Origin of the sequence: Zoogloea sp., from assembly GCF_028689785.1 — a bacterium.
Classification (GTDB): Bacteria; Pseudomonadota; Gammaproteobacteria; order Burkholderiales; family Rhodocyclaceae; genus Zoogloea.
Map to the genome: position 1 here is coordinate 1 of NZ_JAQVCN010000030.1, position 57,671 is coordinate 57,671.

The window sequence follows — 57,671 nt, forward strand, 5'->3', positions numbered from 1 at the left end:
CCTACGGCTGCATGATGAGAAAGGACGACCCGGGTTTCAAAAAGCTCGTCGATGCCGCCATCGCCAAAACCATGACCTCCGGCGAAGCCGAGGCCATCTACAAGAAGTGGTTCACCCAGCCCATCCCGCCCAAGGGCCTGAACCTCAACTTCCCCCCCTCAGACGCCATGCTCAAACTGTTCAAGGCGCCCAACGACAAGGCCTTCGAATAAGCCTGAGCCGCCCGGGGGCATGACACCATGAGCTACAACTGGAACTGGGGCATCTTCGGCAATCCCGTGCCCACGGGCGACACCACCTACTTGGGCTGGATGCTCTCCGGCCTGCAGACCACCGTGCTGCTGTCCCTGTCGGCCTGGGTCATCGCCCTGGCCTTGGGCAGCCTGATGGGCGTGCTGCGCACCGTGCCCCACAAGGGCCTGTCTGGCATCGCCGCTGCCTACGTCGAAGTCTTCCGCAACATCCCGCTGTTGGTGCAGCTCTTCATCTGGTACTTCGTATTGCCCGAAGTGCTGCCCTTCGGCCTCGGCGAACGTTTCAAGCAGGATCTCGACCCCGTCACCCAGCAGTTCGTGTCGGCCATGGTGTGCCTGGGCTTCTTCACCTCCGCCCGCGTCTGTGAACAGGTGCGCTCGGGCATCAACGCCCTGCCTCGCGGCCAGAAGAACGCCGGCCTCGCCCTGGGCTTCACCCTGCCCCAGACATACCGCTACGTGCTCCTGCCCATGGCCTTCCGCCTGGTGGTGCCGCCGCTGACCTCCGAGTTCCTCAACATCTTCAAGAACTCCGCGGTGTGCTCCACCATCGGCCTGCTCGAACTCGCCGCCCAGGGCCGCCAGCTCGTGGATTACACCGCCCAGCCCTACGAATCCTTCATCGCCGTGACCGTGCTTTACCTCATCATCAATATCGTGGTGATGCTGCTGATGCGGGTGATCGAGACCCGCAGCCGCGTCCCCGGCTACATCGGCGGAAAGTGAGGATGTCGCTATGAACTATGAATTCGATTGGTCCTCAATCCCCGGCGCGCTGCCCTTCCTTTGGGAGGGCATGAAGGTCTCTCTGGAGATCACCGTCATCGCAGTAATCTTCGGCATCGTCTGGGGCACCCTGCTGGCCATGATGCGGCTGTCTCCGGTGAAGCCTCTGGCGATGTTTGCCGCCGGCTATGTGAACCTCTTTCGGGCCATTCCGCTGGTGATGGTGCTGCTGTGGTTCTTCCTGATCGTGCCCCAGGTCCTGCGCGGCGCCTTCAACCTCGACCCCAACACCGACGTGCGCCTCACCTCGGCCATGATCGGCTTCGCCCTGTTCGAGTCGGCCTACTACTCCGAGATCATCCGCGCCGGCATCCAGTCCGTCCCCAAGGGCCAGGTCTCCGCCGCCTCGGCCCTGGGCATGAGTTACGCCCAGGCCATGCGCCTGGTGGTGCTGCCCCAGGCCTTCCGCAACATGGTCCCGCTGCTCCTCACCCAGGCCATCGTGCTCTTCCAGGACACCTCCCTGGTCTATGTCTCGGCCCTGGCCGACTTTTTCGGCGCCGCCTACAAGGTGGGTGACCGGGACGGCCGTCTGGTCGAGCTGCTGCTCTTTGCCGGTGCCGTGTATTTCGTGCTGTGCTTCAGCTTGTCCCAGGTAGTGCGCCGGTTACAGAAACGCATGGCGATGGTTTAAGGATTAAAGATGATCACGATAGAGAAGGTCTCCAAGCATTACGGCAGCTTTCAGGTTCTCACCGATTGCAGCACCCGGGTCGCCAAGGGCGAGGTGGTGGTGGTGTGCGGCCCCTCGGGCAGCGGCAAATCCACCCTCATCAAGTGCGTCAATGGCCTGGAACCCTTCCAGGCCGGCACCATCACCGTCAATGGCGTGTCGGTGGGCGATCCGAAGACCAACCTGTCCAAGCTGCGCAGCCACGTCGGCATGGTCTTCCAGCACTTCGAGCTCTTCCCCCACATGAGCATCACCGACAACCTCACCATCGCCCAGGAGAAGGTGCTCGGCCGCAACAAGGACGAAGCCCGCGACAAGGGCCTCAAGCTCCTCGACCGGGTCGGCCTCAAAGCCCACGCCGCCAAGTTCCCCGGCCAGCTCTCCGGCGGCCAGCAGCAGCGTGTCGCCATCGCCCGCGCCCTGGCCATGGACCCTATCTGCATGCTCTTCGACGAGCCCACCTCCGCCCTCGACCCGGAGATGATCAACGAGGTGCTCGACGTGATGGTCGAACTCGCCCAGGAGGGCATGACCATGATGTGCGTCACCCACGAGATGGGCTTCGCCCGCAAGGTCGCCAACCGGGTGATCTTCATGGACAAGGGGCAGATCGTCGAGGACGACAGCAAGGACGCCTTCTTCGGAGCTCCACGCTCCGAGCGGGCACGCCAGTTCCTGGCCAAGATCCTGCAGCACTGAGGTGGCCCTGCCGAAGATCCGCATTCTGGCCACCGGCGGGACCATCGCCGGTGAGGCCGACCCCGGCAACGATGGGGGCCGCTACCGGGCCGGTGTGCGCCCGGTGACCGCCTTGCTGGCTGCCGTCCCCGAGCTCGACGGGATCGCCCGCCTCGACGCCGAGCAGATCCTCGCCCTCGACAGCAAGGACATGGGCCCGGACGGCTGGCTGTGCCTGCTGTCCGCCGCCCGCCGGGCCCTGGCCGATGCACAGGTGGATGGCCTGGTGATCCTCCACGGCACCGACACCCTCGAAGAAAGTGCTTACTTCCTGCACTTGGCCCTCCCCGCCGGCAAGCCCGTGGTTCTCACTGGCGCCATGCGCCCGGCCGATCACCCCGAGGCGGACGGCCCCGCCAACCTGCGGGCCGCAGTCTCACTGGCAGCCTCGGCTGGCGCTGCGGACAAGGGAGTGCTGGTGGTGATGAACGCCCAGGCCCATGGGGCTCGCGATCTCATCAAGGCACGAACAACGGGCCTGGACGCCTTTGAAGCCGGGCAGCCCTGGGCGACGTCTCGGCCCGACGGCCGCTTCGCCACACTGACGCCATCGATACTACCCCGGGTGGACATCCTGCCCGGCTATGCCGGCGCGCCAGCCATGCTCATCGACGCCTGCGTGGCAGACGGCGCCCGAGGCCTGGTGCTGGCCCTCACCGGTCATGGCAGCGTGCCTAAAGCCTGGGAGCCGGCCCTGCTGCGGGCGCGGACACAGGGGGTCGCCATCCTCCGGGCCAGCCGCTGTTCCGGCCCCGTGATACGCAACGCCAATGCCGACGATGATGGCGCCGGCTGGCTCACCGCCGGCGACCTGCCTCCACCCAAAGCACGGGTGGCCCTGATGCTGGCCCTGGCTGCCGGCTGGGACGCCGACACCCTGCAGACACGCCTGCCAGGCTTCTGACTCAGCCTCCCCGGCCCTTGCGGGTGAACGCCACGCGGGCCTCCTCCAGCACCTGGGCCAGCTCCTCGCGGGCTTCAAGGGCAGACTGGATGAGCTTGCTCTCATCGAAGGATATCGCCTGCTGGCGAGCCAGCACTTCCGCATCATGGCGGGCAAAGCGGTTGACCAACTGCTCGGCCAGGGCGGGAGGTTCGTGCAGCAGCTCCAGGGTCCACCGCGCCATCTCCAGACTCGCCGGCAAGGTCTCACGGATCTGCCGCTCGATGCCCAGATCCATCAGGCGACCGGCGTGGAAACGGTTGCGGGCCCGGGCCACGATCTGCACATGGGGAAAGTGCTTGCGCACCAGCTCGGCAGTGCGCAACGACGCCTCCACGTCATCAATAGCCAGCACGAAGACCTTGGCCTTGTCGAGCTGGGCGGCATGCAGCAGATCCAGATGGGCGGCATCCCCATAGAACACTTTCAGGCCAAACCGCCGCATCGTATCCACCTGACCGGCGTCCGCGTCCAGCGCAGTGAAGCTGACCCCTCGTGCCAGCAGCAGGCGGCCGACGATCTGCCCGACCCGCCCGAAACCGGCAATCACCACTTCGCTTGAATGCGCCGGCAGATCGTCATAGTCACGCACCGGCTCCTTGCTCTGGGTAGCCCGGGCAATCCAGTCACCGAGCAGCAGCAGCAAAGGGGAAACCGCCATGGACAAGGCCACGACAAGGGTCAGGCGGTCGGCCTGAACCTCACCGAGCACCCGGAAGGACTGGGCGGCGTCGAACAGCACAAAAGCAAACTCGCCGCCCTGGGCCAGCGCCAGGGCCAGTGATCGGGCCTCCGGTGCCGGGCCGCCGACGATCCGGCGCAGGGCAAAGAGCACGATGAACTTGATGAAGATGAGGCCCAGAGTCAGCCCGAGAATCTGCAGGGGCTGATCCACCAGCAGACGCAGGTTGGTGGACATCCCCACTGCCATGAAGAACAGACCGAGGAGCAAACCCTGGAACGGGGCGATGGATGCCTCAAGCTCATGCCGGAACTCGGAATCGGCCAGCAGAACGCCGGCCACGAAGGCACCCAGGGACATGGACAGGCCCCCGGCCTGCATCAGCAGGGCCAGGCCCAGCACCGTCACCAAGGCTGCTGCGGTGAACATCTCCCGACTATTTACCCGGGCCACATGGCGGAACAGCGCGTCGAGCAAGGGCCGGCCAACGAAGGCGACCACCACCAGCAGGACAAGACCAACCCCCGGATGGGTCAGCGCCGTCGGCTTACCCGTGCCAAAGAGCGGAATCAGCGCCAGCAGCGGAATGACCGACAGATCCTGGAACAGCAGAATGGCAAAGGCTTCGCGACCGTGGCGGGTGGACAGCTCGCGCCTCTCGGCCAGCGTGGGCAGCACGAAGGCTGTGGACGACAGAGCCAGGATGATGCCCACCACGACAGCTGCCGACATCGACAAGCCCAGATAGCGCCCGGCCCCCGCCAGGGCCGCGGCCACGCCGAACAACTGCAGTGCCCCCAGACCGAACACGGAGCGGCGCAGGGCCCAAAGGCGCGAAGGCTTGAGCTCCAGGCCGATGACGAAGAGCAGCATGATCACCCCGAGCTCGGCGGTGTGCATGAGGTTATCGGGGTCACGTACCAGCTTGATCCCGGACGGCCCGATCAGCACTCCGACGGCCAGATAGCCGAGCACCGTTCCCAACCCGGCCCGCTTGAAAAGAGGCACGAACAGGACAGACGCCAGCAACAGGGCGGCAAAGGTGGTCAGGGATTGCATGAACGGGGAGAGGTGAGGAGCAATTCGGTATCCCGCAAGTCTCTCATAGTCCGGTGACGCAATTCGTGACCGAAGAATCTGGAAACACTCTTATGGTCCGTTTATTGCCCAAGGCTACGGCAGCCTTTCTCAGAGGCCTGATTTTGTCGGCGGGCTTTACACATCAGCAAACAGGTGCCTACCACACGCTTGGCAAATCACCTCAAAATTGTCGGATTTTAACGTTATACGACAATAGCGTTAAATTTGGCACATTCGATGCTGCTACTAATGGCAGGAAGACCCAACGATTGATTTCTCTGATGACAAAAAAGGGAGACGCACCATGAAACTCCAGCCCCTGAGCCTCTTCGCTGCGATCGTACTGACATCCGCAGGCGTTGCCACCAGTGCCAACGCCGCCAGTGCTCCCTTCACCTTCCTGCCCACGCCGGAGAACAACGCCTACGCGTCCTACGGCATGTACAAGGACGGAACGGGCCAGCTGCGCGAAGCCATCATGATGAACGGCATCCCCATCGCCTTCAAATATGATGACGTATGGTCGTACTCGGCCAAGCTCCTTGATGCCATCCAGTCGGACACCAATCCGACCAACTTCATCCCCACCGCAACCTTCGGCACCTACGACTTCTCAACCGGAACCGGGACCATCGCCGTCAACCTGAGCTCCAATGCCGGCGGTGCCACCAACCTGGACCCGAACAACTCAGGGGTGAACTTCCAGGACCCGGTCAACTTGTCGAGCAACAACAACGTGATGGGCTGGACCTGTACCTGGGGCGGGCCGACCCAGTCGTGCACCAACTCCCCGACCGGCAACTACACCTACACCTCCCCCGCCGCCAACGAGCACGGCACATCGACCGTCGGCAATATGCTGACCTACCTGCATACGCTGAACCCGAATGCCAACATTCCGGTCTTCTATGCCGACTACAACCAGACCGGCAGCGTGGACTCCCTGTGGTTCAGCGCAAAGTTCGAGGTGTGGGACAGCAGCATGACCACCCGCAAAGGCATGTGGGCACTTGACCAGACCAGCAACACGGAGTGGGACCAGAACGCCCCAACCTTCAATTACGGGGTCGTCAACTTCTATGGCGATCAGGCCACCTGTGATGCCGCCGGCGCCTACAATGCGATCACCAACCCGACCGGCTGTGCCGGGGTCACCGCCAACGGGGACGAGTACACCAAGCTGGAACACAACAAGGGTTCGGGCCAACCCGACTTCCTTGCCTACGCACCGGACATGGACCTGAGCAAGTTCGACCCGACCGACCTGATCGTGATCACGATGAGCCTGGGTTGCGTCCAGGATGCCACCGGTACCTATATCGTCAATCCCCTTACCGGCGGCACCCCGAGCACGCACAACAGCCTCGGGTGCAACACCAACGGTGGTGAGGAGTTCGGCATCGTCGGGGCACTGACGGTACCCAACCGCGTACCCGAGCCTTCATCCCTGCTTCTCTCCGGCATCGCCCTGCTGGGTGCCAGCCGGGTACGGCGCCTGATGCAGGCCTGAGCCAGCACGACAGCACCACGGCGAGCCGGGGCCCCGCCCCGGCTCGCCGTGTTTACTGAACACCACTCGCCTATAGCCCGGGATCTTCCCCGCCACCGGCAAGAGCCGCATCCACCACCCGGCGCGTCAGGTGCGGCGCAAAATACTCGATGAAGGCATAGACATAGCCCCTCAGCCAGGCATTGCGGCGCAGACCGATGCGTGTCGTGCTGGAAGCGAACAGATGGGCGGCGTCCACCATCCCGAGCTCCTTGTCCACCGCCGGGTCAAAGGCCATCTTGGCGACGATCCCCACCCCCAAGCCCATGGCCACGTAAGTCTTGATCACATCCGAATCGATGGCGGTCAGCACCACGTTCGGCTTAAGCCCGCGCCCGATGAAAGCCTCGTTGATCTTGTTGCGACCGGTGAAGGCAAAGTCGTAGGTGACGATGGGGTAGCGGGCGATGGCGTCCAGGGTAAGGGGCTGGGTGCTGAGGATAGGATGCCGCACCGGAGCGATGATGCAGCGGTTCCACTGGTAACAGGGCAGCATCACGATATCCTCGTGCTCGGCGATCGCCTCGGTGGCGATGGCGATGTCGGCCACCCCGGACAGGACGTACTCGCACACCTGGAGCGGATTGCCCTGGTGGAAGGACAGGCGCACATTAGGGTAGCGGGCCATGAAGCTGCGCACCACCGGGGGCAGTGCATAGCGGGCCTGGGTATGGGTGAAGGCGATCGACAGGCTGCCCGTCGCCTCGTTGCTGAATTCAGCGCCGACTTCCCGAAGGTTGTCCACTTCCTGCAAAATGCGCGCCGCGATCGCCAGAACCTGCTTGCCTGGTTCCGTGATATCCACAAGCCGCTTGCCGTGACGGACAAAAATCTCCACCGCCAACTCTTCCTCCAGCTGGCGGATCTGCTTGGACACCCCCGGTTGGGAGGTAAACAACGCTTCCGCCGCCTCGGAGACGTTGAGCCGATGCCGGGCGACCTCAAAGACATAGCGCAGTTGCTGGATGTTCACCTCGTTTCCCCTCTCCGCTGGAAGCAACGCATTGGCAGGCGCCAATAGAACTTATACTTCTATCAGTCTAACCAAAAACCCCTTCTTGGATCTAACAACTCCCTCTACGATGCGCTGCACAAAGATCTTGGGCCTATCATGAGCATCGCGTACACCATTGCCGGCTTTTCCGTGGGCGCCATCGTCGGTCTTACCGGCGTGGGCGGCGGGTCCCTGATGACCCCTCTCCTCGTCCTGCTGTTCGGCATCAACCCGTCCGTTGCCGTGGGCACCGACCTCCTCTACGCTGCCATCACCAAGGCCGGCGGCACCTTGGCCCATGGCATGAAGGGCACCGTCGACTGGGCCATCACCCGCCGCCTGGCCGCCGGCAGCATCCCTGCCGCCGCCCTGACCCTTCTGCTGGTCAGCCAGTTTGCCCCCGGCGGCATCGACGGCGCCGCAGCCCTCATCAAGACCTCCCTGGGCGTGGCCCTGCTGCTCACCGCCCTGGCCATCGTCTTCCGCAAGCAGATCCAGACCTACGCCCTGCGCCACACCGGTGGTCAGGAGAACCCCAGGCGCACCGCCATTCTCACCGTCATCACGGGCGCGGTGCTGGGCGTGCTGGTGTCGATTTCTTCGGTTGGCGCAGGTGCCCTCGGCGTCAGCGCCCTGTTCTTTCTTTACCCCCGCCTGCCCACTCTGCGCATCGTTGGCAGTGATATCGCTCACGCCGTTCCCCTCACGCTGGTGGCCGGCATCGGCCACTGGTTCCTGGGTAGCGTCGACTGGTCCCTGCTGGGCAGTCTTCTGATCGGCTCCCTGCCAGGCATCTGGCTGGGCAGCCATATTTCCACCCGGGTCCCCGACCGGGTGCTGCGTCCAATTCTGGCTACCATGCTGGTCTTGGTGGGCAGCAAGCTGATTGCGGCCTGACGGCCCCTGAGAGAATAACCAGGACTAACCCATGTACCGTTACGACTCTTACGACCAGAAAATCGTCGACGAACGCGTCGCCCAGTTCCGCGATCAAACCCGCCGCTATCTGGCCGGCGAGCTGACCGAAGACGAATTCCGCCCCCTGCGTTTGCAGAATGGCCTCTATATCCAGCGCCACGCCCCCATGCTGCGGGTGGCGGTGCCTTACGGGCTGCTGTCATCGCGTCAGGTGCGCACCCTGGCCCACATCGCCCGCACCCACGACAAAGGCTACGCTCACATCACCACGCGCCAGAACTTCCAGTTCAACTGGCCCGAACTCAAGGTGGTGCCGGAGATCCTGGCCGAGCTGGCCCAGGTCGAGATGCACGCCATCCAGACTTCCGGCGCCTGCATCCGCAATATCACCTCCGACCCCTTCGCCGGCGTGGCCGGTGACGAGTACATCGACCCCCGCCCCTGGTGCGAGGTACTGCGCCAGTGGAGCACCTTCCACCCCGAGTTCGCCTTCCTGCCCCGCAAGTTCAAGATGGCCGTCAATGGCGCCCACCAGGACCGGGCAGTGATCCAGTGTCACGATATCGGTCTCGAGCTCAAGCGCGATGCCGCTGGCGAGATCGGCTTCCGCGTGCTGGTGGGCGGTGGCCTCGGGCGCACCCCCATCATCGGTGAAGAGATCAGCGACTTCGTACCGTGGCAGCACATCATCACTTACTGTGAGGCAGTACTGCGGGTCTATAACCGCTACGGTCGCCGCGACAACCTTTACAAGGCGCGCATCAAGATCCTCGTCAAGGCCCTGGGCATCGCCGAGTTCAAGCGCCAGGTCGAAGAAGAATGGGTCTTTGGCAAGAACGGCCCCAACACCCTGACAGAAGCCGAGGTGGCCCGCGTAGCAGCCCACTTCACCGCCCCCACCTACGTGCAACTGCCGGGCGATGACTCCAGCTATGTCGCCCAGCGTGCAGCCAACCCGGCCTTTGCCGCCTGGGCCAAGCGCAACGTGCTGGCCCACAAGGTGCCGGGGTACGCCGTGGTGGTGCTGTCCCTGAAAGACCCGAAGCGCGCCCCTGGCGACATCACCGACGCTCAGCTCGACCTCGCGGCAGACCTGGCAGACGCCTACAGCTTCGGCGAGATCCGCACCACCCACGAGCAGAACCTGGTGCTGGCCGACGTCCGGCAATCCGACCTGTTCGCCGTCTGGGAAAAGGCCCGCGCTGCCGGCCTCGCGACCCCGACCTTCGGCCTGCTCAACGACATGATCTGCTGCCCGGGGGGCGACTTCTGCGCCCTGGCCAACGCCAAGTCCATCCCCATCGCCAACGCCATCCAGGAGCGTTTCGAGGATCTGGACTACCTCTACGATATCGGCGACCTGGAGCTCAACATCTCCGGCTGCATGAACTCCTGCGGCCACCACCACGTGGGCCACATCGGCATCCTCGGCGTCGACAAGAACGGCTCCGAGTGGTACCAGGTCAGCCTCGGCGGCAGCCAGGGCAACAACACCTCCATCGGCAAGGTCATCGGCCGCTCTTTCGCCGCAGCCGAAATGCCGGACGTGATCACCAAGATCATCGACGTCTACCGGGCCCAGCGCCAGGGAGGCGAGCGCTTCATCGAAACCGTCCGCCGCATCGGCCTCGACCCGTTCAAGATTGGTGTGTATGGCGACGCCGCCATCATCGAAAGGAATCAGAATGCCTAAGCTCATCAAGAACGGCCTCGTGATCGACGACAGCGCAGAGATCCTCGTCCTGGACGAGACCCAGGCCCCCGAAGCCCTTAACCTGCCGGAGGGCCCGGTGTTCGTACCCCTGGCCGTATGGCAGGCCCACAAGGGTGTCCTGTCCGGCCGCCCCGGGCTGGGTGTCTGGCTGGACAGCCACGAGAGCGTGGACGATCTGGCTTCCGACCTGGACAGTCTCCAGGCCATCGCCCTCAACTTCCCGAAGTTCACCGATGGCCGAGCCTACTCTGGCGCCGCCCTGCTGCGCAGCCGTTACGGTTTCAAGGGCGAGATCCGTGCCATCGGCGACGTGCTGCGCGACCAGTTCTTCTTCATGCAACGCTGTGGCTTCGACGCCATCCAGCCCAAGGCCGGCAGATACTCCGATGCCCTGCTCGCTGACGCCTTAGCCAGCCTGCAAGACTTCTCCAGCCCCTACCAGGCCGCCATCGATCAGCCCGAACCTCTGTTCCGCCGCGCCGCGCGGGTCGCCTGAGGAGGCCTCATCATGCATCCCAACCAGAATCCCAAGCTCGACGACCCCGCCCTGCTGGCCAGCCTGGAAGCCAAGCTCGCCCAGCTCAAGGCCGACCTGGCCGCATGGGCCGCCGAACTGCCGGCCATCACCATGGCCAACAGCCTGGGCGCCGAGGACATGGTGCTCACCGATGTGATCTGCACCAGCTGTCTGCCCATCGAGATTTTCTCCCTTGATACCGGCCGTCTGCCCTTGGAAACCTACGATCTGATGGCCAAGGTGCAGCAGCACTACGGGCTCAAGCTGAAGTTCTTCTACCCGAACCAGACCGCCATCGAGAACTTCACTCGCGAGAACGGCATCAACGCCTTCTACGACAGCGTCGAGCTGCGCAAGGCCTGCTGCCACGCCCGCAAGGTCGAGCCCCTGGGCCGCGCTCTGGCCGGCAAACAGGCCTGGATCACCGGCCTGCGGGCCCAGCAATCCACCACCCGCACCGACCTGCCCAAGCGTCAGTTCGATGAGGGTAATGGCCTGGTCAAGTTCAACCCCCTGTCCGAGTGGACCGAGAAGGAAGTGTGGGCCTACATCCGTCTCAACAAGGTTCCATACAACGCCCTGCACGACAAGTTCTACCCCAGCATCGGCTGTGCGCCCTGTACGCGCCCCGTCTCCATCGGCGAGGACGTGCGCGCCGGGCGCTGGTGGTGGGAAAATCCGGAAACCAAGGAATGTGGTCTGCACGTCAAGAAGTGACGGACAGTCAAGAAACCTCTATCGAGTAAAGCAATGTCGACGCTCACCAAGCAAACCCTGAGCCACCTGGACTGGCTCGAATCCGAAGCCATCCACATCATGCGTGAAGTGGCTGGTCAGTGCAGCAACCCGGTGCTGCTATTCTCCGGCGGCAAGGACTCCATCTGCATGCTGCGGATCGCCGAAAAGGCGTTCCGCCCGGGCAAATTCCCCTTCCCCCTGATGCACATCGACACCGGCCACAACTATCAGGAAGTGGTCGCCTTCCGCGACAAGCGTGCCGCCGAACTGGGTGAACGCCTGATCGTGCGCTCGGTGGAAGACTCCATGAAGCGCGGCACCGTGGTGCTCAAGCACGAGAACGAGTCTCGCAACAAACACCAGTCTGTGACCCTGCTGGAGGCCATCGAAGAGTTCGGCTTCGACGCCTGCATCGGCGGCGCCCGTCGTGACGAGGAAAAGGCCCGCGCCAAGGAGCGCATCATGAGCTTCCGCGACGAATTCGGCCAATGGGACCCGAAGAACCAGCGCCCCGAGTTGTGGAACCTCTACAACGCCCGCAGCCACAAGGGCGAGAACATCCGCGCCTTCCCGATCTCCAACTGGACCGAGATGGACGTGTGGCAGTACATCGAGCGCGAAGGCCTCGAACTGCCCTCCATCTACTTCGCCCACACCCGCCCGGTGGTGATGCGCCAGGGCGCCATCGTGCCGGTCAACGTCCCGCTGACCAGTGGTGAGCTGACCAACCTGCCCAGGGCCGGTGAAGAGATCATCGACCTGCAGGTGCGTTTCCGCACCGTGGGTGACATTTCCTGCACCGCCCCCGTCGAGTCGGACGCCGACAGCGTCGAGAAGATCGTGCTGGAAACTGCCACCACTACCATTACCGAGCGCGGCGCCACCCGCCTGGACGACCAGACCAGCGACGCCTCCATGGAACAACGCAAGAAAGAGGGTTACTTCTGATGACCGCCCATGTTGAAGACCACGGACTGCTGCGCTTTCTGACCTGCGGCTCCGTGGATGACGGCAAAAGCACCCTGATCGGCCGCCTGCTGTTTGACACCAAGACCATCCTGGCCGACACCCTGACGGCCATTGAGCGCACCTCCACCAAGCGTGGCCTGACCGCCGTTGATCTATCCCTGCTGACCGATGGCCTGCAGGCCGAGCGCGAACAGGGCATTACCATCGACGTGGCCTACCGCTACTTCTCCACCGGCACGCGCAAGTACATCATCGCCGACGCGCCGGGTCACGAGCAGTACACCCGCAACATGGTCACCGCAGCCTCCACCGCCAACGTCGCCATCATCCTGATCGACGCGCGCAAGGGCGTGCTCACCCAGACCCGTCGCCACAGCTACCTGGCCAAGCTGGTGGGTATCCCCCACGTCATCGTGGCCGTCAACAAGATGGATCTGGTGGACTACGACCAAGCCACCTACGATTCCATCGTGGCCGAGTACAAGGCCTTCGCCGAGCAGATCGGCCTTAAAGACGTGCGCTTCATCCCGCTGTCGGCCCTCGTCGGCGACATGATCGTGGACCGGGGCGAGCGCCTCGGCTGGTACCAGGGCCCGACCCTCATCGACATCCTCGAAGCCGCCCCCGCAGCCCACACAGAAAAGGCCGAGAGCTTCCGCTTCCCGGTGCAATACGTATGCCGCCCGCAGGCCTCCGACAACCCCGAGCTGCACGACTACCGGGGCTTCATGGGCCGGGTCGAGTCCGGCGAGGTCAAGGTGGGCGACAGCGTCACCGTGCTACCCAACGGCCTGAGCACCAAGGTCAAGGACATCCAGCTCTACGGCGAGTCCATCGGCAAGGCCATCCACGAGCAGTCCGTGACCCTGCTGCTGGAAGACGAAATCGACATCTCCCGGGGCGACATGATCGTGAATAGCGACGAGCTGCCCAGCCAGACCAAGCAAGTGGATGCCATGGTGTGCTGGCTCTCCGAAACCCCGCTGTCGCCGGCCCGCACCTACTGGCTGCGCCACACCACCCGGGAAGTCAAAGCCAAGGTGGCCGTCATCGCCCATCGGGTAGACATCAACACCCTGGCCAACGAGGGCACCACCACCCTGGCGATGAACGACATTGCCCAGCTCACCCTCAAGCTGGCCCAGCCGATCTTTGCGGACAACTACACCGACTCCCGCGCCACGGGAGCCTTCATCCTGATCGATGAATCCAACAACAACACCGTCGGCGCCGGCATGATCGTGGGCTGAAGCCCGTATCTTCGCCACTCCAAACTTGCAAGGGCCGCATCTGCGGTCCTTTTTTCATTGCCAGGCCACTCCAAGATGACAGGCTCCCTCACTACTTGGCCGCACCCTGAACCCAGAAAAAGAAATGGCCGCCCGAAGGCGGCCAAAGTCCCGGATGGGACGAGCGAATCGATAACTCAGGCGGCTGCCGGCATCACCCTCCGGGCCATGCCCACGAGCATGGGGACGTCCAGGATCAGGGCCACACGCCCATCCCCCATGATGGTCGCCCCGGCCACACCAGGCACTCGCCGGTAGTTGGCCTCAAGGCTCTTGATTACGACCTGGTGTTGACCAATCAGCTGGTCGATGAACAGTGCGGCGCTCTGGCCATCGGCCTCAAGCACGACCATAATGCCCTTCTGCCAGTCGGTGATCGCCCCCTGGATGCGAAAGACCTCATGGAGACAGATGACGGGAAGGTATTCGCCCCGCACCTGGATCAGGCGCTCGACGCCGGACACGCTCTTCATCATGCCCCGCTCGGGCTGCATGGACTCCATGACGTAACCGAGGGGGATGATGTAGGTCTCCGGCCCCACGCCGACGCTCATGCCATCGAGAATGGCCAGGGTCAGCGGCAGGCGCACAGTGATGCGGGTACCGACGCCCGGCATAGAATCGAGCTCGATCCGCCCCCCCATGGCCGAGATGTTCTTCTTCACCACATCCATGCCGACACCACGACCTGACACTTCCGTCACCTGGTCGGCCGTCGAGAAGCCTGGCTCCATGATGAGCTGCCACACCTCCTGATCGCTCATGGTGTCACTGACGGCCATGCCACGCTCCTTCGCCTTGGCGAGGATTCGGGCACGGTTCAGGCCGGCGCCATCGTCCCCCACCTCAATGACGATGTTGCCGCTTTGATGGTAGGCACTGAGGGTAATGGTGCCGGTTTCGGGCTTGCCCGCAGCCAGACGCTTGTCAGGCGTTTCCAGACCGTGGTCGAGGCTGTTGCGCACCAGATGAGTCAGAGGGTCGGTGATGCGCTCGACCAGACTCTTGTCCATCTCGGTCGTCTCCCCAATGGTCTTCAGCTCCACATGCTTTCCAAGCTTCTGGGAGAGATCACGGACCACCCGGGGGAAGCGGCTGAAAACGACGGAGATCGGCATCATCCGGATGGACATCACCGACTCCTGGATGTCGCGGGTGTTGCGTTCAAGCTGGGCCAGGCCGTTGATGAGACGTTCGAAGATGACCGGATCGGCGTTGCTGGCAGCCTGGGTGAGCATGGCCTGGGTAATCACCAGCTCCCCTACCAGGTTGATCATCTGGTCTACCTTCTCGACACTGACCCGAATCGAGCCACTATCTCCCGTCCCTGCAGCCTTCACGGGCGCCTTCCTGGCCGCAGTCGTGGTCGCCGCTGCGACAGGTGAGGGCGCTGTTGCTGCGGCCTCGGGCACCGCGACCACAGCGGCCGGCGGGGGTGCCGCCGCGGCCACCGGCAACGGCTCGAACAGGCCGTAAGCGGTTTCCTGGGGCGCGGCAATGGCGGGCGGAGCGGGCTCATCGAACAGACCGTAGGCCGTCTCCACGGCTACCGTTGCGGCGGACTGCTCCAGGGCCGGGAGTTCGGTAAAGAAACCATAGGGCTCTGCTTCCCGTCGGGCCAGCAGGCTGGTCACTTCAGCATCGTCAAAGAAACCATAGGCCTCTTGCGTTGCGGCAGGAGCAGACGGCACTTCGCCGAGCGGCTCGAAGAAACCGTAGGCGTCGTCACTCGTGCGCCAACTGTCGCCGGATGACGCCTCCAGATCATCGAAGAAACCATAGGCATCGCCATCCCCGCCCCGCCCCGAGAAGGGCTCGATCCGCAGCGACGCAGCATCCACGACAAAATCCAGGACACCTCGGAGCAACTCGGCATCCACGTCGGTAACGATACGCAGGTGACACTCACGCGTCCCACCACTGGGCGACTGGATGGACTCGACGGCACCAAAGCTGCCAAGCTCCCTGATCAGGTGTGCAAGACTCTCCCCATCCTCGACAGCCGCACCAGCCAGCACGAAATACAGGTCAAAGCCCATCCCAGGCGAAGTCGATACCACAGCATCGCCAGGCTGCGCAGAGGGCGCCGGGATGACGGGAACGCTTGCCTCCTTCGGCTCGTCAAGCGCACGGCACAGGGCCTCCAAGCGATGGCAAATAGCCTCGGCGGCCTCCCGGTCGGCATCCTCCTCACCACGATGTGCGGCGAGCAGGTTCTTGAGCACATCACCGGCGACCAGTGACGCGTCCACCATGTCGTCGGTAAGTGGCGCCTCCCCCTTTCGCACCCGGTCGAGCATCGTCTCGAGGATATGGGTGACTTCCATCATGTCCTGGAAACCGAAGGTCCCGCTCGATCCCTTGATCGAGTGGGCAGCCCTGAACAGGGCGTTAACCTCTTCCGGATCGGGGGCGCCGGGATCAATCGCCAGCAGCAACGCCTCCATGCTCGCCAAGTGTTCTGCAGCTTCCTCGAAGAACACCTGGTAGAACTGGCTCATGTCTATGGCCATGCCTGTCTCCCGTGATGCACGACGGCCGATGCGGCCTTAACCGATCACCTTCTTGACGACCTCGATCAGTTTCTGGGGGTCGAAGGGCTTGACCAGCCAGCCGGTCGCGCCTGCCGCACGCCCTTGGGACTTCATCGTATCGGAGGACTCGGTGGTGAGCATGAGGATAGGCACGCTACGGTACTGGGGCATGGCCCGCAGGGACTTGATCAGAGACAGACCATCCATGCGCGGCATGTTCTGATCGGTAAGCACGAGGTTGCAGGCTCTCGCCTTTGCCTTGTCAAGGCCGTCCATGCCATCGACAGCCTCGACCACCTCGTAGCCGGCACTTTTCAGAGTAAAGGACACCATCTGCCGGATGGAGGCAGAATCATCAACGGTGAGTACGGTCTTGGCCATCGTCATTTCCTAGGGTTCTGTGACTAAAACAAATCTATCTCGCCGTGCGAGACTTCCTGCTGACGCACCGGACGAGCCCCGGTCTTCTCTTCAAGTGCAGCAAGCTGCACCCGCATTTCTTCCACCACCCGTAGGAGCGGCGCCGCGTCCCCCGCTGTCGCCGCTTGCTGGATACAGCCCGACAAAGCATCAAACTGCCCCATCAACTGGGTCAGGCCATTCACGCGGCGTTCCACGTGGGCTATCAATTGGGACACAAGATCCTGAAACTGGAGCGCGGTCACAGCACGATTGACTTCGGCATCCATGACCTGAGCATGCTCGGCGAGATGACTGATGGCATCGCCCCGCTGGCGGTTGAGCCCTTCCATGGAGATCAGGACCTGCTCCACTTGCTGTTTTGATTCAAGTGCAAAATTCATATCGGTGGAGGCCAGCTTCTCAATCGCCTCTTCCGTACCCCTCACGCCCTCCCGCATCCCCTGCATGACCACAGCAATCTGCTGGCTGCACTGGCTGGTGCGGGTAGACAGATCCCTGACCTCATCCGCCACCACCGCAAACCCCCGTCCGGCCTCACCGGCTCGGGCGGCCTCTATGGCTGCATTGAGCGCCAGCAGGTTGGTCTGCTTGGCAATGCCGGAGATCTCGGTAAGGATCGACTCCACGTCCCTGGCCCGCTTCGAGATCCGGTCGGTCAACTCGACCAGTTCCATGCCGAGCTTGCTGTTCATGATCACGCTGTCCACCACGCGTTGCATGACACCACTGGTCTGGGCAACGAATTCATCCAGGCGCACGCCCTCATCGCCATCGGCATCGTCGCTGGCAAGGCTCACCGCGATCGCCTGCTGTGCGTTTGTGGCGGCAAGGATGCCGTGAAAACTCCCGGTGAGGGATGCAATGGCCTCGGAAAGCATCTGCTGCACCTGGTCGACCTCCTCCCGGATGCACTGATACTGATTGCACGAGCTCACCGAAGCATCGATCAACAGCGTTTCGACCGCTGCGTAAACCTCGCTCGACGAGACCTGCTGCTCGGCGGTCTTCTCGACCACCACCGGGGAAGGCACAGCCAGGACGAGGGCGATCCAGCCCGGAACCACACCAGCGAGTGCCAAAGCAACCGGCCAGCCTCCGCCCTGCAGGTAAACCACCACCCCCGCCACGAGGCCTGACCACAGCAAGCCCAGCAGGATGATCGTTGTACGGGTGAGCTTCATAGTGGTTGGTTTATCTCGGATACACAAATAAACATATCGTCACTCAAGGGCGATTCCTTTAGTGACCGGGCGCCACAGGACGGGCCCCCGACTTCAGTCGAGCCTGGACCTCGCTGGCCTCAAGAGCGTTCTCGGCGCTGACTTCAAGCTTCCTCGAATCCCCCGCACGCATGGCCACCTCGGCCTGCTTGTTGAGTACGACGATACTGATGCGTCGATTGATCGGAAGATTGGGGTTCTCTGGATCAAGGGGCAGCGTATCCGCCAACCCGACGACCCGGACCATCTTGCCCTCAGCCAGGCCTCCTGCGACCAGCTCACGCCGCGACGCATTGGCCCGATTCGCCGACAGCTCCCAGTTCGAGAAACCCCGCTCTCCACCGGCATAGCGGGTCGAGTCCGTATGCCCCGAGAGACTGACCCGGTTATCCACGCCATTCAGCGTGGCACCTATAGCCCGCAGCAACTCCTGCGTGTAAGGCTTCAGCGACGCACTCGACGAATCGAACATCGGCCTGTTCTGCTCGTCCACGATCTGGATGCGCAAGCCTTCGGTGGTGATGTCCAGCAACAACTGATTCTTGAAGGGCCGCAGGCTCGGACTTGCCTCGATGATGGCCTCAATCTGGCCCTTGAGATCCTCCAACCGCGCCCGCTCCTTGCGCTCCTCCGCCTTCTTGGCCGCCTCGGAGCCTTCGTCGCCCGTCGGCTTGGTTGCCCCCTTGGCCGATTCGATATTCATGGAGCGCTTTCCATCCACATCACCGCGCTTGACCTGTCCCACAGAACGGGTGAGATCCTGCCCGCCACCGGCAATCGGGCTCGTCGCATCACCCGCACCAGAGCCACCACTCATTGCCACCTTGAGCGGTGAATTGAAGAAATCGGAGATGCCCTGCAGATCACCCTGAGCCGTGGAGCCCAGAAGCCACATGAGCAGAAAGAAGGCCATCATTGCAGTCACGAAGTCGGCATAGGCGATCTTCCACGCCCCCCCGTGCGCGCCACCACCGCCCTTCTTGATCTTCTTGACGACAATCGGCTGCTGGGTATCGTCGCTCATGTAAAGCGCTCCTCACCCGTCGGCACTATGCAAGCAAGCCTCATGAAGAGCCTCACTTCCGGCTCTTGATCGCTTCTTCAAGCTCGGCAAACCCGGGCCGGTCCGAGGAGAAAAGCACCTTTCGGCCGAACTCCACCGCCACCTGCGGTGCATACCCGTTCATGCTCGCCAGCAGAACCGCCTTCATGCACTGGTAGATTTTTCCGCCCTCTTCCACCTTCTGCTCGAGTTGCCCGGCGACCGGCGCCACAAAACCGTAGGAAATAAGAATACCCAGGAAGGTGCCCACCAACGCGCCACCGATCATCTTGCCAAGCACGGCAGGTGGCTGGCCGACCGAGCCCATCACGTTCACAACGCCCATCACCGCCACGACGATACCGAATGCTGGGACAGCATCCCCCACCTTCGCCACCACGTGGGCAGGCGTATGCGCCTCCTGGTGATGGGTCTCCATCTCGATATCCATCAGGTTTTCGATTTCGAAGGCATTCAGATTGCCACCGACCATCATGCGGAGGTAATCACAGAGAAAATCCACCGCGTGATGATCCGCCGTGAAAGCCGGATACTTGGAGAGAATCGGACTACCCTCCGGGTTCTCGATATCCCCTTCGATCGACATCAAACCTTCCTTGCGCACCTTGGCAAGAATCTCATACAGCATGCACAGCAGGTCCACATAAAAGGCCTTGTTGTACGGGGACCCCTTGAAGATAGTGGGTAAGGCCGCAATGGTTCCCTTGATGGCCTTGGGCCCGTTGCCGGCGACGAAACCACCGATGGTCAGACCTACAATTGCGATGTACTCGGTGGGAACCCACAAGGCCGCCAGACTGCCGTGAACGGCATAGGTACCCAGGGATGCCGCCAAGATAATGACGTAGCCGATTATCAGAAACATCGCAGAAACCTCGTTCTGTAAATACGCCCCGGCAATACAACCCGCAGGGCTTGATTCTTCGGGTGGGATATCGGCCCTGCCTGAAGAAACTTGAGCTCAAAAAGCAAGCCTGTCGTCACCCGACCAGACTAAAAAAAACCGCCGATCAAAAGCCGGCGGCCAAGCTCTCAGAGTTCAGGGGCGCTTCACTGCGCTGTCGTTTCGAGGGGCTGGGAGGCCCGTCGGGTCTTGCCTGCCCGCGATGGCACATGGCACAGACCGCAGACATATTCATGGGTTGGGTCAAAGGCATGGGAGACGAACTCACCGCCGCAGCAAGTGCATTTCGCGGACTGGAGCAGTTTTGCATCGAGGAAGCGGATCAATGTCCAGGCACGGGTGAGGCTCAGCACCTGCTCCATCTCGAAAGATTCAATGTGTTCGTTGTAAAGCCGGTAGGCTTGCACGATTGCGTCCAGATCTTCCTGCTTAGCATGCAGACGCACGAACCTGTAAAAGGCCATGAACAACGACGCATGGATGTTGGGCTGCCATGACATGAACCAGTCAGTGGAAAACGGCAGCATGCCCTTGGGCGGCGACACCCCACGAACCTCTTTATAGAGCTTGAGCAGGCGCTCGCGACTGAGCGAGGTCTCCGCTTCAAGCATCTGCATGCGCGCACCCAGTTGGATCAGGTCTACCGCCTTCTGGATGTCCTGCGCCTCCTGCAATACGCTTTTGTTCCGCATGATGCCCTCTGGCCAGTGACGGTCAGGCCAAGGTTTCCACCGGGCGTCCTGCAGCCAGAATCGCAGCGTGCAGGTGCGCAGTGCCTCGCTCCCGGCCATGGGAAGAGAGCAGATCCACCAACAGGCTGTCATTGAACCGGAACTGGCAAAGCAGCATGTTTGAGCTTGCCATTCGCAAGACCTGTGCGGAGCTCAGACCTTCAAGCATCTCCGCCACATCCTCGCCGACTCCCAGTCGATAGATCGCGGCAGCACGATCCTCCCGCAACATTTGCTGGGCAAGCATCAGGTAGGCCAGATTGAGCTCCCGAATCTCGGCGTGCATATCGCTTGTGCGCATGATCTTATCTCCTCGGCAGTCCGCCTTTTTCATGCGGCAAATTCTGCCGATAAGCGGCAAACACCACTATCCGCAGGCTTCGGATTCTGGCGTAGGATCAATTACGTAAACGCGAGTAAGAAATTCGCCTACACGAGAACGGCCATAGAAGGCCTGCATGTCCGATCGGGGTACGTCGCAATGCCGGACAGAGCGCATTCAGCGCGGAGGAACGATAGGCCCAGGCCGCAGCGACTGAGCTGTCATGATGCGGTTGCGCCCCTTGTTTTTGGCCAGATACAGCGCTTGATCAGCACGCTTGATCAGTGCCTCTGGCTCACTCATCACCGTGTCTCGCGTCGCTACGCCAATACTCACAGACATGTTAAGGGTTTGCCCTCCCTGCTCCAGAGAGGCGCTTTCTACCGCAAACCGGACACGCTCGGCGCAGGCCAGCGCCGCATCCAACCCTGTATCCGGACAGATGACGAGAAACTCATCGCCTCCGGTACGAGCGACAATATCCTGAGCGCGGAGCGCCCCCTTGACAGCCCCGGCTACCTGCTTCAGCACCGCGTCCCCCACATCGTGGCCGTAGGAATCGTTGTAGGTCTTGAACATGTCCACATCGATCACCATGGTCGATAGCGGACGACGTGTCCGGGAAGAAACCAGCCACTCCTGCTGCCCACGTTCGATGGCGTAACGTCGATTAGGAAAGCCTGTCAGGGAGTCCGTCAGTGCAACCTCCTGGAGACGACGGTTGGACACCGCCAGTTCGGCGGCAAACCGGCGAATCTCCTCCCGGTCCCGATCAAGCTCCTGCTGCAGCCGGATCACCCGCTGCCCGGCCCGGAGTCGGGCAGCCAGGACACGGGGTTTGATCGGCTTGTTCATGAAATCATCGACGCCGTTTTCAAAAGCTTCGATCAACCGGTCTTCATCCTCCAGACTCGTCATGATCAATATGTAGAGCCCGCGACCAATTTTGGTCTGGCGCAAAGCGCGAGTCAGCTCAATGCCCGACATCTCAGGCATTACCCAGTCAATGATCATCAACTGAGGCTGAAACTCCAGCGCCATTTCCATGCCGGCCAGACCATCTGCAGCCTCAAGAACCTGATGCCCCACCGTTTCCAGCACCTTGCGGACAAGGGCACGCATGGAGGCATCATCATCGACGATCAAAACCCGCATCGGCTGCACACCGGGAGCAAGCCCCTGGATCTGCAAGCCGGCAAAGGCAGGAGCATTTTCCTGAACCACTCGCGGCGCTCCTGCAGACTCCAGCAACAAAGACTGGGCTGCAGCCAGCCCGGCCGCGATCTCCTCGCCCCGACTGGCAAGCTCACTGAAGGGCGGGATCTCGAGCGTTTCAAGCTCCAGCAGACTGCCCCAAGCCTGCCACTCGCGCACGACTCCGTCGCACAACTCGCTGATGGCCACCCGATCCAGGCCTAGCCGGGCACCAATCTCGAACAGACGCCCCATCAGGTTGGGTCGCTCGGCCTCTTCCGCCAGGCACACATCGGAGATGTAAGACGCAAGACTCAGCGAGTGGGCGATGACATATTCGCGGGAGTTCTCCGGATAGCCGGCCTCCTCTGGCGACTCAGCAAAAAAAGCCGGCTCGTGAAAGATCCTGGGCAGCCCCCAGTCAGCCAACATGGCCGCGCCGAGTTCGCGATGATTCAGTGCAAACGCTCGTTGCTCCAGCGCAACCAACGGCACATCCCGGTACTCCAGCGTCTGCTGCAGCACCTTGCCGTACTCGAGAGGATAAAGCGTTGCCAGCGCCAATTCGCCTATTCTCGCAAGCAGCCCCAGACAAAAGGTTTCCTCCGCTGCTGCCGCACGCGTGCGCTGGGTGATGGCCTGCATTCCGAGCGCATAGACCAGGCAACTCGTCCAGTAACGACCGTAATCGAAGCTCTTGCAGGCCCCATCCCGATAACTCGATAAAAGGGAGAAGCCCAGCGCCAACGTGCGTACCGCAGGCAAACCCAAGACCATCAAGGCCTCCTGGACAGACGCGATTGCACGCCGGTTGTAGCCTGCCAGTCCGTTAGCTGCCTTGATCAGGCGACCGACAAACGCGGGGTCCGTCTTGATGATCCTCGCCAGATCCCCCATCGAACTGTCTTCCTGCTGAATCAACCGGATGATCGCCAACGCGACGCCTTTAGGCGAAGGTAGGTCTCCGGATGCTTTCAAGTGCTCAAACTTCGTGATGTCGATCGGCAAGGCCATGTCTGGTCCAATGAGGTTCTGCGGCCTAAAGCCACGCGTCACACATTATCGGACATGTGCCCACGGGTCTTTAGGAGATCCCGGCGAAAAACGCAAAGCCTGACGTCCACACCGGCACCTTGAATTAGAATCCGAAAGGTATCCATGCTTCCATCCGGCCAATGAACTACTGCTCCCACTGCGGCGCCCAGGTGAGTCTCAGAATTCCAGCAGGCGACAGCCTTCCCCGGCATGTGTGCGACCAATGCGGCACCATTCATTACCAGAACCCGAAGGTTGTAGTCGGAGCTCTGGTGGAATGGGAAGACAGGATTCTCATGTGCCGCAGGGCCATTGAACCTCGCTACGGTTTCTGGACACTTCCTGCCGGCTTCATGGAAAACAACGAGACATGCGGCGGTGCTGCACTGCGCGAGACCTTCGAGGAAGCAGGGGCACGCATCGCTCTCGGGCCAATGTTCTCTTTCGTCGACCTGCCCCACATCAGCCAGATCCACATCATCTACAGAGCCACACTGCTTGACCTGGATTTCCAACCGGGGGAAGAATCGCTGGAAGCCTGCCTGATGACGGAACAGGAGATCCCATGGCCAGAAATTGCATTCCGCTCTGTGGACTACACGCTGAAGTGCTTCTTTGAGGACCGCCGTCGAGGCCAGTTCGAGCTGCACACTACAAGCCTCGCCATCCCTGCCGGCAGCCTAGTCAAATGAGTTCCCTCGACTAAGGGCCTTCAGGCTCAAATACAACGGACAGCCTCACCCGGTCGCCCTGCCCCTGCCCCAGGGCAGGTGTCGCAACCCGCTCAACCGCACGCCGAACCATCTGCAGGGCAAGGGTATCTACAGCATCCACACCACTGGAGTCGGCAAGTGAAACCAATGCCACTCTGGTGCCGCTGGTAACGCGGATATCCACAACCACAATCCCATTGAAGGCAAGCCCGCCGCTTTTCTGCGGGCGCGACTCCAGCACGGCCGACGCTACGGCAAACTTGTATGCCTGCAGGTCGGGCGGGGCACCCTCTCTGTCTTCGAGCATGGCCTCAGACGGCGCCGCCTTCGCGACAACAGGCGAGGCTTGGTCTGAACCACGTCGCCCTGTTTGGCCAGCCGGCTGACTTTTGTGAGGACGATCCATACCGCCAGCGGGCTGCGGGGCCCCTTCTGAAGCCAAGTCGGGACGCCCCCCCTTACCGGATGGGCGCTCCGCAACATCGGCAAGCACAGGCCCCTCAAGTTTAGTTATATGCACGCGTAAACGCTTACTCGGCTCAGGCAAAACCACGCGCGGCAAAGGGAGGGGCCAGAAAACCACCAGATGCGCGCACAAAGACAGCAAGAGAATCTGCATCAGCCGACGCCGGATCATATGACAATAACATCGATATATTTTGATCGTTCACACTAATGCGGCCTGCATCAAACTGGCAACCAGTCACTCGACAGTCAAACAACATACAGACTTGCCCCTCCCGGTTAACCAACACTGCGAGGAGATCGGCATGCAGGCCCGCTCGTGGCGGGGCGACACGAGCGAAAAGAACCGACGTGCGTCGGCCGGCCCAAGGGACAGCTACCCCAGTTCATTGATGATCAGCAGTCGGCTTTCCCCGGTTTCCATCACTGTGCGACACTGCACACGGTCTCCCCACCCCACTTTCATATTCATCCGGCAATGACCACTACACCCTCGCGCAGCCTGCTTGCCCTCGTCGCCTTGGTCAGCACCCTTGCCCTCAATGCGCCTGACGCCGAAGCGCGGCGCTTTGGCGGTGGCCGCAGCATCGGCATGAGCCACAGCACCTCAAGCTCAACGCACGCCCCTCACCACGACACTACACCCGACATTGTCTACCGGCCGACGCCCCTGCCCCCCCTTCGCTACCAGGCCCCCCTGCCCTCGTCGGTACCAACGTCCAGCTTCCGTTCAAACAACTATGGCGGCGACACGACGCGGGCAGTGGCACGTGCCGAAGCCGTGCTTCGGGCCGAATCCCTGGCCGCCCGCCGCCAGCGCGCCCAGCCGGGCGCGGCCGCATCGTCCGAACCCGGAGCCGAAGAGGACGCGGCCCGTTACCTCACGTCCCGCAATCAGGCCTCAGCCCAGCAGGACACCGCCCCGCAATATCAGCGGGTCGCCGACCCCCGCTTCGGCCGCATCACAGACAATGTTGCTCCGTCCCGCCCCTGCGAGTTCAAACCTGTGATGAGCGACGAGGACTACATCGTCTGCGGCGCCACGCCGCCGAGCTTCCCCGCCGGTCGCTGACGCACTTCCCTGGCGGAAATACCCCCCTTTCCCCCCCCTGTTCCGCCCTAAGCCCGGCCCCTGCCACGCATAACATCGGCTCCATATTCCCCTGGAGCACCGATGAAAGCCGTGATCCTCGCGGGTGGCCTGGGCACCCGCATCAGCGAAGAGACCGTCAACCGCCCGAAGCCGATGATCGGCATCGGCGGTCGTCCCATTCTCTGGCACATCATGAAGATCTATTCCAGCCACGGCATTCACGACTTCGTGATCTGCTGCGGCTACATGGGCTACGTGATCAAGGAGTACTTCGCCAACTACTTCCTGCACATGTCGGACGTCACCTTCGACATGACCCACAACCGCATGGAGATCCACGAACGCCATGCCGAACCCTGGCGCGTGACCCTGGTGGATACCGGCGATAGCACCCAGACCGGTGGCCGCCTGGGCCGGGTGCGCCAGTACCTGGAAGACGAGGACGCCTTCTGCTTCACCTACGGAGACGGGGTGGCCGACATCGACATCGGCGCCGAACTGGCCTTCCATCGCAAGCATGGCAAGCTGGCCACCGTCGCCGCCGTCCAGCCCCCCGGGCGCTTCGGCTCCCTGGAACTGAAGGGCGACGCCGTCAGCGCCTTCGTCGAGAAGCCCCTCGGCGACGGCGGCTTCATCAACGGCGGCTTCTTCGTGCTCTCGCCCAAGGTGCTGGACCTCATCGACAGCGACCAGACCATCTTCGAGGGCCCCGTCCTTGGCGAACTCATCGCCAAGGACCAACTCGCAGCCTTCCAGCACACCGGCTTCTGGCGCCCCATGGACACCCTGCGTGACAAGACCGTGCTGGAAGACCTGTGGACCAGCGGCAACGCCCCATGGAAAACCTGGTGAATCCGGCCTTCTGGCGAGGCCGGCGGGTCTTCCTCACCGGCCACACCGGTTTCAAAGGCAGTTGGCTGAGCCTGTGGCTGCAGTCCATGGGCGCGGAGGTACACGGCTACGCCCTCGCCCCCGACACCACCCCGGCCCTTTTCGAGATCGCCGACGTGGCCGGCGGCATGCATTCCACGCTGGGCGACGTCCGTGACGCCATCGCCCTGCACACCGCCCTGGCCGCCGCCCGGCCGGAGATCGTCCTCCACCTGGCGGCCCAGCCCCTGGTACCGCTTTCATATGAGGCGCCGGTGGACACCTTCGCCACCAACGTGATGGGCACGGTGCATCTGCTCGATGCCTGCCGCCAGGTTCCCGACATACTGGCCGTGGTGGTGGTGAGCAGCGACAAGTGCTACGAAAACCGCGAGCAGCCACAGGGCTACAGGGAAGACGACCCCATGGGCGGTCACGACCCCTACTCCGCCAGCAAGGGCTGCACCGAGCTGGTGGTCGCCTCCTACCGCCGTGCCTTCCTGTCTGCCCAGGGCATCCCCGTGGCCAGCGCCCGCGCCGGCAACGTGATCGGCGGCGGCGACTGGACCCCCAGCCGGCTGGTGCCCGACGTGCTGGCCGCCTTTGCCGCCGGCACCCCCGTCACCCTGCGCAACCCGGGCGCCATCCGCCCCTGGCAGCACGTTCTGGAACCCTTGTCCGGCTACCTGCTGCTCGCGCAGCGGCTTGTCGAAAGCGGCCCGGTCTTTGCCGAAGGCTGGAACTTCGGCCCTGACGACAGCGACGCCAAGACCGTCGCCTGGGTCGTCGAGCGCCTGGCCGAAGGCTGGGGCCCCGACGCCCGCTGGGCCGTGGCCGACACCCCCCAGGTGCACGAAGCCCACACCCTCAAGCTCGACTGCAGCAAGGCCCGCAACCGGCTGGGCTGGCAAGCCCGCTGGCACGCCGGTGAAGCCGTGGCGCGCAGCCTCGCCTGGCACCGGGCCTGGCAGGGCGGCGCCGACATGCAGCGCTACACCCTCGACGAAATCGCCGCCTTCGGAAGCCCCCCATGAGCCTGATCCGCAAAACCCTCACCCCCGGCGCCGACGGCCGCCTCCAGCTCGACCTGCCGGAGCTGGCCGGGCAGGAACTGGAGATCATCGTCCGCCCGGCCCGGGCCGCCGCATCGCCGCAGGCCTGGCGCCCCGGCATCGACGCCGTGCCGCCCTCCGGCAAGGTCGTGGGTGACCCCGAGAAGGACGCCATGATCGACGCGGCCCTCGACGCCTGGCTCACCACCGGGCGCTTCAACGACGCCTTCGAGGCGCGCCTGGCCGCCTTCGTCGGCGTGGCCCACGCCCTCACCGTCAACTCCGGCTCGTCGGCCAACCTGGTGGCCTTCTCGACCCTTACTTCACCCAAGCTCGGCGCCCGCGCCATCCAGCCCGGCGACGAGGTCATCACCGTGGCGGCGGGCTTCCCGACCACCGTCAATCCCATCCTCCAGAACGGTGCCGTGCCGGTCTTCGTGGACGCCAGCCTGCCGGGTTACAACATCGACGTGAGCCTGCTGGAGGCGGCCCTGTCGCCCCGCACCAAGGCCATCATGATTGCCCACACCCTGGGCAACCCCTTCGACCTGGACGCCATCTGCGCCTTCGCCCAGGCCCACGGCCTGTGGCTGATCGAAGACTGCTGCGACGCCCTGGGCTCCACCTGGAAGGGCCGCAAGGTCGGCACCTTCGGCCATCTCGCCACCCTGTCCTTCTACCCCGCCCACCACATCACCATGGGCGAGGGCGGCGCGGTGCTCACCAACGACCCGACGCTGCGCCAGATCGCCGAATCCTTCCGCGACTGGGGCCGTGACTGCTGGTGCAAGCCGGGCTGCGACAACACCTGCGGCAAGCGCTTCGGCTGGCAGCTGGGCAGCCTGCCCCAGGGTTACGACCACAAGTACACCTACAGCCACATCGGCTACAACCTCAAGATCACCGACATGCAGGCCGCCTGCGGCCTGGCCCAGCTGGACCGGCTGGACGCCTTCATCGCCGCCCGTAAACGCAACTTCACCCATCTCAGCGCGGCGTTGGACGACGCCCAGGATTTCCTGGTTCTGCCCGAAGCCACCCCGGGCAGCGACCCGTCCTGGTTCGGCTACCCCATCACCCTACGCCCCGAGGCCGGGGTCAACCGCGTCGACCTGCTCGAATACCTCGACCAGCACAAGGTCGGCACCCGCCTGCTGTTTGCCGGCAACCTGACCCGCCAGCCCTCCATGGCCGGACGCAACTTCCGCGTGGTGGGCGAGCTACCGGTGGCCGACCGGATCATGCATGACACCTTCTGGATCGGCCTGTGGCCGGGGCTCAGCGAGGCCCAGCTGGACTACAGCGCCGGACTGATCCGCCAGTTTGTCGGCGCAGGCTTCTGACGCCCCCAGCCGCCATGCTCCCCGACCTCCATCGCCCCTGCCCCCTCTGCGGCAACCGAGAGCCGGAGGTGCTGGCGCAGCTCTCCCTGCCCCAACCCAGCCACTCGCCGCTGCCCCCGGGCTATCGCCTGGTGGCCTGTACGGACTGTGACCTCGCCTACGCCGACACCCCCGCCAGCCAGGCCGACTACGACCGCTACTACCAGCACCTCGCCAAGTACGGCGGCCCCACTGGCACCGGCGCCGGCCAGGACGCCGCGGACATGCGGCGCCTGGAGCAACTCGCCGATCGCCTGGAGGCCGGACTCCCGGGCAAGGACGCGGCGATTCTCGATATCGGCTGCGGCGCCGGCGGACTGCTGCAGGTGCTTGGCGCCCGGGGCTACACCCAGGCTGAAGGCCTCGACCCGGACCCAGCGGCCGTGGCCGCCGCCCGCGCCCATGGCCTCGCCGTGCGGGCCGGGCTGGCCAGCGAATCGCCAGGCCTTTACGCCGGCATCCGCTTCGATCTCATCGTACTGTCCCATGTAGCCGAACACCTGCGCGACCTGGACTGGCTGCCCCGGCTGTCGACCCTGCTGGCACCGGGCGGCCGCCTGTACATCGAAGTCCCCGACCCCCGCGGCTACCGCTGCGACCCGCGCCCGCCCTACTACTACTTTGACAGCGAGCACATCAACCACTTCAGCCCCCACGCCCTGGGCAGACTCTTCGCCTCGGCCGGCCTCGCCCCAGAGGCCTTTCCCGACTGCACCCTGACCCTGTCCGACGGCTCGACCTACCCGGCCTTCGCTGGCATTGCCAGCATGGGCTCAACAGCCTGCCCGGCCCCGGCAGCAGCCATTCCTCAGCTGCGCAGCTACCTGAACAACTGCGCCGCCCGCGCCCACCAGGCCATTCAGATCCACCCCCCTCTGGCGGAAGACACCCCGCTGCTAGTGTGGGGAGCTGGCTCATGGGCGCAACGCCTCCTCGGCCAAAACGCCATTCCCCTAGCCCGGGTGGCGGCCTTTCTGGATGGAGCTCCAAACAAGCAGGGGCAGACTTTCGCTGGCAAGCCCATCGTAGCCCCCGCCGATGGACTAAGTCGTCACCCGAATGCACAAGTTCTTGTCTGCGTCGCCGTAAACCCCCATCAAATCGGGGCCGAGATCGCCCGCCTGGAACCTGGCCACGCCCGTAGCCTGCACTTCATCACCGAGCCCACATGAAAGTTTCCGAACGCATCGCCGACTGGCTGGCCGATCACGGCATCGAGCAGGTGTTCACCGTCACCGGCGGCGGCGCCATGTACCTCAATCAGGCCCTGGCCAGCCACCCGCGCCTGAAATGCACCTTCATGCACCACGAGCAAGCCTGCGCCATGGCCGCCGAAGGCTACGCCCGGGTCGCCGGCAAGCCGGCGGTGGTGATGGTGACCACCGGCCCCGGCGGCATCAACGCCCTCAACGGCGTGTTCGGCGCCTTCACCGACTCGATCCCCATGCTGGTCATCGGCGGGCAGGTCAAGCGCGCCACCTGCCTCGAATACACCCCCGTGCCGGGCCTGCGGCAGCTGGGCGACCAGGAAGGTCCAGTGGTCGCCATGGCCCGCCCCGTCACCAAGCTGGCCGAGAGCGTGGGCAGCCCCGAGGCCCTGGCCGAGCTCCTGCCCCGCGCCCTGGCCACCGCCATCGGCGGGCGCCCCGGCCCGGTATGGCTGGACGTTCCCCTCGACGTCCAATCGGCCGAATGCCCGCCCCTGCCGGCCTTCACCGCACCGTCCCACCAAGCTCCGGCCGATCTGGAAGACGCCTGTCGGCAGATCGTCGCAAAACTGCGCGGCGCCCACCGCCCCCTGATCATCGCCGGCACGGGCGTGCGCCTGGCCAGCGCTGGCAGTGCCCTGCTGGCCTTTGCCGAAGCCCATGGCATCCCGGTGGCCACAGCCTGGACCCACGACCTCATCGCCAGCGATCACCCCCTGTTCGCCGGCCGTCCGGGCACCATCGGCACCCGCGCAGGCAACTTCTGCGCCCAGAACGCCGACTGCGCGATCGTCATCGGCTCGCGCCTCAACATCCGCCAGGTCAGCTACAACTGGGACAGCTTCGCCAAGGACGCCTTCATCGCCCAGGTGGACGTGGACCCGGCCGAGCTGGCCAAGCCCTTCGTTCAGCCCCATCTGCGCCTGGCCTGTGATGCCCGGCTGTTCATCGATGCCCTCACCGCCGCCTGCGCCGACGGCCTGCCGGATGTCCGCCCCTGGTCCGCCTGGTGCCGCGACATCCGCGCCCGCTACCCCGTCGGCGGCGCCTCCACCGACAACCCGCAGCTCCACCCCTACGCCCTGGTGGAACGCATCTTCGACCAGCTTCGCGACGACGACATCGTGGTCTGTGGCAACGCCTCGGCCTGCATCCTCCCCTTCCAGGTGGGCCGCCTGAAGGCCGGCCAGCGCATGTTCAGCAACTCGGGTTCGGCCTCCATGGGCTACGACCTGCCCGCCGCCATCGGCGCCGCCCAGGCCGCCGGCAGCCGCCGGGTGGTGTGCTTCGCCGGCGACGGCAGCCTGCAGATGAACATCCAGGAACTGCAGACCCTCAAGACCCTGGGCCTGGACGTGCTGATCGTGCTGATCGACAACGGCGGCTACCTTTCCATCCGCCAGACCCACGAGAACTTCTTCGGCCGGATCGTTGGTGCCACCCCGGCATCGGGGGTCGAGTTTCCCGACTTTGCCCGGGTCGCCACGGCCTACGGCCTGGATGCCGTCAACATCGCCACGCCTGCCGATCTGCCGGCCCTCGACGCCGCCCTGGCCCGCCGCGGCCCGACCCTCATCGCCGCCCGAGTAGACCCGGCCCCCGGCTTCGAGCCCCGGATCAAGTCCCGCGCCCTGCCCGAGGGGGGCTTCGCCACCCCCGAGCTGGACGACATGTTCCCCTTCCTGCCCCCGGCCGAGCTGGCCGCGGTGCGTGCAGAAGCCCGCCGCATCCGTGCCTGGACGGGTGGAGCCGGCGCGTGAGCAGCGCTCGCTTTCCCTCCCTTGACTTCGAGGACGTCAGCACCGCCCTGGCGGAGGCGCGCCGGGATGGCGTGCTGATCTTCGGCTGCGGCAGCTTCGGCCGGGATCTTCACGCCACCCTCGCCCGCATGGGCATCACGGTGCGCGGTTTTGTCGTTTCGCGCGGCGAAGCGTCCCGCCTTTCCGGCTGCCCGGTCGCCCCGCTCACGGCGCTCCCGACGGGCTGGGCTTCCCTGCCCCTGTGGATCGGCGTATTCAATCGCGAACCCGGCTCCGATCACGCAACCCTGGCTTCCGCCTGCGAAGCCGCTGGCTTTTCCCGCGTCCTGCTGCCCCAGCAATACTTCGAAGCCCTCGGCGGCAACATGGGCTGGCGTTACTGGCTGGACGAGCGGCAGGGTTACGCCGCCCGCACGTCCGAACTGCACGACAGCTTCGCCCAGTTGGAAGACGAACCCAGCCGCGCCTTCCTCGCCGACATCCTGCGCTATCGGCTGGGCCAGATCCGGGGCATCCCCTCCGCTCCCGTCTGCGGCCCCCAGTACTTCCCCGACTTTCTCACCGGCCTCGCCCACGGCCCGCTGGGCTTCGTGGATGCGGGCGCCTACAACGGCGACACCCTGACCGAAGCGCAGCGACACCTCCCCTTGCGGGAGGCCTGGGCCTTCGAGCCCGACCCGGCCAACTTCCCACTTCTCTCCGAGCGGGCCCGAGGCCTGGGCGTACCGGTCACCTGCCTGCCCTGCGGCCTGTCCTCGGTGAATGCCAGCCTGGCATTTTCCGGCGGTCACGGTGAAGCCAGCACCCTGGGCGGAGAAGGCAACAGCCACATCCAGGTACTACGCCTCGACGACTGCCTGCCCAACGCCCGGGTGGACTACCTGAAGCTGGATGTGGAGGGCCACGAGATGGAGGCTCTGACTGGTTCCGAAGCCCTCATCCGCCGCAACCGCCCCGTCCTCGCCATTGCCGGCTATCACCGCCGTGACGACCTGTGGCGCATCCCCGCCTGGATCGCCAGCCTCGATCTCGACTACCGGCTGCGTTTCCGGATCCACGCCCACAACTCCTTCGACGCGGTCTTCTACGCTTACTGAGGTCCATCATGAGCAACGCCATCTTCGAAAACCTGTTCATCCTCGAACTCGCCAACAACCACTGGGGGCGCCTAGAGCGCGGGCTTCGCATCGTCAATGACTTTGCCCAGGTGGTGCGCTTCAACAACGTGCGGGCGGCCATCAAGCTGCAGTTCCGCGAGGTGGACCACTTCATCCACAAGGATTTCCGCGGCCGTGAGGACATCCGCTACGTCAAGAAGACCGAAGCCACCCGGCTCAGCAAGGCCGAGTACCGGACCCTGGTGAAGGCCATCAAGGAGCGCAACTGCATTCCCATGGCCACCGCCTTCGACGAGGCCTCGGTGGATCTGTGCGAAGAGCTGGATCTCCCCATCATCAAGATCGCCAGCTCCGACATCAACGACTGGTTCCTCATCGAACGCATCGCCGAGACGCGCAAGCCGGTCATCGTGTCCACCGGTGGCTCAACCCAGAAGGACATCGACGACATGGTGACCTTCTTCGCCAACCGCAACATCCCGCTGGCAGTGAACCACTGTGTCTCCATCTACCCCAGCGAGGATGACGAGCTGGAGCTGAATCAGATCGACTTCCTGCGCCAGCGCTATCCGAAGAACGTCATCGGCCTGTCCACCCACGAGTACCACGACTGGACGTCGTCGATGCTGCTCTCCTACGCCAAGGGCGCCCGCACCTGGGAGCGCCACATCGACGTCGAGGAGGACGGCATCCCCGTATCGCCCTACTGCTCCCTGCCCCACCAGATCGACCAATGGTTCAAGGCCTTCCACAAGGCGGTAGAGATGTGTGGCGGCACCGGCACGGCCAAGCGCGTGCCCAAGAAGAAGGAAACCGAATACCTGGACGGACTGGTCCGCGGTGTATACGCCAAGCGCGACCTCCCCGCCGGCTACGAGCTGCACCACCAGAACCTGGAAGACGATTTCTACCTGGCCATCCCCCTGCAGAAGGGCCAGCTGTCCTGCCGCGAGACCATGAACGGCCTCAAGCTGACCCGCCCCGTCACCAAGGACTCGCCCCTGGAGATCGACGACGTGGACAGCCCGTATTCCCAAAACGAATCCCTGCGCAAGCTCATCTATAGCCGCGGCTTGTGAGCCTTCGCAGCCCTGACGCCATGTCACGCCCCCTGCTCCCGTCCCCCGCCTGCCCTGCCGTCCACGGCCGGCTCGGGGCGCTGCTGGCTCACCTGGACACCCGAAGCCTCCACGACCAGCGGATCTTCGTGACCGGGGGAACGGGCTTCTTCGGCTACTGGCTGCTGAGCCTGTTCGACCTGCTGCACCGCCAGGGCGTGGCGCTGAAGGTCTGCGTGCTGTCCCGCTCGCCCACCGCCTACCTGGCTCGCGCACCCTACTTCGCCGACGCCCCCTGGCTGCAATGGCTGCAGGGCGACATCAAGGACTTCGGCGCCATTCCGGCATCCAACCTGCTGATCCACGCCGCCACCGACACCGACGCCGACGCCCATCGCCACCCGCTGGCGATCATGGACGACATCCTGCTCGGCACCCGCCACACCCTCGAACGGGCCCGGGAAGCCGGCGTGCGCCGCGCCCTCTACGTGAGCTCCGGTGCCGTGTATGGCCGACAGCCTGCCGACGTGGCGCAGATTCCCGAGGACGCGGCCTTTGCCTGCGACGCCCTGCACGCGGGCAGCGCCTACGGCGAAGCGAAGCGCGCCGCCGAGCAGTGGTGCCTGCAGTTCGGTCTGCAGCATGGCATCGCCATTCCTGTCGCCCGCTGTTTCGCCTTCGTCGGCGCCACCCTGCCCCTGGATGGCCACTTCGCCATCGGCAACTTCATCGGCGACGCCCTCGCCGGGCACGACATCCATGTCAGCGGCGACGGCAGCCCCCAGCGCAGCTACCTCTACGGCGCCGACCTGGCCATCTGGCTGCTGACCATCCTGCTCAGCGGGCAGCACGGCCGCGCCTACAACGTCGGCGCCGACCAGGGCATATCGATCGCCGAACTGGCTGGCCGGGTGCGCGACACCCTGGCTCCCGGCGCAGCCGTCCACATTGCCCGCGGCCAGGACGACAAGGCCGAACGCAACCGCTACATCCCCGCCATCGACCGGGCCCGCCATGAACTGGCGCTGGACGCCTGGACCCCCCTGGAGGAGGCCATCCGCCTGACGGCGGAATGTGCCTCTCCCGTATCGCAACCCTGAGCCGTCGATGACCGCCATGCGCCAACTCTTTTCCGCCCCCCGCCGCCCGTACTACATCGACGCACCGGCCTATCGGCGCACGTCAGCGGGCATCCGGGTCCTGCACCTCCTGTGCCATGCCCTCAACAGCATCGGCGAGGAGGCCTATGTCTACCCGACCGAAACCAACCCGATCCTCAACACCCCGCTGGTCACGCCCGAGCTCATGGAACGCCATAAGGCCACCGGCCGTGAGCCCATCGTCGTTTATCCAGAAGTTGTACCCGGCAACCCACGCAAGGCGGCCTCGGTGGTGCGCTACGTACTCAACCGGGCCGGGCTGCTGGGGGGAGACAGCGTCTATGCGGACACCGAGCTGATTTTCGGCTTCGGTCTCAATGCCCTGCCGGACGATGCAGACCCGCAGAACATCCTGTTCCTGCCGCCCATCGATACCGCCATCTTCAACAACCTGAACAACCCCTTCGATAATCAGCGCAGCGGCGCCCTGCTCTACCCTGGTCGCCACCAGGCTGCGCTGGCCCAATATCCCCAATTGGCCACCGAGGCCACCCTGATCACCTACAGCTGGCCCGAAAGCCACGAGGCCCTGGCTGATCTGCTGCGCCGCAGTGAGGTGGTCTATTGTTTCGAATCCACAGCCATCGCCGCCGAAGCGGCCTTGTGCGGCTGCCCAGCGGTAATCCTCCCGTCCCCCTTCTTCAATGGTGTCGCCCTGAGCGAGGCCGAGATCGGCCGCAACGGGATCGCCCTGAACGATTCGCCGGAAGAAATCGCCTTTGCCCGCAGCAGCGTCGGAAAGATGTGGGACGCCTACCAGGCGGCGGAGGCACGCTTCTGGAGCCAGCTGGATCACTTTGTCGCCACCACCCAGGCTATGCCGGTCAGCGACGTTTCCGCCCAGCCCGCCGAAGACCCCGCAGCCGCCGAAGCCCGTCAGACCTATGCGGTGTGGCGCAAACGCCAGAGTCTGCAGGAGATCGACGCCCAGCTCCTCGCCGAGCGCATGGTCCTCAAATGGACCCAGCGCCCCGGTCTACATCTGCTGCTGGCCTTGCACGCGGGGGAAGAAAGCCTCCTCGCCGACACCCTCGACAGTCTGGCCGCCCAACTCTATCCCGAATGGATGCTGACGGTGGTCACCGTGCTGCCCACCCCGGAAGGCCTGGCCGACATCCCCAACCTGCAATGGCTGTCCGTACGCGATCCGGCTCATATCGATTACGTCATCGACGAGATGGCTGCCGCCTCGCCGGGCACCTGGCTGGCCCGCATCGAGCCGGGTGTCACCCTTGAGCCCCACGCCCTGCAGGTCATCGCCGACTACATCAACCACTGCCCCGACTGGCGCCTGATCTACTGCGACGAGGATACCCGCGACACGGACGGCAGCTTCAACCACCCCCTGTTCAAACCCGACTTCAATCTCGACCTGCTGCGCGCCCAGGCCTATTTCGGCTGCCTGGTATTCGTGGAGAAGCAGAGTTTCCTGGCCGCCGGCCGCTATGGCCAGCACGCTGGCGCCGAGAACTACGACCTCTCCCTGCGCACCCTCGAACTCGCTGGCGAAGCCGCCATCGGCCACATCAGCCAGATGCTGGCCCACCTGCCCCGCCAGTCAAGCCGCGCCATGGTACCCGAGGCCGAACGGGCAGCCCTGGCCGATCACCTGACACGCCTCGGCCTCAACGCCCTCATCCACGACGGCGCCCTGTTCGGCACCCGCCGCGTGGAATATCGCTGGAACGCGGCACCACTCGTCAGCATCATCATCCAGACCCGCGACCGGGAAGAGTACCTGCGCCCCCTGCTCGAGAGCATCGCCACGCGCACCCGCTACCCGAACTACGAGGTGGTGGTGGTAGACAACGACAGCACTGACCCGGATGCCCTCCAGTTCCTGGCGCAACTGGGCAGCACAGCGCCGTGGATCGAGCGGGCCCGCGTCATCGCCTGCCCCGGCACTTTCAGCTACGCCCTGGGCGCCAACACCGGAGCCGCAGCCGCCCGGGGCGACTACCTGTTCTTCCTCGACAACGACACCCATGTGGTGCAGGAGGACTGGCTGGACCGTTTGATGTCCCTGGCCTGCCGGCCCGACGTGGGCATCGTCGGGCCGCGCCTGACCTACCCCGAGACCGCCAAGGTGCAGCAAGCCGGCTGGATCCTAGGCCTGCGCGGCACAGCCGCCAGCGTCTGGAACAACGATGCGGAAATCACCGACCCAGGCTACATGGGTCGCGCCCTGTGCGATCAGAACGTCAGCGCAGTATGCGGCTCGGCCCTGCTGGTCCGGCGCAGCCTGTTCGAACAGCTGGGGGGGATGGACGGTGAACGCTTCCCTCTCGCCCACAGCGCCCTGGATCTATGCCTGCGCGCCGCCGACACCGGGCTCAAGGTGCTGTGGACGCCCTACGCCATGCTGGTGCATTACGATGCCATCTCCCTCAAGGCACGCCAACGCAAACCGGAAGGCGCCCTGGCCGACCTGCTCGCGGCCCTCGAAGCCAACGACCGGCTGCTCAAGCGCTGGCTGCCGCGCCTGGCCAACGACCCGGCCTACAACCGCAACCTGAGCCTGGTCGACGCCTTCAAGCCCGAGCACATCACCCCCGTCGACTGGGACACCCACTTCCACGACCGGCCGCGCATCCTCGGCGTGCCCCTCACCGGCGGAGCCGGCGAATACCGCCTGCGCGCGCCCCTGCGCGCCATCGGCCAGGCCGGCCTCGCCCAGACCATGATCTGCGAACCGCCTAAAGCCTTCTCGGTGCGCATCCTGTCGCCCATCGAACTGGCCCGCGCCGCGCCCGACTCGATCATCCTGCACCAGCCCCTCGACGATCCGCAGACCGACGCCCTTGAGGCCTATGCCCGCTACACCCCCCAGGTAAAGCGAATCATCACCATCGACGACCTGGTCACCGCTTTACCCAAAAAGAACTCCTTCTACAAGTCCGGCTTCAAGGATGCCCGGCCACGCCTGCGCCGCACCCTGGGCATGGCCGACCGGCTGGTGGTCAGCACCCGCCCCCTGGCAGACATCTGCGCCGACATGATCGGCGACATCCGGATCATGCCCAATTGCCTGGAAAGCAGCCTGTGGGGCGACGTGGTGCCACCACGCCTGCCACGCAGGAAGCCGCGGGTCGGCTGGGCCGGCGCCCAGCAACATCTGGGCGACCTTGAACTCATCTACACCGTGGTCGAAGCCCTAACCGACGAAGTGGACTGGATATTCATGGGCATGTGCCCCGAGCCGCTGAAGCCCTTCGTGCGGGAATCCCACGGCTTCGTTCAGGATTTCCGCCTGTATCCCCAGGCCCTGGCCCGGCTCGACCTGGACCTCGCCATTGCCCCGCTGGAGATCCACAGCTTCAACGAATGCAAGAGCAATTTGCGCCTCCTCGAATACGGCGCCATGGGCTGGCCGGTGATCTGCACCGACATCTACCCTTACCAGAACGCACCGGTCACCCGCCTGGCCAATGACCCTCAGAAGTGGATTTCCACGATCCGCGAGCAGCTCGCCGAGCCCGATGCCCTGCGCGAAGCCGGCCTCATCCTGCAGCGCTGGGTCGCCGACGGCTTCATCCTCGAAAACCACGCCGCCAGCTGGTTCGCGGCCTACGGACCATGAAGGCCATCGCCCTCAAGCCTGAAAGCATGTCGAAAACCGGTCGCCCAGGGCAACCGTGTCACATCTTTTTTGGCTAAAGCTTTGTTTTTTGGGGCCGCTATCAAAGGCCAAGCGGTAATCCGCCGACACCCACCCTAAAAACAAAAAAATGAAAAAAGTCAACAATTTTCTAAAGTCCTTCCAGCGTCTCCCGTTAATGATTTCAACGGCGGTTGCCTTACACACACCGGGCAAGGCGAACCAAAGTTAAGCCTAAACGCTTATCTTGAACGGACTTAAGGAGAACCAAAATGGCTGCCACTATCAACACCAATGCGATGTCGCTCAATGCGCAACGCAACCTTTCCACCTCCCAGGCCAGCCTGGCGACTTCCGTGCAACGTCTGTCTTCCGGCCTTCGCGTCAATAGCGCAAAGGATGACGCCGCAGGCCTGGCAATTGCCGACCGCATGAACTCGCAAGCCAAGGGCTTCGACGTGGCAATCCGCAACGCCAACGACGGTATCTCCATGGCGCAGACCGCTGAAAGCGCGATGCAGGCCGTGACCGACAACCTCCAGCGGATGCGCGAACTGGCCGTGCAGGCAGCCAACGGCACCTACTCCTCCGGCGACCAAGCCAACCTGGACACCGAATTCCAGCAACTGCAACAAGAAATCCAGCGTGTTATCGGCGGCACCACCTTCAACGGCCAGAACGTGCTGAGCCAGAGCGGTGCAGTCACCTTCCAGGTCGGCGCTGGCACCGCAACCACCGATACCATCACGGTGCAGGGCAGTGCGGTTTCCCTGACCGGCGTGTCCGCCGCGGTGACCGGCAGTGTGACCAGCGTCAGCGGCGCCACCGCAGCGATTGCGAGCATCGACACCCAGTTGAATAACCTGAACACCGCCCGGGCCACCTGGGGTGCCGTGCAAAACCGCTTCACCTCGGTTGTGCAGACCCTGCAGGTCGCGTCCGAGAACGCCAACGCGTCGCGCGGCCGGATCATGGATGCCGACTTCGCGAAGGAAACCGCCAACATGACCCGCGGCCAGATCCTGCAACAGGCCGGCACCGCGATGGTGGCTCAGGCCAACAGCATGCCCAACAACGTGCTGTCCCTGCTGAGATAAACCGCCGCACAGCGAACGTGACAGGCGCCGCCGCCGCATAGCCGGTGCGACGCCTGTCGCAATAGTGGGAGATCATCATGAGCATCCAGTCCGTCGGCGCGAGCAGCACGCAATACGCGCCTCCCGTACAGAATCCTGGGCAGAACCTGGGCACAGGCGCCGTACGTACGGTGGAGGCTACTCCCGAAGCAGGCCGCACCCAGGAAACGAACGCATCCAAGAGCACGCCCGGGACGCCACCGACAAGCGAACAGCTGAACCAAGCCGTCAAACAGATCCAGGACGTGATCAAGCAGACGGCCAACAGCCTTCAATTCTCCATCGACGAAGACATCGGCGTTACCGTCGTGAAAGTCATCGATACGGAATCAAAGAAAGTCATCCGGCAGATTCCATCGGAAGAAGTCATGGATATCGCAAAAGCCCTCGACAAACTGCAGGGTCTGCTCGTCAAGCAGAAGGTTTGACCCCCTTTCCGTAGCCACCCCCTCCCCTGGCAACACTTATCCCACCCTGGAGGTGGGATTTTCTTTTCCCGGACGAAACGCACGCTTACGATGATTACCGCAGGAAGCGGTCAGACATGAGGTCATGCCGATGCAACCTTCGTGACCTGGCACAGTCCATGCTGCATGAGTGCAGGATCGGCAAAGCACTCAAGTTTGTGCAAGTAACGCCGTAATCGAAACCAGTAGTGACGAAGCAACACGGGGGTACATCATGGCAAGCCTTTCTTCAGCCGGCATTGGTTCGGGTCTTCAGGTCGAGTCGATCATCAGCGGCCTGATGGCCATTGAAAAACAACCCCTTACCAAACTCCAGAGCCAGCAGACCAGCTACCAGTCGAAAATCTCCGCCCTCGGCACCCTGAAAAGCGGCATCTCTGCCCTGCAGACGGCCGCCAAGGCCCTGACACCGGCAATCGGCCAGAGCGCAACGGCAGCTTTTTCCGCTTACAAGGCAAGCCTTGCCGATTCGACCATCGGCACCGTCACCGCCGGCAACACCGCCGTCCCCGGAACCTACTCCATCGAAGTCACGGCCCTCGCCACCAACCAGCGCCTTGCCCTGGGCAAGACCTACGCAGCTGGCGATCCGGTGATTGATTTCGGCGCTGACAGCACCCGCACCCTGACCGTCACCAAGGGCGGAACGCCCGTCGACATCACCATCGAAAGCGGTCAGAACACCCTCGCGGGCGTCCGTGACGCCATCAACAAGGCCGAGGCTGGGGTCAATGCGACCATCGTGACGGACACCAACGGAAAGCAGAATCTCCTGCTCACAGCCACAACCGGTGGCACCGCCGCCGCCGTCAGCCTGTCAGGCACGGCAACCTTCATCGACCCCGATGCACCGGGCAGCCCCATTGCCGCTTCGAGTGCCTTCACCCAGACCCAGGCCGCCACGGATGCGGCGGTGAAGATCCAGGGCGTATCCATTGCCACCAAGGGCAACACCATCACCGACGCAGTGGATGGCATCACCCTTCAGCTGACCAAGACAGGCTCGACCAGCCTGACCGTTACCCGTGACAACTCCGAGCTGAAGACCAAGGTCGAGAGCTTCATCAGCGCCTACAACAGCTTGAACGCCTCGGTGAAGAGTCTCGGTGCCTACAATGCCACCACCAAGACCAGCGCTGCCCTCAACGGCGACGCCTCCCTGCGCACCATCCAGGCCCAAGTCCGGGGTGCGATCACAAACACGCCGGACAGCCTGTCGACCAATGCGATCAAGACCCTGGCCGACATGGGCGTGTCCTTCCAGAGCGACGGCACACTGAAGCTCGATTCGACCAAGTTCGACAAGGCCGCCAGCACCAACTTCTCTGCAGTAGCCACGGCGCTCGGTGCCTACGGCGACGTGATGAAGACCACCACCACCAACCTGCTTGGCACGAGCGGGGTCATTGCAAGCCGCACGGAAGGCTTGAACTCCACCATCAAGAACCTCGACAAGCGGATCGACGCCCTCAACAACCGCCTGACGATGATAGAAAAAACATACCGGGCGCAATTCACCGCCCTGGATTCGACCATGACGAGCATGAGCACGACCAGCAGCTACCTGACCCAGCAGTTGTCCATCCTCGCCAGCCTGTAACCCCGACCGGAGAACAAGATGTCGTTTGGCCTCGCCGCCCGTCGTGCTGCCTCAATCTATGCTGAAGTCGGCGTGGAAAGCGGCGTCTCCACCGCGGACCCCCACCAACTCATCCTGATGCTCTTCGAAGGCGCCCTGCTGCAAATCGGCACGGCCGCCATCGCCATGGACAACAAGGACATTCCAACCAAGGGCGCCGCCACCTCCAAGGCCATCGAGATCATCACCAACGGACTCAAGGTCAGCCTCGACTACGAAGCCGGCGGCGAACTGGCCGAGCGCCTTGGCGCCCTATACGACTACATGACGCAGCGTCTGCTGTACGCGAACCTGCACAACAGCCGGCCCGCCCTGGACGAGGTGGCCCGTTTGCTCAACGAACTGAAAGGCGCCTGGGAAGAAATCGGCACGTACGACCAGGCCAACCGCTAAGACAGCCGGAGAAAATTGCATGAGCTCCCTAGCCCTTCTGCAACAGATGAGCGCCTACTCCACCGAAATGGTGGACGCGGCACGGGCCAATGACTGGGATCGGCTAACCCGCCTCGAACGCCAGGTCGCCTCCCTGCGTGACCGCCTTGGCGTGGAAGAAGCCCTGGGCTTCCCTGGCCGCCCGCGCCAGATGTCGGAAGACGAACGCAAGAAAAAGGTGGCCCTGATCCGGCGCATTCTTGACGACGACAAAGAGGTCCGTGTACACACCGAGCCGTGGATGGACAATGTGCGCCAGTTGCTCTCGGGCGGCGTACGCCAGCGCAATGTGCGCGCGGCCTACGGCGACCCCGAAATCGGCTGAGCGCCGCCCCGGGCGGGCAATCCATGATTCCCGGTGATCTTGCCGCCCGCCTGCGGATGCTCACTGAAGCCAGTTTTTTTTCGGGCGAGCAGAACGTCGCACCCCTGGCCCGCACCCGGGCCATTCCCGCCGATCTGCCAAGCTTCACCCCTGGCGAACGCATCACCGCAACCCTGCAGAACATCAACAAGGACCAAACCGTCCAGGGCAGGGTCAATGGTCGCGACGTGGTGCTCTCCCTGCCCCAATCGGTCAAGGCCGGCGACACCCTCGAACTGATCGTCAGCGAGGTCACCCCCCGAGCGATCTTTGCCAGTCTGGCCAACCCTGCCCCACAGCCCTCCGACAAGCCCGCGCTCAGCCAGGCCGGCAAACTCATCAGTTTTCTCCTCACCGGCCAGCCATCCCCCGGCGCCGCCCGCCTCAATGGTGGTGAAGCCCTGGCTCCAGCACCCCCCCAAAGCGCGGCCGCCACCGCCCAACTGGCCGCCAGGCTGGGCACTGCGGTGAGCGAAAGCGGGCTGTTCTACGAGTCCCACCAGACCCGCTGGCTCGCCGGGCAGATGAGCACGGCAGCATTACAAAAGGAACCCCAAGGCCAGCTTGCCGCCCGCCACCAGGCAAGCGCAGGCCTCGTCGCCGCCAATGTGGCCGGTGCTGACGAAGCTGGCAGCACGAGCACCACGACGATGCAGGCCTCCGCCACATCCCGGGCCGCAGATTCAGCGCCGGTCGCCGAACGCCTGCTGCCACTGGTTCACCAGCAACTCGACACCCTGGCCACTCACCAGATTGTCTGGCAGGGGCAGATCTGGCCCGGGCAACAGATGGAATGGGAAATCGAAGATCCGGGCGCCCACGACGCATCCGACGACGATGCCCCCGAGCCCAACTGGAACACCACCCTGCGCCTGACCCTGCCTGGCCTGGGCGGCATCGAAGCACGCCTGCACCTCACCCCGGCCGGCGTTGCAGTGCGGCTGGTCGCTGGCGATGCACGCAGCCGCGACATTCTCACTGCCGGCCAACCTCGTCTGGCCGAGGCCCTGGATGCGGTCAACATACCACTCACCGGGATGGTGGCCGAACTGGCAGTACCAGATGAACAGCCCTGAACACCCATCCGAACCCCGGGCCGAAGCCGTTGCCCTGGCCTACAACGCGGGCAACGCAGCCCCGACTGTAGTCGCCAAAGGCCGTGGCCTGATCGCTGCCGAGATCATCTCGCGAGCCCGGGAGGCCGGCGTCTATGTACACGAGTCACCAGAGCTGGTCGCCCTGTTGATGCAGGTGGACCTGGATGCCCGCATCCCGCCTGAACTCTACATCGCCGTGGCCGAGTTGCTGGCCTGGCTGTACAGCCTGGAACAGGGCACCCAGACGGGCATGCCCGTAAAAATGGCCCCAAAATTTCCGGGGCCATCATCGGGCAAGGGGCAAGCGTCGAATCAGGACGCTGGCGGCACGTAACCACCAATCTGATCCGCACCGCCACCAAAAAAGTAGCGATCCATCTGCTCGGCCAGGTACTTGCGGGCCCGAGCGTCCATCAGGTTGAGGCGGTTTTCGTTGATCAGCATGGTCTGGTGCTTGACCCACTGCTGCCAGCCTTCCTTCGAGACGTTCTCGAAAACCTTCTTGCCGAGTTCGCCGGGAAGGGGCGGGAAATCCAGACCTTCGGCCTCACGACCGAGCTTCACACAATTCACCATCCGTGCCATTTTTCACCTCTAGAGTTGGGAACCCCGCGCCGCCTTTGGCTTGCAGCCTCAAGGCAGCCCGGGACACGACCGGATTCTAGCCTGCCGGAGAGGTACGATCCAGCCGCCCGGCCGCGGACTCGCGGGCGAATTCCCAGCAATTTCCTCCCAGGGCCTTGGCCACATACATGGCCCGATCGGCAGCACCGATCAGGTGCTCGCCATCGTTCTCGTGCCGCGGCCCCAGGGCAATGCCGATGCTCGCCGTCACCGCAACGGACTCCCCCGCGAAGGCAAAGCGCAGGCTACTGATACACACACACACCCGGCGCGCCAGCTCGGACAGTTCCTGGGCCGAAGCCGTCGGCACCAGAATCGCAAACTCGTCACCGCCCATGCGGAAAAACATTTCGTTGCGCCGGACCACCGCCCCCACCGCGCCGGCCAGCCCGATGAGCACCTCGTCGCCAGCCTGGTGGCCATACAAATCATTGACCGGTTTGAACCCGTCCAGATCGATGGCCAACAGGCCCACCGACTCTCCATGACGGCGCCCGTCGGCCAGCATGCGTTCAAGCTCCTCATGAAAACGACGACGATTGAAGAGATTGGTCAGCGGATCACGCTCGGCCAGGCGCATCAGCTGGGCGGCCACGCGGAGCTGCTCGGTGACATCCTCGAACACCCAGATCCGCCCGATCTCACCCACATCGTCAGGCCCGGGCACAACCCGCGAGAACTCCCGCACCACCCGACCATCCTTGAAATGGATCTCGAAGGGCTCGCTCGGCTCCTGCTGCTGCTGCACGTCGGCCACATGACGCTGGTACGCGTCGGGATCGTCGATGAACTGGATGATGTGCTGCTGCAGCACCACGTCACGCACCCCGACGAAGCCATCTCCCGGGGGCAAGCCCCAGATGCCATACAACGCCCGGTTACAAAACACCACCCGGCGGTCAGTATCCATAAACAGGATGCCCATCCGCACCACATCGAGCAGCGCTGACAAGCGCGAGCGCTCCTCGTTGCTGCGGCGCAGGTAATGCTCGGACAAGGCCTGGGCCCGGCGCAGGGCCGCGACCGACTCCAGGAGCTTGTACTCGGCCTCTTTGCGGGCCTGCACATCGCTCATCGAAGCACGCAGGCCCAGCAGGCTGCCAGCTTCGTTTCGAATCGGCTGCCAGCGGCAGACCACCCACATCTGCCCTCCCGACTTGGTGGAAAGCCTCAGCTCCGACTCCGTCGCCACACCTGTCTGCAACACTTGCCGGACCTGATCACGGCAATACCGGCGGTCCTTGTCATAGACCAGCAGTTCGATGAAATCACCGGCCAGCACCTCATCCGGGGTGTAGCCGGTGCAGGTTTCAACAGCCCGATTGACCCAATACAGCTTTCCAGCCGGGTTGATCCAACCCTCAATGCCGCCACCGGACTCCGCCGCAAGCCGGAAATAGCGATCCTGGCTGTCGCCTGCGTCCGTCAGCCCTCCTCCCAGTGACACCGCCTTGCCCTGCGGCATCGGCAAGCTCTCGCTCAGCTGGGCAATGCGCTGCCTCAGGTGCAACACATAGCCCCCCCCCGCCCGCCCCAGCATTACAGCGACACCAGCCACCGCGGTCACCACTGGCGAGGCCATGCTCTCGGGCAGCGCCGCCAGCGCGTGAGCAGCCGGGAACATCAGCCCCGACGCAGCCAACGGCAGGTGCACAGGAACGACTTTCGCTAGAGATTTCACAGTGTCTTCATGAACACCTTTGAACGCCTGCTCACATCGTACATCTCCCGCTTCTGGCGCGGCAGATCCTCCGGGGGAGCCTCCCGGAAACCCCGCTCCCGGAACCAGTCGGCGGTACGCGTGGTGAGCACGAACAGCCGCTCCACCCCCAGCGCTCGGGCACGCCTTTCCATGCGACGCAGGAGCATTTCGCCCAGCCCGGCACGGCGATGCTGGGGCACCACCGCCACGCAGGCCATCTCCGCCGCGCGCTCGTCGATAAAGGGGTACAGAGCCGCGCAGCCCACCAACACACCGTCGTATTCAACCACAGTGAAACGCTCGATCTCCTCCTCCAGACGCTCCCGGCTGCGCCGCACCAGGGTGCCGTCGGCCTCCATCGGGGCGATCACGCTGCCCAGCGCACCCACGTCCTCGATGGTCGCCTCACGCAGGCGGAACAGGGGGTCGCGAGTCAGCACGGTGCCTACGCCCTGGGGCGTGAAGAACTCCAGCAGCAGGCCGCCGTCCTTGTCCCGGTCGATCAGATGAGCACGCCCCACACCCTGGCGCACAGCGCGGATCGCGCAGGGCAGGTAGAGGTCCAGGTCCTCGGTCATCCCTTCGCCGGTCTTCAGCTTGGCCTCCGCATCGTCGGCGGTGATGGCCTCGATGAGGCCGCCCTTGCTGTCGAGCAGCCCCGGCGCATCGCACAGGTAGATGAGCTTCTCGGCCTTGAGGGCAATGGCCACGGCCTCGGCCACGGCCTCCATGCTCATGTTGAAGATCTCCCCCGCCGGGGACACGCCCAGGGGCGACATCAGCACCACGTTCTGCTGATCCAGATCGGCGGCGATCTCTTCGGCGATCACCTTGCGCACCGTGCCGGTAAAACCATAATCGACCCCATCGACGACCCCAACCGGCTTGGCTGTGACGAAATTGCCGCCGGTCACACGCATGAAGCTGCCGGCCATCGGGGTGTTGGGCAGGCCCTGGGAGAGCAGGGCCTCCACCTCGATGCGGGTCACTGCCATGGCCGCCTTGACGCACTCCAGTGCAGCGGCGTCGGTCACCCGCAGCCCCTTGTGATAGCGCGGCATCAACCCCCGGCGGGCCAACTCGGCCTCAATCTGCGGACGCGCACCATGCACCAGTACCAGGCGCACCCCCAGAGCGGCGAGCAGGTTGCAATCGTAGGCCAGGGTCTGGGCCAGCTCCCCTGCCGCCACTTCACCACCGAACCCGAGGACGAAGGTCTTGCCGCGAAAGGCATGGATATAGGGCGCAGCAGCCCGCACCCAGGCGACGAAACGCTGGGAGAGGTGATCGGCCTGCCCGGGGGCTGGCACAGTGGCAGAAGTCGTCACGCTGGTTTCCGGAATGGCCAAGTCGGCAGTGGTCTGCATTTTAGGGTCAGTTGTCCTTCATTTTTTGATGGCGGTTTCAAGCTTTTCGACAAGCGTGTCCAGAATCTTGACCCGTGCGAAGTATTTGTTGTCGGCCTCGACCAGGGTCCAGCCGGCATTCTCGGTGCTTGTGCGGTCAATCATGTCGCATACGGCGGGTTCGTAGGCCGGCCACTTCTCCCGGTTGCGCCAGTCCTCTGCGGTGATTTTGTAGCGTTTGAAGGCCTCGGCCTCCCGATCCTTGAAGCGCTGGAGTTGCTCGTCGCCGCTCACCGACAGCCAGAACTTGACCACGATGGCGCCCGCCGACACCAGTTGATCCTCGAAATCGTTGATTTCCGCGTAGGCACGCATCCAGTCGGCCTCCGAGCAGAAGCCCTCAACCCGCTCGACCAGTACCCGGCCATACCAGGAACGATCAAAGATGGCCACCTTGCCCTCCCTGGGCAGGCGCCGCCAAAAGCGCCACAAGTAAGGCTGGGCGCGCTCCTCGTCGCTTGGGGCGGCGATCGGGATCACCGTGTACTGACGGGTATCCAGGGCCTGGGTGACGCGTCGGATGGCGCCGCCCTTGCCTGCTGCATCCATGCCCTCGAACACCAGGACCAGGCTCCGCCGGGCAAAGGCATCGCTGCGTACCGCCAGCGCCAGGCGCCCCTGCAGCTTCTCCAGTTGCTTATCATAAGTTTTCTTGTCCATGGGCTGGTTCAGCACAAGGGCATTGAGGAGATTGCGCTGGTCGACCTGAGTGGGTAATTGGGGAGCGGTAAGACGCGTCCGGTAGCCCTTGCCGAGGGCGTCCAGCTTGCGCTGCATACCGTCAAGCAAGGTCCGCCCCACGTGCGCCGCCCGGTAATCGGGGTCGGAGCCATCAACGATCACCCACGGTGCAATGCCGGTGCTGGTGCGGCGCAGCACGTGCTCGGCCACCTCACGATAACGGTCGTACTCCTCGTAGAACCGCCAGTCCGCCTCACGCACCCGCCAGCGGGTGTCGGGATTCGCCTCAAGGGCCTTGAGACGCTTCTTCTGCCCGCCTCGGGAGAGGTGGAACCAGAACTTCACAAGCAGCACGCCCTCCGCAGCGAGCATCGCCTCGAAGCGGTTGAACTCGGACAGGCGCTGATCGAGGCGAGGCTTCTTGATGCGCCCGAAAGCCCGGTCACCGATCAACTCGGAATACCAGTTGCCGAACAGGATGCCGATCTTCCCCTTGGGGGGCAGAGCGCGCCAGAAGCGCCACAAGAAGGGGCGCTCACACTCCTCCTCGGTGGGACGGTCAAAAGCATGCACCTCGATGTGCCGCGGGTCCATCCACTCATTGAGGAGGTTCACCGTTTCGCCCCGCCCCGCGCCATCGATGCCATTGATCAGAATCACCGTGGCGAAGCCTTTTTTCTCGAGCAGCTCGAACTGAGCGTTGAGCAAGGCCGTGCGCAGTTGCGGCTCGATCTCGTCATACTCGGCTTTCGACAGTCGGTGGCCCAATTCCGCCGATTCAAACATGCCCCTCTCCCGAAAAATCGCCCCACAGGGTTTGCAGGGCCGCCATCGCCGCCACGCCGGCCGTTTCAGTGCGCAGAACCCGCGGCCCGAGGGCCAGGGGCGCACAACCGGCTCGCTCCGCCAGGGCCAGTTCTGCCGTCGACCACCCCCCCTCCGGCCCGATCAGCACGGCCAGCGGCCCCTGGGGTGCAGCCTTGCGGGCCAGAGCGCCAGCGGCGCCGGGTGCCAGAATCAGGCGAGCGCCCTCGGCAGGCAGCGCCAAGTAGCGAGCCAGGCTGAGGATTTCGCCCACCACCGGCACCCGGTTGCGTCCCGACTGCTCGCAGGCCGCCACCGCGATCTGCCGCCAGTGCGCCACCCGCTTCTCAGCCCTATCGCCAGACAGCTTCAGCACCGAACGCTCCGCCGCCACCGGCTGGATGGCCACTGCACCTAGCTCCACTGCCTTCTGCACGACCCAGTCCATCTTGTCCCCGCTGGCCAGCGCCTGCACCAGGGTGATCGCCAGCGGCGACTCCTGCTCGACCGGCAGGCGCGGCCCGAGCCGTGCCAGGGGGTGCTTGCCCAGGGCGGTCAGGGTGGCCGCAAACTCGCCACCACGCCCGTCAAAGAGGACCACCGAATCACCCACAGCGAGGCGCAGAACACGCTCGGCGTGGTGCGCGACTGGCGCGGGCAGGGGAATTTCGCAATCGGGAACAAGCCCCTCGGGGCAGAAGAAGCGCGGATTCATCATGCTATTATCGCCAAAACCACGTTACTCAACGGGACTGAAACGCGGCTTGCGCCGGTCATGCCGGTGTTCCCGGCGCTTCAGCCCAGCCAGGCCCGGCCGTTAAGGTCGAGGTCTTTATACCTTTAGCCTCCCAGCACCCGATGACCAGCGCCCAGCGCCTCGAATACGCCCGCACCCTGGCAGAGACGGTCCGCCGGATGGCCCACGAGACCATCCTGCCCCGCTATCTGCGTGCCGTGCGCGAACAGAAGGCCGACGGCAGTGTGCTTACCGAGGCCGACCTGGCCTCCCAGGCCGCCCTCGTGGAATGCCTGCCCGAGCTCATCATGGCACCGGTCCTGGGCGAGGAAATGACCGCCGAGGAACAAGGCCGCGTCTGGCACGAAGGTGTCAACGGCCTGTGGGTCATCGACCCCATTGACGGCACCACCAATTTCGCCAACGGCATCCCTTTTTTCGGCGTCGCCGTAGCCTACCTGGTCAATCACAAGACCCAGATCGGGGTGGTCTATAACCCGGTCACCGATGAAGCCTTCTACGCCGGCCGAGGTGCTGGAGCCTGGCTCAACGACATTCCGCTACCCATGCGCCAGCCCGCCAGCCATCTCAGGGAGGCCGTGGCCGGCGTGGACTTCAAGCGCATCAGTCATCACCTCGGCGACGAACTGGCAGTCCGCCCGCCCTATTACTCCCAGCGCAACTTCGGCTCCAGCGCCCTGGAATGGTGCTATGTGGCGGCTGGACGTCTCGACGTTTACCTCCACGGCGGCCAGATGCTGTGGGACTACGCCGCCGGCCGCCTGATCCTCGAAGAAGCCGGGGGCAGCTACAGCACCCTTGGCGGCACGCCGCTCACAGCCGGGCCCGCCATCAAGCGTTCGGTCATCGCCGCGGCCAGCCCGGCCCTGTTCGAGCAGTGGCGCACCTGGCTGCACGCCCACTCCTGAGGGAGCGACAAGGCCGGCGGTCCGTTTTTTGCTAAATCAGCCTTCCCGAGGCCGAAAACCCTGCGATCGAGTGCTTTTGGATCAGGCCATGCCTCGTGCCCTGCTCCAAGACTATTCACTTTCGGGAAGCAGTCATGTCCATGAAGCACCCCATCATCGTGGTCACCGGCTCCTCAGGGGCTGGCACCACCACGGTAAAACACACGTTCGAAGGCATCTTCTGGCGCGAGAAGGTCAACGCGGCAATCATTGAAGGGGACAGCTTTCACCGCTACACCCGCGAAGAGATCCGCCGGCTGATCATCGAAGCCGAAAGCAAGGGGCAACGGGGCATCAGCCATTTTGGCCCGGAGGCCAACCTGCTCGAAGAACTCGAACAGCTGTTCCGCACCTACGGCGAATCAGGTGGTGGCAAGCGTCGCTACTATCTGCACCATGCCGAGGAAGCCGCCCGGCGCGGCCTGCGCCAGGGCGACTTCACCCCTTGGGAAGACCTGCCCCAGGACACCGACTGCCTGTTCTACGAAGGCCTGCATGGCGCCGTGATCACCGACAAGGTGAATACCTGTCGTCATGCCGACCTGCTGATCGGCGTAGTTCCCATCACCAACCTGGAATGGATCCAGAAGATCCATCGGGACACCAAGACCCGGGGCTATTCGCTTGAAGCGGTGCAGGAGACCATTCTGCGGCGCATGCACGACTACGTGCATTACATCGTGCCCCAGTTCTCCCACACCCACATCAACTTCCAGCGGGTGCCCATGGTGGACACCTCCAACCCCTTCATCGCCCGGGACATCCCCACGGCCGACGAGTCCATGGTCATCATCCGTTTCCGCGACCCCCGCGGTGTCGACTTTCCTTACCTGCTGCGCATGATCCACGACAGCTTCATGAGCCGCGCCAACACTATCGTGGTGCCCGGCGGCAAGCTCGACCTGGCCATGCAACTGATCCTCACCCCGCTGATCTGGAAGCTCATGGAGCGCCGCCGGCAGTGGGTCTGATGCACTGAAAGCCCAGCCCGGCCCCGCTCAGCGCGGGGCCGCTGCGGCGATGTCTTTGCCCACGTCAGTCTTCAGATCGTCCCGGAATTCGCCTTCCCAGCCTTCGCCACTGGCCCAGAAGAGGCGCCCGAGTCCGTGCTTCTTGCCCAGCACCCAGGCACCTTCATAGCGGTTGCCGTTCTTCCAGGCGTAGGTGCCCTGACCGTGGAAGAGGCCCCGTGAGAACTCACCCGTGTAACGATCACCAGAGGCAAACACGAGGGTGCCACGCCCGCCAGGCTCCTCATCCTGGACGGCCCCCTCATAGCGATTGCCCCCCGGAAACTGGATCACCCCGTAGCCCACGGCCCGGTCATCCACCCAGTCGCCCTCGTACCACTGCCCACCCACCCAATTGAAACGCCCCTTGCCCTGGCGCCGGCCCTTGACCAGCGTACCGGTGAATCGCTCGCCGTTGGCCCATTCAACCAACCCGGTGCCACTGACCTCGCCCGTCTCGGACACGATGGCGAAGGCACCCCGGTAGGTGGTGTCACCGGCAACCACCACCCCATCGGCAACAGGGGCTGCGCGGGGTTCAACGACTGGCGCATCCGCCGGCCGTGCGGGGATTGGCACGGGCTTGGGTGGCGCAGGGGTATTCACCGTCGCTGCAGCGGTCCGCGTGCCTGCCACCAGGGCGTTCCCCGGCGTTGCGATGGGGCCCGCGGCCCCCGAGGCCGTCGCCACCACCGGCGCCGGGCTTGCGCCGGTGGGCGGGCTGCCCACCCCGACAGGGCCCGGCGGCGGCAGCTTCTTGCTGCCGTACATCGCCATGGCCTGAGCCGGCAGCGGCGCACCACGCTCCCGGGCAAGCGCATCTGCATTGGTGCGGGCAAGGGTCTGGGGAACGCCCCGACAGGCGGTCGCAGCATCTCGCCAGCCCACTTCGGCGCGGATGGAGAGTTGGTCCCGCTCGCCCGCTGACAGGTTGGCGCCATTGGTCTTGAGGCGCTGGGCCTGATCGGTGGCGGCATCCCACAGGGGGCCGCAGTGCTCGGCATTGTGGGCATCCACGTGGGTCTGCTCCGCCTTGCGCTGGGCCTGCTGCTGGCGGGTGCCGGAGCATTTGTCCGCAGCCCCTTCCCAGGCCATCGCTGCCTTGTCGTAGAGCATCGCCGCATCGTCCCAGCGCTTGTCCTTCCAGGCACCGCGGGCATAGTCCACCAGCGCCCCGGCGCTCTTCCAGGCGGCATCGCAGGCGGGCCCTGCGCTCAGCAGCTCGGCATTGGCGGCCCGCAGCCTCACCGTGGCGGCAAGGCTCTTCTCGGCCTTCTCCCGATGGGGCGACTGGCACAAGCCCACGGCCTCACGCCAAACCCCTTCGGCCTCGCCGAGAAGGCGTTCGACCTCCGCCGGGTCACCCTTGTCGTTGCGCGCCGCGGTTGCCCGCAGATCCAGATCAAGGGCTTTGTCGAGCCGCGGCAGGCATTCGGACTGATGGGACATGGCACGTTCCGCCAGCCTGAGCTCCGCCGTTGCCCGATCGCCCTGACGATTGGCCTGAATGGCTACTGAAGGGCAGGCCGCCGCGACCTTGAGAAAGGCACTCCCGGCCTCCCGCAGCACGGGCGCCGCTTCTCTCCAGCGCCGCGCAGCCGACGCATGCGCCCCCCGCTCAAGGAGCACCTCGGCCTCCTGCAGCAGCACAGGGCAATCCACAGCGGCCACCGAAGATTCCGTCGGCATGGCGGCAGCGGCATCCGGCTGCTGCGCTCTGGTGGAAGTGGCGATGGCGGACACACAGAACACAGCAAGGAAAAAGGAAGGCGTTTTCATCATCACTCGACCCCCGACTCCAGGGGCATCCTCAGCATTGCATCAATCAAGCCGCCACCGCCCTGCCCGGACGCCAGCATCGTGTCATCACTCTCGGCCCTCAAGGCGTGCTGACCGGCCTCCTCCGAGGCACTCGGCAGATCGGTCAGCCGGAGGGCAAACACCTCCAGAGATGCCCCCTTCAGCACGGCCGCCAACATCTCCTCCCGCTGGGTCTGCCGGGCCAGGGACGCAAAGCCCTGCAGGCGCTCCTCGTCGAACACGAAGGCGTTGTTAACCAGCCTCCGGTCCAGCAGTTTCTGGTGCAGCGTAGCGCCAGCCAGGGGGTCGCCCCCCACCGCCACGATACGGTCGTAGGCCCAGCGATCCGCGTAATCGAAGACTGTGGTGGCCACCCATGACAGGCTCGACACCGACAGGCCGACCCGCATCATGAAGGATTCGCGCAGCACGTTGCCGGCCTGCATCGCCACCACCTTGCCCACCTCTTCACCGACCTTCTGGGCGTACTCACGGCTGGCCTGTTCGGCAATGCTGCGCGCGGCTTCCTGAAGGGCCTGCTTGGCCGCAGCTTCACTGGCCGATTTGGCCGCCGCAGTGGCCGCCGCCTGTGCAGCCTGGTTGGCGGCCACCTTGGCCGCCTGGGCCGCCGCGTTGACCCCTACCGCCAGGGAGGCGATGTCAAACAAAGTCGAGACGATTTCCTTGCTGTAGTGGTAGGTCTTCATGCGGGCGCCGCCCTCTTCCGACAGGCCCTGGGTCCACAGCACCATCCACAGGGCTTCATCCGGGGTGATCTGGGGCACGAAGAGCTCCAGCGGATGAATGCTCATCAGCCAGTGGAAGTCCTGGTAGGCCGGCGTCAGGGGCGGCGCCAGGCGGGTGTAGCCACGGCACACCTCGAAGGGCTTGACCATCACCGTGCGCCCCGCTGCCGTCTTCACCGGGAAGGGATCACCGTCATCACGCAGCTCGGCGAGTTCGAGGAGCATCTTGTTGGCGTCGTCCTTGCGGTAGCCCTTGAGCTCCACCAGCTTGTCACCGGGCTGCAGACCACTGTCCTGGGTGGCGGCGATAACGGTAAGGCGCTCGTCAACCTGCAACGCCCGCACCCACGCCACCCTGTCGTCCACCGGCCAATCGAAACTGGTGGCCACACTGAAGGGCAGCTCCCACTGGCGGCTGCACCCTGGGTCCTTCAAGCCCGCGGAGCGGACGATGGCCGGGCGCAGGGCGCGCTCGCCATGCCCCATCAGGCGCAGGTTGGCAAGCAGGGTTTCATTCACCTTGCGGCCATCATCCACGGTGTATTCCATGGTGCTGCACCCGCTGGTGAACAAGGTCGCCAGCAGGGCAAGCAGAAGAGCCAGTCTGGAAAGGACGAGGGGCGGCACAGCGCGCTGTAAAAAAATGTAATTTCCGGAGCGAGCCGCGATTATGCCGGAGTTTGGACATGGCGGCCGCAAGTCCCCGCGCGCCCACAAATCCCCCGTCAAGGCTACCCAAGTGCCAGTAAATCAAAGATAATTGCGGTCTTTGCGCGCCGTTCCCCCGGCCCAAGGTTCTTCGATGTCTTCTTCGCGTAACGTCAAGCCGCCCGTCTTCAACTCCCTGACTGGCGCGATTCGCGCGCTGGCCATGGATGCCGTCCAGAAGGCCAACTCCGGTCACCCCGGCGCCCCCATGGGCATGGCCGAAATCGCTGAAGTTCTGTGGCGCCGCCATCTGCGCCACAACCCGGCCAATCCCCACTGGGCCGACCGAGACCGCTTCGTCCAGTCCAACGGCCACGGCTCGATGCTGATCTACAGCCTGCTGCATCTCACCGGCTACGATCTGTCCATCGACGACCTGAAGAACTTCCGTCAGCTGCACAGCAAGACCCCGGGCCACCCCGAGGTCGGCTACACCCCCGGCGTCGAGACCACCACCGGCCCCCTGGGCCAAGGCATCACCAATGCCGTGGGCATGGCACTGGCCGAGAAGATCCTCGCCGACAGCTTCAATCGCCCCGGCCACGCCATCGTCGATCACCACACCTATGTGTTCCTGGGGGACGGCTGCCTGATGGAGGGCATCTCCCACGAAGCCTGCTCCCTGGCGGGTACCTGGGGCCTGGGCAAGCTGATCGCCTTCTACGACGACAACAACATCTCCATCGACGGCCACGTTGAAGGCTGGTTCACCGACGACACCCCGAAACGCTTCGAAGCCTACGGCTGGCATGTCATCCGCGACGTCCAGGGCCACGACCCGGTCGAGATCGAGGCCGCCCTGAAGGCTGCGCAGGCCGAGACCGGCAAGCCCACGCTGATCTGCTGCAAGACCATCATCGGCGCTGGCGCACCCAACAAGCAGGACAGCCACGACGTCCACGGTGCCCCGCTGGGCGCAGCCGAGATCGAAGCCACCCGTGCCCACATCGGCTGGTCCCACGCCCCCTTCGAGATCCCCGCCGACGTCTACGCCGCCTGGGACGCGAAGGCCAAGGGCGCCGCACTTGAGGCCGACTGGAACACCCGTTTCACTGCCTACGCCACGGAATTCCCCGAACTCGCCGCCGAGTTCACGCGCCGCATGGCCGGCGAGCTGCCCGCCGACTGGGCCGCCCATGTGGAGTCCGTGCTCGCCAAGGTCACCGAAAAGGGCGAGACCATCGCCACCCGCAAGGCCAGCCAGAACAGCATCGAAGCCTTCGCGCCCAAGCTGCCCGAGCTTCTCGGCGGTTCGGCCGACCTGGCAGGCTCCAACCTCACCCTGTGGTCCGGCGCCAAGGGCGTCAGCAAGACCACCGGCGGTAACTATGTGTATTACGGCGTACGCGAGTTCGGCATGGCCGCCATCGCCAACGGCATCGCCCTGCACGGCGGCCTGGTGCCCTACACCGCCACCTTCCTGATGTTCAGCGAATACGCCCGCAATGCCCTGCGCATGGCGGCACTGATGAAGGTGCGCCAGCTCTTCGTGTTCACCCACGACTCCATCGGCCTGGGCGAGGACGGTCCGACCCACCAGCCTGTCGAGCAGACCGCCTCCCTGCGCCTGATTCCCAACATGGACGTGTGGCGCCCCTGCGACACCACCGAATCGGCCGTGGCCTGGGCCGCCTCCATCGAACGCCACGAAGGGCCCTCGTCCCTCGCGTTCTCCCGCCAGAACCTGCCCTTCCAGGTTCGCAGCGCCCAGCAGGTGGCCGATATTCGTCGTGGCGGCTACATCCTTTCTGAAGCCGGTATTGCTGCACAGCCGGCCGCCGCGCAAGCCGTTATCATCGCGACCGGATCGGAAGTCGCCCTGGCCGTGGCCGCCCAGAAGCAGCTGGCCGACGAGGGCATCGCCGTGCGTGTGGTGTCCATGCCCAGCACCAACGTCTTCGATCGCCAGGATGCCGCCTACCGCGCCGCCGTGCTGCCGGCCGGCCTGCCTCGCGTGGCTGTCGAAGCCGGCGTCACCGACGGCTGGTACAAGTACGTGGGCCTCGAAGGCATCGTGATCGGCCTCGACCGCTTCGGCGAATCGGCTCCGGCAGGCGAGCTGTTCAAGTATTTCGGCATCACCACCGAAGCTGTGGTCGCTGCCGTGAAAAAGGTTCTCGCCTGAGCGGGCGACGAACCGTACACAACAACAGGGTCGGCACCCCACGGGGTGTCGAATGCAACGTGATTTTGGTTTCGTGTATCTGAACTAGGGAGAAAAATCGATGAGCATCAAGGTCGCCATCAATGGTTTCGGTCGTATCGGTCGCTGTACGCTGCGCGCCATCTACGAGCAGGGTCTGCAGAACGAGTTTGAAGTGGTCGCCATCAACGCCTCCGGCGATCTGGCCACCAACGCCCACCTGCTGAAGTACGACACCACCCACGGCCGCTTCGCCACCTCCGTGGAAACCGAAGGCGACAACGTCATCATCATCGACGGCAAAAAGATCCCCTTCTACTCCACCAAAGACCCGAAGGGCGTCAACTGGGGCACCCACGGTGTGGACGTGCTGCTCGAATGCACCGGTGCTTACACCACCAAGGCAAAGGCCCAGGCCCTGCTCGACCAGGGTGCCAAGCGCGTGCTGATTTCCGCCCCCG

At 64.2% G+C, this 57,671-nt stretch carries 52 protein-coding genes and 1 pseudogene (1 of these 53 running past the window's edge); 35 read left to right on the forward strand and 18 right to left on the reverse strand.

Features of this window, described 5'->3' with window-relative positions:
* The 5 genes from PHI64_RS13700 to PHI64_RS13720 all read left to right on the forward strand — a co-directional run.
* Positions 1–212: transporter substrate-binding domain-containing protein (locus PHI64_RS13700; RefSeq protein ID WP_299881562.1), on the forward strand; the 212-nt coding region annotated here is incomplete at its 5' end.
* Between the two features lie 27 nt (positions 213–239).
* The gene (locus PHI64_RS13705; RefSeq protein WP_299883716.1) at positions 240–980 is read left to right on the forward strand and encodes an amino acid ABC transporter permease; all 741 of its coding nucleotides are present in this window, start codon (positions 240–242) and stop codon (positions 978–980) included.
* A 10-nt stretch (positions 981–990) separates the two neighbouring features.
* Positions 991–1,674 carry a glutamate/aspartate ABC transporter permease GltK gene (gene gltK / locus PHI64_RS13710; RefSeq protein ID WP_299883718.1) on the forward strand — a complete coding sequence of 228 codons (684 nt, stop codon included), beginning with the start codon at positions 991–993 and terminating at the stop codon, positions 1,672–1,674.
* Between the two features lie 9 nt (positions 1,675–1,683).
* Entirely contained in the window at positions 1,684–2,412 is a 729-nt protein-coding gene (locus PHI64_RS13715; RefSeq protein ID WP_299883720.1) for an amino acid ABC transporter ATP-binding protein, read from the forward strand.
* A gap of 1 nt (position 2,413) precedes the next feature.
* On the forward strand, positions 2,414–3,355 hold the full coding sequence (locus tag PHI64_RS13720) for an asparaginase (protein WP_299883722.1): 942 nt from the start codon (positions 2,414–2,416) through the stop codon (positions 3,353–3,355).
* Between the two features lies 1 nt (position 3,356).
* On the opposite strand, the gene PHI64_RS13725 is transcribed toward PHI64_RS13720, so the two are convergent.
* Positions 3,357–5,135 carry a monovalent cation:proton antiporter-2 (CPA2) family protein gene (locus PHI64_RS13725; protein ID WP_299883724.1) on the reverse strand — a complete coding sequence of 593 codons (1,779 nt, stop codon included), beginning with the start codon at positions 5,133–5,135 and terminating at the stop codon, positions 3,357–3,359.
* Between the two features lie 65 nt (positions 5,136–5,200).
* Between PHI64_RS13725 and PHI64_RS13730 the strand changes: the two genes are divergently transcribed.
* Together PHI64_RS13730 and PHI64_RS13735 are read left to right on the forward strand one after the other, a co-directional pair.
* Complete coding sequence (locus PHI64_RS13730; protein ID WP_299883726.1) at positions 5,201–5,464, forward strand: hypothetical protein; 264 nt, start codon at positions 5,201–5,203, stop codon at positions 5,462–5,464.
* Positions 5,461–6,666, forward strand: a complete 1,206-nt coding sequence (locus PHI64_RS13735) for a PEP-CTERM sorting domain-containing protein (RefSeq protein ID WP_299883728.1) — start codon at positions 5,461–5,463, stop codon at positions 6,664–6,666. Before PHI64_RS13730 ends, PHI64_RS13735 begins: the two co-directional genes overlap by 4 nt.
* 70 nt (positions 6,667–6,736) lie before the next feature.
* Here the strand turns inward: PHI64_RS13735 and cysB are convergent, their stop codons facing one another.
* Positions 6,737–7,678 (reverse strand): HTH-type transcriptional regulator CysB, encoded by a 942-nt coding sequence (gene cysB, locus PHI64_RS13740; protein ID WP_296575501.1) that lies wholly within the window; start codon positions 7,676–7,678, stop codon positions 6,737–6,739.
* A 138-nt stretch (positions 7,679–7,816) separates the two neighbouring features.
* Here cysB and PHI64_RS13745 point away from each other — a divergent pair, with 138 nt between their 5' ends.
* The 6 genes and pseudogenes from PHI64_RS13745 to PHI64_RS13770 all read left to right on the forward strand — a co-directional run bounded on the left by PHI64_RS13745 (position 7,817) and on the right by PHI64_RS13770 (position 13,805).
* Entirely contained in the window at positions 7,817–8,596 is a 780-nt protein-coding gene (locus PHI64_RS13745) for a sulfite exporter TauE/SafE family protein (RefSeq protein ID WP_299883730.1), read from the forward strand.
* A gap of 31 nt (positions 8,597–8,627) precedes the next feature.
* Positions 8,628–10,310 (forward strand): nitrite/sulfite reductase, encoded by a 1,683-nt coding sequence (locus PHI64_RS13750; RefSeq protein ID WP_299883732.1) that lies wholly within the window; start codon positions 8,628–8,630, stop codon positions 10,308–10,310.
* Complete coding sequence (locus tag PHI64_RS13755; RefSeq protein ID WP_299883734.1) at positions 10,303–10,827, forward strand: DUF934 domain-containing protein; 525 nt, start codon at positions 10,303–10,305, stop codon at positions 10,825–10,827. Before PHI64_RS13750 ends, PHI64_RS13755 begins: the two co-directional genes overlap by 8 nt.
* A 12-nt stretch (positions 10,828–10,839) precedes the next feature.
* The gene (locus PHI64_RS13760) at positions 10,840–11,565 is read left to right on the forward strand and encodes a phosphoadenylyl-sulfate reductase (protein ID WP_299883736.1); all 726 of its coding nucleotides are present in this window, start codon (positions 10,840–10,842) and stop codon (positions 11,563–11,565) included.
* A 24-nt stretch (positions 11,566–11,589) separates the two neighbouring features.
* Positions 11,590–12,534, forward strand: a pseudogene (gene cysD, locus PHI64_RS13765) (sulfate adenylyltransferase subunit CysD); the annotation flags it as partial.
* The gene (locus tag PHI64_RS13770) at positions 12,534–13,805 is read left to right on the forward strand and encodes a GTP-binding protein (protein ID WP_299883738.1); all 1,272 of its coding nucleotides are present in this window, start codon (positions 12,534–12,536) and stop codon (positions 13,803–13,805) included. The pseudogene cysD and the gene PHI64_RS13770, both read left to right, overlap by 1 nt.
* A 176-nt stretch (positions 13,806–13,981) precedes the next feature.
* On the opposite strand, the gene PHI64_RS13775 is transcribed toward PHI64_RS13770, so the two are convergent.
* From PHI64_RS13775 to PHI64_RS13810, 8 genes are all read right to left on the reverse strand, one after another.
* A complete protein-coding gene (locus PHI64_RS13775) occupies positions 13,982–16,357 on the reverse strand; it encodes a chemotaxis protein CheW (protein WP_299883740.1) in 2,376 nt (791 codons plus the stop codon).
* A gap of 36 nt (positions 16,358–16,393) precedes the next feature.
* Complete coding sequence (locus PHI64_RS13780; RefSeq protein WP_296406024.1) at positions 16,394–16,759, reverse strand: response regulator; 366 nt, start codon at positions 16,757–16,759, stop codon at positions 16,394–16,396.
* A 23-nt stretch (positions 16,760–16,782) separates the two neighbouring features.
* Positions 16,783–17,982 (reverse strand): methyl-accepting chemotaxis protein, encoded by a 1,200-nt coding sequence (locus tag PHI64_RS13785; RefSeq protein ID WP_299883743.1) that lies wholly within the window; start codon positions 17,980–17,982, stop codon positions 16,783–16,785.
* A gap of 58 nt (positions 17,983–18,040) precedes the next feature.
* Positions 18,041–19,045 (reverse strand): flagellar motor protein MotB, encoded by a 1,005-nt coding sequence (gene motB / locus PHI64_RS13790; RefSeq protein WP_299883745.1) that lies wholly within the window; start codon positions 19,043–19,045, stop codon positions 18,041–18,043.
* Between the two features lie 52 nt (positions 19,046–19,097).
* Positions 19,098–19,949: a flagellar motor stator protein MotA gene (gene motA, locus PHI64_RS13795; protein WP_299883747.1), complete on the reverse strand. Its 852-nt coding sequence runs from the start codon at positions 19,947–19,949 to the stop codon at positions 19,098–19,100.
* A gap of 185 nt (positions 19,950–20,134) precedes the next feature.
* Complete coding sequence (gene flhC, locus PHI64_RS13800; protein ID WP_299883749.1) at positions 20,135–20,680, reverse strand: flagellar transcriptional regulator FlhC; 546 nt, start codon at positions 20,678–20,680, stop codon at positions 20,135–20,137.
* 22 nt (positions 20,681–20,702) lie between these two features.
* Positions 20,703–21,020, reverse strand: a complete 318-nt coding sequence (gene flhD / locus PHI64_RS13805) for a flagellar transcriptional regulator FlhD (RefSeq protein ID WP_299883810.1) — start codon at positions 21,018–21,020, stop codon at positions 20,703–20,705.
* A 198-nt stretch (positions 21,021–21,218) separates the two neighbouring features.
* Positions 21,219–23,249: a diguanylate cyclase gene (locus PHI64_RS13810; RefSeq protein ID WP_299883751.1), complete on the reverse strand. Its 2,031-nt coding sequence runs from the start codon at positions 23,247–23,249 to the stop codon at positions 21,219–21,221.
* A 161-nt stretch (positions 23,250–23,410) separates the two neighbouring features.
* Here PHI64_RS13810 and PHI64_RS13815 point away from each other — a divergent pair, with 161 nt between their 5' ends.
* Positions 23,411–23,962, forward strand: a complete 552-nt coding sequence (locus PHI64_RS13815) for an NUDIX hydrolase (protein ID WP_299883753.1) — start codon at positions 23,411–23,413, stop codon at positions 23,960–23,962.
* Between the two features lie 10 nt (positions 23,963–23,972).
* Here PHI64_RS13815 and PHI64_RS13820 read toward each other — a convergent pair whose 3' ends face one another.
* Positions 23,973–24,290 carry an energy transducer TonB gene (locus tag PHI64_RS13820; protein WP_299883755.1) on the reverse strand — a complete coding sequence of 106 codons (318 nt, stop codon included), beginning with the start codon at positions 24,288–24,290 and terminating at the stop codon, positions 23,973–23,975.
* A gap of 636 nt (positions 24,291–24,926) precedes the next feature.
* Between PHI64_RS13820 and PHI64_RS13825 the strand changes: the two genes are divergently transcribed.
* From PHI64_RS13825 to PHI64_RS13905, 17 genes are all read left to right on the forward strand, one after another.
* The gene (locus tag PHI64_RS13825) at positions 24,927–25,520 is read left to right on the forward strand and encodes a hypothetical protein (RefSeq protein WP_299883757.1); all 594 of its coding nucleotides are present in this window, start codon (positions 24,927–24,929) and stop codon (positions 25,518–25,520) included.
* Positions 25,521–25,622: 102 nt separating this feature from the next.
* Complete coding sequence (gene rfbF, locus PHI64_RS13830) at positions 25,623–26,393, forward strand: glucose-1-phosphate cytidylyltransferase (RefSeq protein ID WP_299883758.1); 771 nt, start codon at positions 25,623–25,625, stop codon at positions 26,391–26,393.
* On the forward strand, positions 26,378–27,445 hold the full coding sequence (rfbG, locus tag PHI64_RS13835; protein WP_299883760.1) for a CDP-glucose 4,6-dehydratase: 1,068 nt from the start codon (positions 26,378–26,380) through the stop codon (positions 27,443–27,445). Before rfbF ends, rfbG begins: the two co-directional genes overlap by 16 nt.
* A complete protein-coding gene (gene rfbH, locus PHI64_RS13840) occupies positions 27,442–28,806 on the forward strand; it encodes a lipopolysaccharide biosynthesis protein RfbH (RefSeq protein ID WP_299883762.1) in 1,365 nt (454 codons plus the stop codon). Before rfbG ends, rfbH begins: the two co-directional genes overlap by 4 nt.
* A gap of 14 nt (positions 28,807–28,820) precedes the next feature.
* The gene (locus tag PHI64_RS13845; RefSeq protein WP_299883764.1) at positions 28,821–30,017 is read left to right on the forward strand and encodes a class I SAM-dependent methyltransferase; all 1,197 of its coding nucleotides are present in this window, start codon (positions 28,821–28,823) and stop codon (positions 30,015–30,017) included.
* Complete coding sequence (locus PHI64_RS13850) at positions 30,014–31,813, forward strand: thiamine pyrophosphate-binding protein (RefSeq protein WP_299883766.1); 1,800 nt, start codon at positions 30,014–30,016, stop codon at positions 31,811–31,813. The genes PHI64_RS13845 and PHI64_RS13850 overlap by 4 nt, the downstream gene beginning before the upstream one ends.
* Positions 31,810–32,910 (forward strand): FkbM family methyltransferase, encoded by a 1,101-nt coding sequence (locus PHI64_RS13855; protein ID WP_299883768.1) that lies wholly within the window; start codon positions 31,810–31,812, stop codon positions 32,908–32,910. The genes PHI64_RS13850 and PHI64_RS13855 overlap by 4 nt, the downstream gene beginning before the upstream one ends.
* 8 nt (positions 32,911–32,918) lie before the next feature.
* Positions 32,919–34,010, forward strand: coding sequence for an N-acetylneuraminate synthase family protein (locus PHI64_RS13860; protein WP_299883770.1), 1,092 nt, complete (start codon positions 32,919–32,921; stop codon positions 34,008–34,010).
* A gap of 20 nt (positions 34,011–34,030) precedes the next feature.
* On the forward strand, positions 34,031–35,089 hold the full coding sequence (locus PHI64_RS13865; protein ID WP_299883772.1) for an NAD(P)-dependent oxidoreductase: 1,059 nt from the start codon (positions 34,031–34,033) through the stop codon (positions 35,087–35,089).
* 7 nt (positions 35,090–35,096) lie between these two features.
* Entirely contained in the window at positions 35,097–38,729 is a 3,633-nt protein-coding gene (locus PHI64_RS13870; protein WP_299883774.1) for a glycosyltransferase, read from the forward strand.
* A 290-nt stretch (positions 38,730–39,019) separates the two neighbouring features.
* The gene (locus tag PHI64_RS13875) at positions 39,020–39,844 is read left to right on the forward strand and encodes a flagellin (RefSeq protein ID WP_299883776.1); all 825 of its coding nucleotides are present in this window, start codon (positions 39,020–39,022) and stop codon (positions 39,842–39,844) included.
* Between the two features lie 77 nt (positions 39,845–39,921).
* Positions 39,922–40,311 carry a flagellar protein FlaG gene (locus PHI64_RS13880; RefSeq protein WP_299883778.1) on the forward strand — a complete coding sequence of 130 codons (390 nt, stop codon included), beginning with the start codon at positions 39,922–39,924 and terminating at the stop codon, positions 40,309–40,311.
* A gap of 253 nt (positions 40,312–40,564) precedes the next feature.
* The gene (fliD, locus tag PHI64_RS13885; RefSeq protein ID WP_299883781.1) at positions 40,565–41,950 is read left to right on the forward strand and encodes a flagellar filament capping protein FliD; all 1,386 of its coding nucleotides are present in this window, start codon (positions 40,565–40,567) and stop codon (positions 41,948–41,950) included.
* Between the two features lie 18 nt (positions 41,951–41,968).
* Positions 41,969–42,382: a flagellar export chaperone FliS gene (gene fliS / locus PHI64_RS13890; RefSeq protein WP_299883782.1), complete on the forward strand. Its 414-nt coding sequence runs from the start codon at positions 41,969–41,971 to the stop codon at positions 42,380–42,382.
* Between the two features lie 19 nt (positions 42,383–42,401).
* Complete coding sequence (locus PHI64_RS13895) at positions 42,402–42,746, forward strand: flagellar protein FliT (RefSeq protein ID WP_299883785.1); 345 nt, start codon at positions 42,402–42,404, stop codon at positions 42,744–42,746.
* A 23-nt stretch (positions 42,747–42,769) separates the two neighbouring features.
* Positions 42,770–43,861, forward strand: a complete 1,092-nt coding sequence (locus tag PHI64_RS13900; RefSeq protein ID WP_299883787.1) for a flagellar hook-length control protein FliK — start codon at positions 42,770–42,772, stop codon at positions 43,859–43,861.
* Positions 43,848–44,216 carry an EscU/YscU/HrcU family type III secretion system export apparatus switch protein gene (locus tag PHI64_RS13905; RefSeq protein WP_299883789.1) on the forward strand — a complete coding sequence of 123 codons (369 nt, stop codon included), beginning with the start codon at positions 43,848–43,850 and terminating at the stop codon, positions 44,214–44,216. The genes PHI64_RS13900 and PHI64_RS13905 overlap by 14 nt, the downstream gene beginning before the upstream one ends.
* Here PHI64_RS13905 and PHI64_RS13910 read toward each other — a convergent pair.
* From PHI64_RS13910 to PHI64_RS13930, 5 genes are all read right to left on the reverse strand, one after another.
* Entirely contained in the window at positions 44,195–44,467 is a 273-nt protein-coding gene (locus tag PHI64_RS13910; protein WP_296569482.1) for an oxidative damage protection protein, read from the reverse strand. The two genes, PHI64_RS13905 and PHI64_RS13910, sit on opposite strands and share 22 nt — an antisense overlap.
* 76 nt (positions 44,468–44,543) lie before the next feature.
* Complete coding sequence (locus PHI64_RS13915; RefSeq protein WP_299883792.1) at positions 44,544–46,130, reverse strand: sensor domain-containing diguanylate cyclase; 1,587 nt, start codon at positions 46,128–46,130, stop codon at positions 44,544–44,546.
* Between the two features lie 53 nt (positions 46,131–46,183).
* A complete protein-coding gene (argA, locus tag PHI64_RS13920; protein ID WP_299883794.1) occupies positions 46,184–47,575 on the reverse strand; it encodes an amino-acid N-acetyltransferase in 1,392 nt (463 codons plus the stop codon).
* An 18-nt stretch (positions 47,576–47,593) separates the two neighbouring features.
* Positions 47,594–49,081 (reverse strand): polyphosphate:AMP phosphotransferase, encoded by a 1,488-nt coding sequence (gene pap / locus PHI64_RS13925; protein WP_299883796.1) that lies wholly within the window; start codon positions 49,079–49,081, stop codon positions 47,594–47,596.
* Positions 49,074–49,814, reverse strand: coding sequence for a 16S rRNA (uracil(1498)-N(3))-methyltransferase (locus PHI64_RS13930; RefSeq protein ID WP_299883812.1), 741 nt, complete (start codon positions 49,812–49,814; stop codon positions 49,074–49,076). The genes pap and PHI64_RS13930 overlap by 8 nt, the downstream gene beginning before the upstream one ends.
* A gap of 143 nt (positions 49,815–49,957) precedes the next feature.
* Between PHI64_RS13930 and PHI64_RS13935 the strand changes: the two genes are divergently transcribed.
* Positions 49,958–50,764 (forward strand): inositol monophosphatase, encoded by an 807-nt coding sequence (locus PHI64_RS13935; RefSeq protein ID WP_299883798.1) that lies wholly within the window; start codon positions 49,958–49,960, stop codon positions 50,762–50,764.
* 134 nt (positions 50,765–50,898) lie between these two features.
* Positions 50,899–51,774: a phosphoribulokinase gene (locus tag PHI64_RS13940; RefSeq protein WP_296569491.1), complete on the forward strand. Its 876-nt coding sequence runs from the start codon at positions 50,899–50,901 to the stop codon at positions 51,772–51,774.
* Positions 51,775–51,801: 27 nt separating this feature from the next.
* Here PHI64_RS13940 and PHI64_RS13945 read toward each other — a convergent pair whose 3' ends face one another.
* Positions 51,802–53,502, reverse strand: a complete 1,701-nt coding sequence (locus PHI64_RS13945) for a hypothetical protein (RefSeq protein ID WP_299883800.1) — start codon at positions 53,500–53,502, stop codon at positions 51,802–51,804.
* Positions 53,503–53,594: 92 nt separating this feature from the next.
* Positions 53,595–54,908, reverse strand: coding sequence for a hypothetical protein (locus tag PHI64_RS13950; RefSeq protein ID WP_299883802.1), 1,314 nt, complete (start codon positions 54,906–54,908; stop codon positions 53,595–53,597).
* Positions 54,909–55,161: 253 nt separating this feature from the next.
* On the opposite strand from PHI64_RS13950, the gene tkt reads away from it, so the two are divergent.
* The gene (gene tkt / locus PHI64_RS13955) at positions 55,162–57,192 is read left to right on the forward strand and encodes a transketolase (protein WP_299883804.1); all 2,031 of its coding nucleotides are present in this window, start codon (positions 55,162–55,164) and stop codon (positions 57,190–57,192) included.
* A 100-nt stretch (positions 57,193–57,292) separates the two neighbouring features.
* Positions 57,293–57,671 carry the start of a type I glyceraldehyde-3-phosphate dehydrogenase gene (gene gap, locus PHI64_RS13960; RefSeq protein WP_299883806.1) on the forward strand. The gene runs 650 nt beyond the window's last position, so only the first 379 of its 1,029 coding nucleotides appear in the window; its start codon is at positions 57,293–57,295; its stop codon lies beyond the right edge, outside the window.

Bases quoted from the DNA above. Each gene is read 5' to 3' on its own strand.
- PHI64_RS13705 (WP_299883716.1), top strand. From the start codon at position 240: ATGAGCTACAACTGGAACTGGGGCATCTTCGGCAATCCCGTGCCCACG.
- gltK (WP_299883718.1), top strand. From the start codon at position 991: ATGAACTATGAATTCGATTGGTCCTCAATCCCCGGCGCGCTGCCCTTC.
- PHI64_RS13715 (WP_299883720.1), top strand. From the start codon at position 1,684: ATGATCACGATAGAGAAGGTCTCCAAGCATTACGGCAGCTTTCAGGTT.
- PHI64_RS13725 (WP_299883724.1), bottom strand. From the start codon at position 5,135: ATGCAATCCCTGACCACCTTTGCCGCCCTGTTGCTGGCGTCTGTCCTG.
- PHI64_RS13735 (WP_299883728.1), top strand. From the start codon at position 5,461: ATGAAACTCCAGCCCCTGAGCCTCTTCGCTGCGATCGTACTGACATCC.
- PHI64_RS13745 (WP_299883730.1), top strand. From the start codon at position 7,817: ATGAGCATCGCGTACACCATTGCCGGCTTTTCCGTGGGCGCCATCGTC.
- PHI64_RS13750 (WP_299883732.1), top strand. From the start codon at position 8,628: ATGTACCGTTACGACTCTTACGACCAGAAAATCGTCGACGAACGCGTC.
- PHI64_RS13755 (WP_299883734.1), top strand. From the start codon at position 10,303: ATGCCTAAGCTCATCAAGAACGGCCTCGTGATCGACGACAGCGCAGAG.
- PHI64_RS13760 (WP_299883736.1), top strand. From the start codon at position 10,840: ATGCATCCCAACCAGAATCCCAAGCTCGACGACCCCGCCCTGCTGGCC.
- PHI64_RS13770 (WP_299883738.1), top strand. From the start codon at position 12,534: ATGACCGCCCATGTTGAAGACCACGGACTGCTGCGCTTTCTGACCTGC.
- PHI64_RS13775 (WP_299883740.1), bottom strand. From the start codon at position 16,357: ATGGCCATAGACATGAGCCAGTTCTACCAGGTGTTCTTCGAGGAAGCT.
- PHI64_RS13780 (WP_296406024.1), bottom strand. From the start codon at position 16,759: ATGGCCAAGACCGTACTCACCGTTGATGATTCTGCCTCCATCCGGCAG.
- PHI64_RS13785 (WP_299883743.1), bottom strand. From the start codon at position 17,982: ATGAAGCTCACCCGTACAACGATCATCCTGCTGGGCTTGCTGTGGTCA.
- motB (WP_299883745.1), bottom strand. From the start codon at position 19,045: ATGAGCGACGATACCCAGCAGCCGATTGTCGTCAAGAAGATCAAGAAG.
- motA (WP_299883747.1), bottom strand. From the start codon at position 19,949: ATGTTTCTGATAATCGGCTACGTCATTATCTTGGCGGCATCCCTGGGT.
- flhC (WP_299883749.1), bottom strand. From the start codon at position 20,680: ATGCGGAACAAAAGCGTATTGCAGGAGGCGCAGGACATCCAGAAGGCG.
- flhD (WP_299883810.1), bottom strand. From the start codon at position 21,020: ATGCGCACAAGCGATATGCACGCCGAGATTCGGGAGCTCAATCTGGCC.
- PHI64_RS13810 (WP_299883751.1), bottom strand. From the start codon at position 23,249: ATGGCCTTGCCGATCGACATCACGAAGTTTGAGCACTTGAAAGCATCC.
- PHI64_RS13815 (WP_299883753.1), top strand. From the start codon at position 23,411: ATGAACTACTGCTCCCACTGCGGCGCCCAGGTGAGTCTCAGAATTCCA.
- PHI64_RS13820 (WP_299883755.1), bottom strand. From the start codon at position 24,290: ATGCTCGAAGACAGAGAGGGTGCCCCGCCCGACCTGCAGGCATACAAG.
- PHI64_RS13825 (WP_299883757.1), top strand. From the start codon at position 24,927: ATGACCACTACACCCTCGCGCAGCCTGCTTGCCCTCGTCGCCTTGGTC.
- rfbF (WP_299883758.1), top strand. From the start codon at position 25,623: ATGAAAGCCGTGATCCTCGCGGGTGGCCTGGGCACCCGCATCAGCGAA.
- rfbG (WP_299883760.1), top strand. From the start codon at position 26,378: ATGGAAAACCTGGTGAATCCGGCCTTCTGGCGAGGCCGGCGGGTCTTC.
- rfbH (WP_299883762.1), top strand. From the start codon at position 27,442: ATGAGCCTGATCCGCAAAACCCTCACCCCCGGCGCCGACGGCCGCCTC.
- PHI64_RS13845 (WP_299883764.1), top strand. From the start codon at position 28,821: ATGCTCCCCGACCTCCATCGCCCCTGCCCCCTCTGCGGCAACCGAGAG.
- PHI64_RS13850 (WP_299883766.1), top strand. From the start codon at position 30,014: ATGAAAGTTTCCGAACGCATCGCCGACTGGCTGGCCGATCACGGCATC.
- PHI64_RS13860 (WP_299883770.1), top strand. From the start codon at position 32,919: ATGAGCAACGCCATCTTCGAAAACCTGTTCATCCTCGAACTCGCCAAC.
- PHI64_RS13865 (WP_299883772.1), top strand. From the start codon at position 34,031: ATGTCACGCCCCCTGCTCCCGTCCCCCGCCTGCCCTGCCGTCCACGGC.
- PHI64_RS13870 (WP_299883774.1), top strand. From the start codon at position 35,097: ATGACCGCCATGCGCCAACTCTTTTCCGCCCCCCGCCGCCCGTACTAC.
- PHI64_RS13875 (WP_299883776.1), top strand. From the start codon at position 39,020: ATGGCTGCCACTATCAACACCAATGCGATGTCGCTCAATGCGCAACGC.
- PHI64_RS13880 (WP_299883778.1), top strand. From the start codon at position 39,922: ATGAGCATCCAGTCCGTCGGCGCGAGCAGCACGCAATACGCGCCTCCC.
- fliD (WP_299883781.1), top strand. From the start codon at position 40,565: ATGGCAAGCCTTTCTTCAGCCGGCATTGGTTCGGGTCTTCAGGTCGAG.
- fliS (WP_299883782.1), top strand. From the start codon at position 41,969: ATGTCGTTTGGCCTCGCCGCCCGTCGTGCTGCCTCAATCTATGCTGAA.
- PHI64_RS13895 (WP_299883785.1), top strand. From the start codon at position 42,402: ATGAGCTCCCTAGCCCTTCTGCAACAGATGAGCGCCTACTCCACCGAA.
- PHI64_RS13900 (WP_299883787.1), top strand. From the start codon at position 42,770: ATGATTCCCGGTGATCTTGCCGCCCGCCTGCGGATGCTCACTGAAGCC.
- PHI64_RS13905 (WP_299883789.1), top strand. From the start codon at position 43,848: ATGAACAGCCCTGAACACCCATCCGAACCCCGGGCCGAAGCCGTTGCC.
- PHI64_RS13910 (WP_296569482.1), bottom strand. From the start codon at position 44,467: ATGGCACGGATGGTGAATTGTGTGAAGCTCGGTCGTGAGGCCGAAGGT.
- PHI64_RS13915 (WP_299883792.1), bottom strand. From the start codon at position 46,130: ATGTTCCCGGCTGCTCACGCGCTGGCGGCGCTGCCCGAGAGCATGGCC.
- argA (WP_299883794.1), bottom strand. From the start codon at position 47,575: ATGCAGACCACTGCCGACTTGGCCATTCCGGAAACCAGCGTGACGACT.
- pap (WP_299883796.1), bottom strand. From the start codon at position 49,081: ATGTTTGAATCGGCGGAATTGGGCCACCGACTGTCGAAAGCCGAGTAT.
- PHI64_RS13930 (WP_299883812.1), bottom strand. From the start codon at position 49,814: ATGAATCCGCGCTTCTTCTGCCCCGAGGGGCTTGTTCCCGATTGCGAA.
- PHI64_RS13935 (WP_299883798.1), top strand. From the start codon at position 49,958: ATGACCAGCGCCCAGCGCCTCGAATACGCCCGCACCCTGGCAGAGACG.
- PHI64_RS13940 (WP_296569491.1), top strand. From the start codon at position 50,899: ATGTCCATGAAGCACCCCATCATCGTGGTCACCGGCTCCTCAGGGGCT.
- PHI64_RS13945 (WP_299883800.1), bottom strand. From the start codon at position 53,502: ATGCCGACGGAATCTTCGGTGGCCGCTGTGGATTGCCCTGTGCTGCTG.
- PHI64_RS13950 (WP_299883802.1), bottom strand. From the start codon at position 54,908: ATGGAATACACCGTGGATGATGGCCGCAAGGTGAATGAAACCCTGCTT.
- tkt (WP_299883804.1), top strand. From the start codon at position 55,162: ATGTCTTCTTCGCGTAACGTCAAGCCGCCCGTCTTCAACTCCCTGACT.